The following is a 57,671-nucleotide window of genomic DNA, read 5'->3' on the forward strand; positions in this document are numbered from 1 at the left end:
TGGCCTAAAATATTACCTTCAAAATCTGTATAAATTTCCATCATATTGTTTGTTCTAAATTTATAGCCATTTATTTTTTTATCTACTTCTACAATAGCTGCATTTGGTTGTACTGCTTGTACTTTTGCAATAATTTCTTTTGGGATAAATCCTGTTGGAATGCCTTTGTATTTACCATCAACTTCTTTCCAGTCTCCATTGATGATAAAGTCAATTTCAGTCCCATCAACTAAATTTACTTCATAAGAATCTACATCTTGTTTTACATAACCTACATTTACACCTTTAAAATGAGTGTTTAAAAACTCTTGAGCTTTTTGAGGTAGAGCATTTGGACTTACAACCATATCTGCAAACATAGAACTTGCACAAACTAAACTAGCTAACATTAATTTTATTTTCATTTTTTCTCCTTTAAATAAAAGTAAAAAATGATATTAACTGCTTGTGAAATTTATGTGAATTTAATTTTTAAAACCAACTATTTTATTTTTATCAAATGAAGATTCTATTTCTTTTTCTATTGTATGTAAAAAATCACTCATTTTAAAAACACCGTCCTTAGAAATAGCTGCTTTCAAAGCTGTATTTTTAACTACCATAGCAATTTGAGCTCCACTTAGCTCATACAAAGCAAGGTTTTTTAAATCAAAATTATCATCAAATTTAGCATTTTTAGGTAAAGCTTTTTGCCATATCATCAAGCGTTGTTCGTAATTTGGCTTTTTAAATTCTATTTTATATTCAAATCTTCTTGAAAAAGCCACATCTAAACTTTCTAAAAAATTAGTCGTAGCTATAATAACTCCACTAAAACGCTCAATTTGTTCTAGAAAAATATTTTGCATTTGATTGTGCATTTTATCAGCACCGCCACTACTTTCTACCCTAGTACTTAAAAATTGATCAGCTTCATTTAAAAGCAAAATAGGACTTTGTTTGCTTGTTTGACAAAGCTCTTTATAAGTATCAAAAATTTTTCTTACATTTTGCTCGCTCTCGCCCACATATTTGCTTAAAATTTTAGAACAATCAAAACTCAAAATAGATTTTTTCATAGCTTTTGCCATACTTAGCGCACTCATAGTCTTACCCGTGCCAGCAGGACCATAGAAAATTATCTTAGCTTCTATGTTTTTATTTGTTTTTATACCCCATTTATTTAATCTTTCCAAAACCTTTTTATCTTGTTGTTTTAATATACTTTCCAATAGATCTTTAGTGCTTTGGGGCATAATAACATCATCTATATTAATATTTGGCTCAATTAGCTCAAAAATATCTTGTTCTTTAACTAAATTTTGAAGTTTAATTTTTTTATTCTTCTTTGGTTCTTTAAAATTAATAATTCTTTGTAAAATATCATCACTTAAATAAAAAATCTTAGTTATATCACCCAAAGAATTAACAAATTCATCATATTCTAAAAGATTTGAACTAAGTAGCTTAGAATCTTCTTCTAGTAAGACTTTGTTTTCTTGTTTTTGAATATCATCTTCGCTAATTAAATGAAGTAAAAAATTAAAATCTCTGCTATAAGAATTTTCAGTATTTAGCAAATACTCTTCTTTTAATAAACTAATAAATATCAAACATTCTTTATCGTTTAAAGCATACTCTTTAAAAATATCTGCCAAAACATTAGAAATTTTACTCTTTTTTAAACGCTCTTTAATATATGCTTCAAATATAGCTATATCTTTTTTAATATTCTTACTTTGAGAGCTTTTAGCAAAAAAACGCAATCTTTGATATAGCTCGATTTTAAAAAATTCATCTTTTAAATATGCAATATGATCTTCATAAATTTGATCTTGCATAAAATCTTGTATAGTTTTATTTTCTAAAATTTGTAAAAAAACCTCACTTAAACTTAACTCGCATTGTAACAAATTTAAAAATAAACTTGAGTTTTTACTCGATTTAAAATCAGAAAAAATTTGAATAATAAAACCTTTTTCTATAAGATTTTTAAGATCTTTTAAATGATCTAAATACTCATATTCATCATTTTTAAAAACTTCACTAAGAAGATTATAGGCATTAATGCTTACATTTGCTTGTAAATAATTTTTACACAAATGCTTTAAAATTAAAATTTCATCTTCACTGCATTGTAAGTTTTTATAAATATTGCTTTTAAAAGTATCATTAAGAAAAAGTTTTAAATCTTTCATATTTTCCTTTATATTGATTTTATGCTAAATTTAATTTTAGATTTTTTGTCACTAAAACTCATATTTTTATCACAAACCTCATAAAAAATATCATAATTTTTGCTTATAATATTTTGAGTAAAACCACAAGAGGTAATTTGCTTATTTTTCCCATAAAAAATAGGTTTTTTGTAAATTAAATCTTGCAAAAAATCATCATAATATTCATAATTAAAAAATCTTTTATTAAAAAAAGTTTTTGCATAACATACACCATTAATGCAAATTTTATCCGTGATTTTTAACTCAAGTAAAGCCTTAGAGGCACTATAAAGTTCTAAACTTGTAAAATTTTTTCCCTCATATAAAAAGCCGTAATCAGCAAATCTAAATTGAGGGGTTTTTAAAACAATATAAGCACTTTGTGATTGTGTTTTACTTTTTAAAGCACAAGAGCTTAAAAAAACACATACAAAACACAAAAAAATTATTTGAAGTGACTTTATCATTTAAGGTTTTTAAAACTAAGATTAAGTTCTAAATTTAACTCTTTTACTATTTTCATCACGCTTTGCAAATCATCAATTTGCTTACCAACTACGCGAATTTCATTGCCTCTAATACTTGAAGTTACCTTTAGCTTACTATCTTTTATAGCTTTATTAATCTTCTTAGCACTATCAGCATCAATAGCATCATTAACTTTTAAATTCAATCTAAAATTTGCTCCACTCTCCCTGTTTAACTCTTTAATACCATTAGGATTAATCCCTCTTTTGATAAGTTTTGAGATAACAATATCTTTTAGCACTTCAATTTTTGCTTCACTTGAACAAGTAAGCTTATAAATACTTTCTTTTTCATTTAGCTCTATTTCACTTTTAATGCCTTTTAAATCATATCTGCTATCAAGCTCTTTTTTAGCTTGCTCTAAAGCATTTTTTAGCTCTTGTTTGTCAATTTCCCCACTAATGTCAAAACTATGTTCATTTGCCATTTTCTATAAACTCCTTAAGATTATTAAATACGATTTGGACTAAATTTTGTATGGATTCTTCACTAGCCCATGCAACATGTGGAGTGATAATTAAATTTTCTTTATTTTTTATATTAAGCAAAGGATGATTTTCAACCATAGGTTCTACTTCAAGTACATCAAGCCCTACTCTAATATTTTTTTCATCCATAATTTGAGCTAAATCTACTTCATTAATAATCCCACCACGACCTACATTAATTAAAATGGCCTCATCTTTTAAAAGCATTAATTCTTTCTTGCTTAATAAATTTTTTGTTTTTTCATTTAAAGGTGCATGGATACTTATCACATCAGAAGTTTTTAAAAGCTCTTCAAGGCTTACTTTCTCATATGTATCATCATTATTAACCCCTGAGGTAGAATAATAACAAACATTTGCTCCAAATATTTGCGAAGCCTTAGCTACCTCTTTACCTATAACTCCAAGCCCTATAATACCATGTTTTTTTCCTGTTAGAGTATGTAAAGTTCTACTAAAATCAGTGAATATTGGGCTTTTTACCCAAAGCCCTTGTTTGGTCCATCCATCATAATATGGGATTTGATTTAAAAAAGCAAAAAGCAAAGCAAATGTATGACTTAAAACACTTTTGGTAGAATACCCAGCTGCATTTTTTACTATTATACCTTTAGAATTTGCATAAGCTACATCTATATTATTTACCCCTGTGCCAAGCTGCAAAATGAGCTTTAAATTGGTGTTATCTATAACTTCTTGATCAATGATGACTTTATTTATCATCACAACTTGTGCATCAGATATTCTTGAGATAACCTCATCTTTAGATGTAAGTTCATAACTTATAAATTCCCCAATACTTTCAAAAGCTGTTAAATCAGCTCCACCTAAAGTAGCAGCGTCTAAACATACTATTTTCATTTTTTATCCTTTAACAATGTGCCCTACAAATTTAGAATAATTATCAAGCACCAAACCACCTTTTCTAAAACCTAAACCACAACCCTCATAAGCAAAGAAAACTCCTGCTTGATAATAATCATTTTCATTTTGATTAAACTCAGCAAATTCTTGATACACAAAACGATTGTTTTGATAATCTCCACTTGTTTCAAAACTTATATCTCCATTAGCCTCTATAATAGAAACATTTGCTCCTTCTCTACCAAAAACAGGCTTTTTAACACATTTTTTACCCACTAAAGGTTCATCACTTGTTTCAAGCAATAAAGGATGATTTGGATAAAGCTCCCATAAAATTTTCATTATACCCTTGCTTTGAAAAAGTAAAGTATAAGCAGGATTTAAAATAATTGCTTTTTGATTTTGCATAATTTGAGTTAAGAGCATAGCAAGTTCACCCTCTTCTATAGCTATACTTTCCCAAGGAATGAGTTTGAAAAAATACTCAAAATTTACATCATTTTTAAAAATTCCTTCGGGTGAAAATTCTACCTCATCAATATAAGAAAATTCACTCTCAAAACCAGCTTCACTAGCAATGTGTGCTAAAAGTTTTGTTGTAATCATATCCTCATCACTACCTGCAATTGAAGAAAACAATATTTTCCAACCTTCATAATATTTTTCAAATTCACTTACATCTTCTTCTAAGGTTATAAGTCTCTTAAAATTATCTCTTAAAGCTTCATATATATTATTAAATTGCGAGCTTTCATCTAGGTTGTTTTGCTTTAAAATAGCCCATTGCAAAATAGCACTTTCAAATAAAGATGTTGGAGTATCAGCATTAAATTCTATTAGTTTTATAGGCTTACCATCAAGCCCACCTGCTAAGTCAAACCTACCATATAAATGCCAATGTACATCATTTTCCCAACTCATCTTAATCGCATCAACCAAATTAAAAGGAATTCCAAGCTCGTCAAAACGATCATTATCAATCACTTCTTGTGCAGCAGCTACAAACATATCATAAAGCTCATTAACTGCTTCATAGTATGCATTTGCTTCATCTTCCCTTACACAAACTAAATTAGAATCTAAATAATCACTTCCATCATTATCCGTATGCCATGAAAAACCTATTTGCTCTAAATAAGATTTTTCTAAAGGATTTACTTTTAAAAAATTCATTTTTTCACCTTTTAAGAGCCAAAAGAATTTGTAGAGCTTGAAGTAGCTTTAGAGCCACCACCAAAAAAGCCTGATTTTTTTGCATTTGATCCTGAAGTAGCACTTGTACTTGCTTTATTAAAGCTATTTACACTTCTTTGATAAGCACTTTGATTTGAAAATGCTCCTCTTTGTTGATTTGCAAAATTTTGATTGTTAAAAAGCTTTGAACCTATCCAACTTCCTAAAATAGCTCCAGCTGCACTCGCAAGCAATGTCTCGCCTAAAGAAAGCCCCCCGCTACTCATTTGGGCATTGTTTGGATTTGTTAAATTTGAAGTACCATTGTCTATTTTAGCGGCTTCTTCTTGGATTAATTTATCCATTTCTTCTTTGCTTAAAACCCTTTCAGTTCCATCAAGTTGTTTTAAGACTACCCTAGTTTCATCACTTGGAAATTGATCTTTGATTTTGTATTGATTTGGAGCGGTTTCTTCAATAATAACAAAGGCCCCTTGAGTATTTGCCGCTTGACTTAAAGCGTTATTGCTAGAATCATTTGTATTATTACTACATGCACTTAAAGCACCTGCACTAATTGCAGCAATACCACTCATCATACTAAGTTTGAGTATAGTTTTAATGTGTTTCATAATCTTTCCTATAAAAATTTATAAATTTAACTTAATAAGATTTTAACAAAAAAAGTATTAATAAAAATTAATTGTTTTAGTTTATCATAGTCATTAAATTACTACTTAAAATAAACACAGCAAAAGCAAAAAATATAAAAGCACTTAGATAATCAATAAGTTTTAAATTCTTTTGATAAATTCTTACCATAAATGGTTTAGAAAATAATAAAGAAATCAAAGAAAAATAAATTATAGTTTCTAAAATCAAAACAAATATCAAGACTATCAACATCCATCGCATTTGTGTAAAATCAAAACTTGCAAAAACACTGGCGAAATAAAAAATTGCTTTAGGATTAGATAAATTTGTAATCATTCCACTTAAAAATGCAGATATATAAGTTTTTTGAACTTTAATTTTGTCATTTTTTGTATTCTTGTAAATCTTAAAAGATAAATACAAAAGATAAAATGCTCCAAAACTTGATAGTATAATTTGTAAAAATGGGAATTTATGAAAAACGACATTTAATCCGAGTATAGAAAGTATAATCCATATACTAACAGCTAAACTTACTCCCAAGCTTGCCTTTAAAGCACTTTTAACCCCTTCTCTTAATGCATATGAACTTACTAAGAAAAAATCAGGTCCTGGTAAAATAAGTCCGAAAAAATGAATAATTATAATCCAAAAAAACATAAATATTTTAACGAAGAAAGCCGATTTCTCGGCTTTTTGGTATTAGAGTCTTGACTCGTAGCGTCTAAGCATATAAAGTCTTTTAAGCATTTTTTTGCGTGCTGAAATTTTTTGTTTTTTGCGAATTTCAGTCATAGGCTCAAAAAATCTTCTAGCGCGAACTTCAGTAACAACTAGATTTCTATCTACTTGCTTTTTGAATTTTCTATACGCTTCGTCAAAAGACTCATTAGGATGTACCTTGATTCCTGGCACGACCCTCACCACCTTTCTTTAAATAAATTTTAAAATAAAGATTATATCATAATTTTCTTGAAAAGAAAACTTATTTTTGTAATAATTATATAAATAAAAATTAAATATAAATTATTAATTAAGACAAAGTTTGATTTAATTTTTCTAATACTACAATATAAAGAAATATTTCTAAGGAAAATAAAATGAATGCTCACATCACAAACTATACTAAAAAAAGATATATAGCTTATATCATTTCTATGATCATTTTTATAGCACTACCTTTTATAAAAATAAATGGAAATCATTTCTTTTTATTAAGCTTTGATCATAAAAAACTTAATTTATTTTTTATCGCTTTTGATACTCAAGAGCTGTATTTAATGCCTTTTGTTATCATGGGTATGTTTTTAACTATACTTTTTGTTACTACTTTAGCAGGAAGAATTTGGTGTGCTTGGAGCTGTCCTCAAACTATTGCTAGAGTTATTTATAGAGATCTTTTACAAACAAAAATCTTTAAAATTCATAAAAGCACAGCAAATAAACAAAAGCAAGTCAGTGGATTTTTCGTCAAAAAAACTTTAAGTATTGTGATTTTTTATCTTTTTTCATTGTTAATGATGAGTGCATTTTTATGGTATTTTGTACCACCTGAAGATTTTTTTACATACATTCAAAATCCTGCCGATCATTTATTGCTTTTAGGGATTTTATTTTGTGCTTCTTTGGCTTTTACTTTTGATATAGTATATTTGGGTGAAAAATTTTGTGTTTATGTATGTCCTTATGCAAGAATTCAATCTGTAATGTTTGATAATAACACCGTTCAAGTAATATATGATGATAAAAGAGGAGGTATGATTTATGATGGACATACCAAACTTTATCAAAAGCCACCACAAGGTGAATGTATAGGATGTGAAGCCTGTGTAAAAATTTGTCCTACACATATAGATATACGCCAAGGAATGCAACTTGAGTGTATTAATTGTCTTGAATGTGCCGATGCTTGTTCAAAAGTTCAAGCCAAATTTAATCGTCCTAGCTTAATTAATTGGACTAGTGCAAAAGCTATTGAAACAAGGGAAAAAGTAAAATATTTTAGATTTAGAACTATTGGATATTTAGTTGTTTTGTGTGGTGTTTTTGTGGCTTTAGTTTTAATGGGAAGTAAAAAAGAAAATATGCTTTTAAATATCAACCGCTCTAGCGAGCTTTATCAAATCAGAAAAACCCATGATGGAGAATTAATTATTAGTAATGCTTATGTATTTTTATTTCAAAACACCGATAATAAAACTCATGAGTATTATTTTGATGTGAAATTACAAGGCATTGAAGATGGCTTAGAAATCATTAGACCTAAAAAATCTTTTAAACTAAAAGCTGGCGAAAAAGATAAACATATAGTTGTTTTAAAAGCTACTAAAAAACTAGCCGATAATGATAGAAAAGACACTGTAATACCATTAACCATCAAAGCCTATGCACTTGATGATAAAAATATTGTCATATTACGCGAGAGTAATTTTGTATATCCTAAAAATTCTATCATAGAGCATAAAAAATACTAAAATGAAAAAAAGAATTTCTTCAAAATCTCAAGCAAGGCTTGAAAAAATCAAACAAATCGCTGCGGAGTCATTTTTAAAAAATGGCTACGAAGCAACTAATCTTAAAGATATTATCAAACAAGCTGGTGGATCTTTTTCTTGCGTATATGAGCATTTTAAAAGTAAAGAAGGTTTATTTGAAGCGGTTTTAAATGATTTTGCAGAAAATCATTTTTTAGCTATTTTGAAAAAAAATATGCGACTTTCACCTGATGCTAATTTAGAAGAATTCTTATATCAATTTGCAAAAGCTTATTTAGGGATTTTTAACGATACCAAAACTATAGCTATAGTAAGACTTTTGTATTCTGAAATTTATAATGAAAAATTTGATTTTGGAAAATGGTTTAAAGGAAGCAATAGAAAAGAAGTAGAATATGTTCTTCGAAAAAGATTTGAAGAAGAAAATGAAATTTTAGCTCAAAATGCTGAATTTTTAAGTTATACTTTTTGTGCTATGCTTAGAGGGACATTTTTTATACAAAGCACTTTTGAAAATAAAGTTTCAATGAATAAAAAAGAACAACAAAGCCATGCAAAAAAAATCGTAAAGCTTTTTACTCAAGGTCTTGTTAATTTTAATTAACTAAAGATTGATAAAATAGTATTTATTAATTTTGTAATATAAATTACTTTTTATTTAGCTAAATAAATAACTTAAGGAAACAAATGAAAACAAAACTTTTAACTCTAGCTTGCGCTTCTCTTATCTTTATAGCATGTTCAGATGATAAGAATGCACAAGTTAAACAACTCCCTCCTCAACCTGTTAGTATTATGACTATGCAAAGTGCTAATTTACCTTTAGAATTTACTTATCCTGCGAGATTAAGTACTGAATTAGATGTAGTAGTCAAACCTAAAGTAAGCGGTGAAATCAAAGCAAAATACTTCAAAAGTGGTCAAGCTGTAAAAAAAGGCGATAAGCTTTTTCTTATAGAACCTGACAAATACCAAGCAAGTGTAAATATGGCTTATGGAGAAGCTTTGGTAGCAAGAGCTAATTTTGATGATGCTGAAAAAAATTTTAAAAGAGATAGTATTTTAATAGAAAAAAATGCTATTTCACAAAAAGAATTTGATGCAAGTTTAGCTAAATTTAACTCCACAAAAGCTAATCTAGAAAGCGCTAGAGCAAAACTTGCTAATGCAAGATTAGACTTAAAATACACCATAGTAAGTGCTCCTTTTGATGGAATTTTAGGTGATGCGTTAATGGATGTGGGTGATTATGTAAATGCTTCATCTACTGAACTTGTACGCATTACAAACATTAACCCAATTTTTGCAGATTTTTATATTTCTGATGTAGATAAAATCAATATGAATAAAAATATTCAAAGCGGCAATTGGAAATTAGAAAATATCCAAGTACAAGCTAATGTTGGTGGAGAACTTTTCAATGGAAAATTATATTTCGTAGATAGCGTTATAGATACTCATAGTGGCGGAGTAAAAGCAAAAGCTATTTTTGATAACAACAATTCAAACTTAATGCCTGGCTCATTTGCAAATGTTCATGTTGGTGGTTTTGTTCAAAAAGATGGTTTTGAAATTCCTCAAGTTGCGCTTTTGCAAGATGATAGTGCTACTTATGTTTATACCCTTGTAGATGGAAAAGTAGTTAAAACTATTGTTAATGTTATTTATCAAACTTCTGATAAAGCAATTATTGATAAGGGCTTAAAAAATGGGGATAAAGTGATTTTAAATAACTTCAAAAAAATCCGTCCTGGTGCAAGTGTTAGCGTAATGGAGAATAAATAATGTTTTCTAAATTCTTTATAGAAAGACCTGTATTTGCTTCTGTTGTAGCTATTATCATTTCTTTAGCAGGTATTATAGGACTTTATTCTTTACCCGTAGAGCAATATCCTTCCTTAACTCCACCCGTTGTTAAGGTAAGTGCAACTTACTCAGGAGCTGATGCTCAAACGGTGGCTCAAACGGTGGCTATTCCTCTTGAAGATGCAATCAATGGGGTTGAAAATATGATTTATATGGATTCAACTTCAAGCTCTTCAGGAGATATGAGCTTAAGTGTATATTTTAATATAGGTACAGATCCTGACCAAGCAACAGTTGATGTTAATAATAGAATTTCAGCTGCTATGGCAAAACTACCCGAAGATGTTAAAAAAACTGGTGTTAGTGTAAGAAAAACCGGTTCAAGTATATTAGAAGTTGCTACTTTATATTCTCCTGATGGCTCTATGGATTCACTCGAAGTGTATAATTATGCTGCATTAAATATTTTAGATGATCTTGCTAGGGTTCCTGGTGTGGGTAATGCCGTAGCTATTGGTGCAAGAAATTATTCTATGAGAATTTGGCTTAATCCTGATTTGTTAAACAAATATCAAGTTACTGCAACTGATGTTATTGCTGCAGTTAGCGAGCAAAATGCTCAATATGCTACTGGTAAGATAGGTCAAGAACCTGTGGTGGAAAGATCTCCTTATGTGTATTCAGTAACTATGCAAGGAAGATTAAAAAATACTAAAGAATTTGAAGATATTATCATAAGAGCAAATAGTGATGGCTCTTTTTTAAGACTTAAAGATGTAGCCGAAGTTTCTTTAGGATCAAGAGAATATACTTTTAAAGGTAGATTAAACGGAAATGACGCTACTCCTATTTTGATTTTCTTACAAACCGGAGCAAATGCTGTAAATACAGCAGAATTAGTGCAGAAAAAATTTGAAGAACTTTCTAAAAATTTCCCTGAAGGATTAACTTATAAAGTGCCTTATGATACAACTATATTTATTAAAGCTTCCATTAAAGAAGTGGTAAAAACTTTCTTTGAAGCATTAATTTTAGTTGTAATTGTAATGTATTTGTTCTTAAAAAATTTCCGCTCAACTATTATACCAATGATTGCTGTTCCTGTTTCTATTTTGGGAACTTTTGCAGGATTATATGTCTTAGGTTTTAGTATCAATCTACTTACGCTTTTTGCCTTAGTATTGGCTATTGGTATTGTTGTTGATGATGCAATTATAGTAGTTGAAAATATCGATAGAATTATGCATGAAGATCCAAATATAAGCATAAAAGAAGCAGCTATTAAAGCTATGGATGAAGTTGCTGCACCTGTTGTTTCTATAGTTCTTGTACTTTGTGCGGTTTTCATACCCGTTTCATTTATATCAGGTTTTGTGGGAGAAATCCAAAAACAATTTGCCATAACCTTAGCAATATCTGTTACTATATCAGGCTTTGTAGCTTTAACACTAACTCCTTCTTTATGTGCAATTTTTTTAAGAAGAAATGAAGGTGAACCTTTTTATTTTGTGAAAAAATTTAATGATATTTTTGATTGGTCTACCGAAGTTTTTGGTGCTGGTGTGGCTTATATACTTAAAAGAACAGTGCGTTTTATGTTAATTTTTGTAATCTTTTTGGGTGGTTTATATGGACTTTTCAAACTTGTTCCAAATTCACTTGTTCCAAATGAAGATCAAGGAAACTTTTTAACTATTGTCAATCTACCCGCAGCATCTTCGCTTAATAGAACTACTCAATCAATGGATGCTATGGCAGAAGAAATCCGCAAAAATGAGAATGTAACTAATGTGGTAGGACTTATAGGCTATGATCTTTTTACAGGTTCTTTAAAAGAAAATTCTGGCGCAATGTTTGTTAATTTGAAAAATTGGGATGATAGAGATATTAGTAGTTTTGATTTAGTTGGATCTTATAACAAACAATACTTCTTAAATCCAAATTTTCAAACTTTCTTTGTTAATCCACCACCAATCCAAGGTTTAAGCTTAACTGGTGGTTTTGAGATGTATGCACAAAATCGTAGCGGAAAAAGTTATGATCAAATTCAAGTTGATGTAAATAAATTAGTTGAAGCAGCAAACAAGCGTCCCGAACTTCACAATGTAAGAACAACGCTTGATACTAATTTTCCGCAATTAAAACTAGAAATTGATCGCGATAAAGTAAAACTTTATGGTTTAAATTTAGCTGATGTATTTAGCACTCTAAATGCCACCATAGGAACTTATTATGTAAATGATTTTTCTATGCTTGGAAAAAATTATCGTGTAAATATAAGCGCAATTGGAGATTTTAGAAATACTCAAAATGCTTTAAAAAACATCTTTGTTAGATCAAAAGATGGTTCTATGATAGCTCTAGATAGCGTTTTAACATTACAAAGAAGTGTTGGTCCTGATGATGTAAAACGCTTTAATATGTTTCCATCGGCTTTAGTGCAAGGTGATCCTGCTCCTGGCTATACTTCAGGACAAGCCATTGATGCAATTGCACAAGTGGCAAAAGAAACTTTAGGAGAGGATTATTCTATTGCTTGGTCAGGTTCAGCTTATCAAGAAGTTACAAGTAGCGGTGCTGGACAAATAGCATTTATGCTAGGACTATTATTTGTATTTTTAATTCTAGCAGCACAATATGAAAGATGGCTCATGCCTTTAGCAGTAATTACGGCTGTGCCTTTTGCGGTATTTGGCTCTTTGCTTTTTGTATGGCTTAGAGGATTAGAAAATGATATATATTTTCAAACAGGACTTTTACTTTTAATAGGCCTTTCTGCTAAAAATGCCATTTTGATTGTTGAATTTGCTATGGAAGAGCATCTTAAAAAAGGAAAGAGTATTTTTGAAGCTTCTATTAGTGCAGCAAAATTGAGATTTAGACCTATTGTAATGACTTCATTGGCATTTATTTGTGGTATTTTACCGCTTTTCTTTGCATATGGAGCAGGAAGTGCAAGCCGCCATGCGATAGGTACAGGTATTATAGGTGGTATGATAGCAGCTTCTACTATAGCCATTTTCTTTGTACCTTTATTTTTCTATCTACTAGAAAGTTTTAATAAATGGCTTGATAAAAAAAGAGGTAAAATCAATGCGTAAGTTAATAATTTTTGCAAGTTGTTTTTTAATAACAGCTTGCAGTTTAAAACCAAATTTAGAAATTAAAGATGTAAATTACACTAAAAGCTTAGATCAAAACATTAGCATTAACAAACAATGGTGGAAAGCTTTTGATGATAATTATTTAAACACCTTAGTCGATCAAGCTTTAAAAAACAATAATGACTTGCAAATTGCATATATGAATTTACAAAAAGCTTATGAAGCTTTAGGTATAGCAAGAAGCGATCTACTTCCTAAACTAGACGGAAGTGCTAGCGGAGCAAGAGCAAAAACTAGTATCAATGCTCCAAGCAACAAAAGTAATGAATTTGTCTATGGCAATGATTTTAATATGGGTTTAAATTTAAGTTATGAAGTAGATTTATGGGGTAAATACAGAGATACTTATAATGCTTCAAAAGCAAAATTACAAGCTAGTGAGTTTGACTATGAAAGTGCAAGATTAAGCTTAATTTCTAATGTAGTAAAAACTTATTTTAATCTAGCAAGCTTAAGTGAGCAAGTAAAAATTTTAGAAGAAACAACCCAAAGTTATCAAAAAACTTATGAGTTAAAATTAGAGCATTTTAAACTTGGAGTAATTAGTGAGTATGAGCTTAACAAATTTAAAGCTGAACTTGAAAATTCAAGAGTTTTACTCACAAATGCTAAAATTCAAAAAGAAGCTAATACCAAAGCTTTAAAAATCTTAACTTCAAATGATATTGATGATATACTTTATAATAGCATAGAGTATAAAAAAATAGGACAATACGAGCTTAGCATACCTGAAGGTATTGGTAGTGAAATTTTACTTCAAAGACCTGATATACAAGCTAGTTTAAAAATTTTAGAAGAAAAAAACTATCTTGTTGGAGTAGCCAGAACTGCATTTTTACCAAACCTTTCTTTAACAGGACTTTTGGGTTTTCAAAGTAATGATTTAGATCTTTTAGTTAAACATGGAAGTAATACTTGGAATGTAGCTGGAAATTTTGCAATGCCGATTTTTCATTGGGGTGAGATTATGAATAATGTTAATATCGCAAAACTTACCAAAGATGAAGCGTTTTTACAATATGAAAACACCTTAAAAACAGCCTTTGGAGAAATAAGACTTGCTTTATTTAACCGCCAAAGCTATTATGAAAATGAGCAAAATTATAAAAATTTATTTCTAGCTCAAAGTAAAATTTATGAAATTTCTACCTTAAGATATGAAAATGGCGTGATTAATTTAGCTGATTTTTTACAAGATCAAAGAAATTACCTAAATGCTAAACTTTCTTACACTAACTCATCTTATGAGCTTGCAAATTCTATCGTAGATGTTATGAAAGCCTTTGGTGGTGGATTTAACGCTAAAGAAGAATCAAAAGAAAATATCAAAGCTATGGAAGAAAACTTAAAAGAAAACTTTTATAGCAACTAAGCCTTAAGGCTTAGTTGTTAATGCATTTGAATTTGAATTCTTTGATTAAAATTATTATTTCCTCTATCTTTTGGGCTATTATGCTCAAAACGATAACGCATATTACCTGAAACATTAACATCTTGAAAAATTTCATCTAAAGGTGCAGAATTTGACACGCTTATAAGCCCTAATAAAAATACAAAAAATGCTATAAAAATATTTTTCATTATAAAGCCTTTGTAAAAATATGATACAATTATAGTCTTTTTAAATAACTACAAAATGAAATTTTTAGGAAAAATATGAATTTTTTACAAAACTTAGCTCTTTCTTACTCACATAAAGCCATGCAAAAATCTTTAGAGAATGGTTTTGATGTGAAACTTTTAAAAGAAGGACAAGAAAAAAAAGTTAATCCAAAAAAATCTTATATGCTCTATGCTCATATACCATTTTGCCATACTTTTTGTCCATATTGTAGTTTTCATAAGTATTATTATAGTGAAGATTTAGCAAAAAGATATTTTGAAAGCTTAAGAGAAGAAATCAAACAAATCAAAGACAAAGGATTTGATTTTACTTCTATGTATGTGGGTGGCGGCACTACTTTGATCAACGAAGAAGAACTTGCTAAAACTTTAGAACTTTGCAAAAAATTATTTAATATTAAAGAAATTTCTTGTGAGAGCGATCCTAATCATATCGAACCTAAAAAGCTAGAAATGTTTAAAGGGCTTATAGATCGTTTAAGTTGTGGTATACAAAGTTTTGATGATGATACTTTAAAAAAAGTAGCAAGATATCATAAATTTGGTTCAAGTAAAGAGCTTCAAGAAAAGCTTTCTAAAGCTATAGGCGTGCTTCCTATTATGAGTCTTGATTTGATTTTTAACTTTCCTTCTCAAACTAAAGAGCAATTACTCAATGATTTAGAAATAGCCAAAAATTTAAAACCTCAACAAATCACAACTTATCCTTTAATGAAATCAAACCTCACAAAAGATAATATCGCAAAAACTCTAGGAGTAAGTTTTAAAGATAATGAATTTGAGTTTTATAAAATCATTATAGATTTTTTCAAAGATTATGAAAGAAATAATGCATGGTCATTTTCTTTAGAAAAAAGTAGCTTTAATGATGAGTATGTAAGTAGCCACCATGAGTATTTAGGCGTGGGAAGTGGGGCTTTTAGCTTTTTAGATGGAGAGCTTTTAATCAATGCTTTTAATTTAAATGATTATTCTAAACTCATCAAAGAAAAGCAAAATGCAAATATTGCTAAAGCTAATTTTGGTAAAAAAGAAATCATCAAATATGTCTTTTTAACTGAAATGTTTGCAGGTAAAATCGAGATTGATAAATTTAACAAAACTTTAGATTGCAATTTAGAAAAAGATCTTTTCATAGAACTTTTAGGTCTTAAGCTAAGCAAGGCTATAAAAAAAGAAAATAATACTTTATACACAAGTGAATTTGGGCGTTATTTGTTTATGGTATTAATGAAAGATTTTTACACCGGTATGGATTTAGTGCGTGCTGTATTTAGAGATAATAAACGCTTACAAGATAAAGAACACATTAATATCATGCAAGAAAATGTTGATCCACTTGATTTTAAAAGTATGGAGTTTAAAGGATAAAAAGCCTTTAAAGGCTTTTTACTAAAATGGTCTTACCACCATCATAATAGCAATAATTATAAATAATATCGTTGGAATTTCATTATAAGCTCTAAAAAATTTCCCACTCTTTTTGCAAGTATCATTTTGAAGTTGTTTTAAATAATAATAATTTTGTAAATGATAAATAATCAAAAGCAAAGCACAGGTTAATTTAGCATGCATAAATCCTGATCCAACCATCAAAACTTTATTTACATGCAACATCAAACTTCCACTTATTAAAGTTACTATCATCGCAGGAGTTTGGATATAAAAATACAATTTTCTTTCTTGAATTTTTACCACTTCTACAAAGCCTTTATTATCTTTATGCTCTGTATGATAGACAAAAAGTCTTGGTAAATAAAACAATCCAGCCATCCAAGAAACAAAAGCTAAATAATGCACCATTTTAATCCACAAATACCAGTCAGTTAAAAAATCTAACATTTTTCTCCTTTTTTATTAAAAATTTCTTTTATTAAAATCAAAGCTACACTAATGTTTATCATCACATCAGCTAAATTAAACACAGCAAATTCAAACCACTTATGCCAAAATACAAAATCCACCACACCTATATGCACAAAGCGATCAAGTAAATTTGAACACCCAGCAGATAGCATAATAGCAAAAGCGATCAAATGTGTTTTAAAAAATTCTTTTTGATAAAGCAAATACACAAACAAAGCCAAAATAAAAACAAGTTGTATGTATTTTAAATACTCTCCTAAAAATGCAAACATTGAAAAGGCTACACCGGTATTATAGGTTAAAACTAAATCAAAAAATTCACCCCTATACTCAAGCCCTTGCAAAAACAAATACTTACTTACTTGATCTAGTATAAAAACTAAAGCAAAAACAAGCCAAAATTTTAAAGATAAAATTTTAAGCATTCAATGCTTTCATAAAAAAGCTTTCAACAGCTTTCATTTCTTTTTCTAAAAGCTTAATATCTTTTGCTTCAAGTAATAAGCGTATTAAATTTTCTGTACCTGAATACCTAAACAAACTAGCAATTCCTTTTTTTTCTAAATCTTTTTTCAACTCTTCTAAGCCTGCAAGCTTGCTTAAGTCTTTTTTCTCTGAAATTTTAAGATTATGCAAAAGCTGTGGGTAAGGTTTAACTTGATTTAAAATTTCACTTGCACTTTTTGCTTCACTTAGCATTAAAGCACTAAATTGTAAAGCAGCTACCAAACCATCTCCAGTTTTTGCATAATCACTAAAAATAATATGCCCACTCTGCTCACCACCAAAATTTCCACCGCATTCTTTGAGTTTTTCAAGTACATATTTATCGCCTACATTGCAAGTTTCATGTGTGATTTTATGTTTAGTTAAAAACTCTTTTAAAGCACCATTGCTCATTATAGTGCTAACTACACTTGATTTTAACTTGCCTTGTTTTTTCAAAAATAAAGCTAAAACACCCAAAAGACTATCTCCATGAGCTACTTCGCCTTTTTCATCCACAACAACCAAACGATCTGCATCCCCATCAAAAGCAAAACCCACATCTGCTCTAAATTTCTTTACCTCTAAAGCTAAATTTAAAGGATGTAAAGCCCCGCAATTTTCATTGATATTTAAACCATTTGGCTTATCATTGATCACAATCACATCTGCACCAAGTTCTTTAAAAACCGTAGGTGCTACCTTATAAGAAGCTCCATGAGCCACATCTAACACAACGCGTAAAGACTTTAAAGTCAGCTCTTTAGGAAAAGAATTTTTTATAGAAACAATATATCTTCCTATCACATCATCAATTCTTTTTGCTTGACCAATTTGTGATTTTGTTGTTCTTGCCTCTTCTATGAGTTTATCATTAAAATAAATTTCTTCTATTTTTGCTTCTGCTTGCTCATCAAGTTTATTTCCGTGTGCATCAAAAAATTTAATGCCATTATCATAGTAAGGATTGTGTGAAGCTGATATCATAATCCCTGCATCACAACGCATATCTTCAGTTAAAAACGCAATAGCAGGTGTTGGCATAGGGCCTATTTCTATAACATTATAACCTATAGAAGTAAGTCCTGAAACGATAGCATTTTCTATCATATAACCACTTCTTCTTGTATCTTTTCCTACTAAGATATTGTTTGTAAGGGCTTTGTCTTTAAAATAAATTCCAGCAGCCATAGCCAAACGCATTGCTAAAAATGAATCCAAAAACTCCCCCGCTTTACCGCGTACTCCATCTGTTCCAAAAAGTTTCATTTTTTTACCTTTGATTTTAAATAGTGCAATTATAAGTAAAAAAGTTAAGTAATGTATAAATGTGAGAATTTTATAAGCATTAGTTAGTAATAAAAATATATAATTTTTAAAATTTCACTTAAGGAAAATGAATGAAAAAAATCATCGCAGGGGTTGTAGTAGTAATTTTACTAGTTATAGGGTTTTTTACCTCAGCTTCTTATATTAACTCAATCAATGAAAAAATCTTTGCACAAATGAGCCAAGATACAGCATATTATAATGTTGAAGATACTAATTACACTAAAGGACTTTTAAATTCCAAAGGAAGTTTTATAGCTACACTTAATGATTTACCTTATAGTTTTAAAGTGAATGTGGATTTTTCCAATAATTTTTTTGCAAGTAATAATACTATCGTTTCTATTTTAAATGAAAATGAAGACTTAAAAGGCATTTTTCCAAACGAAGAAATCTTTAAAATCTTAGTTAGCGTCAAAGGTGGTGACATTAACATCAATGCAAAAATAAATGATATTAATTTCACACGCAATGATACAAATTTAGTTTTAAATAATACATCATTTAAGATTATAGGTTCTGATGAATTTGTAAAAAATATGGAACTTAATCTAGGTTATGTTTTATTAGAACAACTATCTCATAAAGAAAAATTAGAAGCAAAAAATATCAAAATTTCTGAATTTCCTATACAAAAATTAAGCTTTAATGATATCTTTAGTCCTAGTAGAAATAGTGAGCAAAATATAAGCATTGATAGTGCTAGTTTTATAAGTTCTATTGCTTTTGACTTTGATAAATTAAAAATTTTTGCAAAAACAGCTCAAAATGTTCAAAACGATTATGATAGCGTTTTAAAACTAGATTTAGCTAAATTTAATCTTGCAAATGAAAACTTTATGCTAAATAATATTAATTTAGATATGAATTTTAATAATCTTTCTAAAAAAGCTTATGATAGCTTAATGCAAAATTCAAACACTGATATTTTTTCTATGATGCTTTTGGCAAGTCAATTTTTAAAAGCAAACCCTCAAATCATCTTAAATAATCTAAGTTTTGAAAAAGAAGGTAAAAAATTTGACGCAAATGGACAAACTATTTTCACTGAAAACAATATAAAATCACAATTTCATGCAAACACAGAAATTCTTCCTAGTCAAATTTGGCCTGATTTTGCAAATTTTGATACTTATTTCGTAGATAATAATGGCTCTTATATGCTTGATTTTATCTATGATGATTCTAATAAAAGTGATGTTACAACTATCATTAATGGTGAAAGACTTACCATAAATCCACAATGACAAATTTAAGCTTAACTTTTCGTCCTAAAACTTTAGATGAGGTTTTAGGACAAGAAAATTTAGTAGAAATTTTTAAAAAATTCATACAAGTTTCAAAACTCCCTCATAGTGTATTTTTTGGCCCAGCAGGTTGCGGGAAGACTTCTTTTGCAAGAGCAATAGCGTATGAGTATAAACTAGACTTTTATGAGTTTGATGGAGGGAATTTTAAACTTGAAGAACTTAGAAAAATACTAGCTAAATATGAAAATTCTTTATATAAACCTTTGATATTTATTGATGAGGTGCATAGGCTTTCAAAAACCCAACAAGAAATGCTTTTAATCCCTTTGGAAAATCAAAAATGCCTTTTCATAGGCGCAAGCACTGAAAACCCCTACTTTACTTTAACTTCAGGCATAAGAAGCAGAAGTATGCTTTTTGAATTTAAAGGTTTAGAGTATAAAGACTTAGAAAAACTTGCCACAAAAGTGCAAGAAAAACTCCAATGTAAAATCGATGATGATGCTAAAGACTTTTTAATCACTTCTAGTGCAAATGATGCAAGAAGCTTTTTAAATTTATGTGAGTTTGCTTTGACTTTAGATAGCACTCATATCACACTTGAAACTTTAAAAAAATTAAGAGCAAATGTTTTAAGCGATGGCACTTCAAGTAAAGATACACACTATAGACTAGCTAGTTCTATGATAAAAAGTTTAAGAGGAAGTGATGTGGATGCGAGTTTGTATTATCTTGCGAGGTTGATCGATGGGGGTGAAAGTGCGGATTTCATCGCTAGAAGATTAGTGATATTTGCAAGTGAAGATATCTCAAATGCAAACCCACAAGCACTTAATCTAGCCACAAGCACACTCATAGCAGTAAAAAACATAGGCTATCCTGAAGCTAGGATCATCTTGGCTCAATGTGTAGTATTTTTAGCAGGTTCGCCCAAGTCAAACTCAAGCTATCTTGCTATAAATGAAGCGCTAAATTATGTGCAAAACAACCCTGCATTAAAAATACTTCCTTATCTTGATAATAACAACCCACAAAGAAAAAACTACCTTTACCCGCATGATTTTGGAGGATGGGTTAAGCAAAGATACCTAGAAAAAGATTTGAAATTTTATCATAGCAAAGGTATAGGTTTTGAAGCACAGCTAGATTTATGGTTAAATGATATGAAAAAAATTAAAAAGTGATTTTAAGCACAATGTAAAAATATTTTTATATAATTTTTGTTTTTTAAGGTTCCGTAGCTCAGTTGGTAGAGCACCACCTTGACATGGTGGTGGTCGTTGGTTCAAGTCCAATCGGAGCCACCATTTTTTATTTCTTTCGATTTTTCATATTTATAGCTTAAATTTTAAAACTGTTTATAAGATTTTTATTGATGATTTTATATAATATATTATAAATAAAAACAAAAGGAAATCATCATGAATCAAAGTCAATTCCAACCCATTATCAACTTCATATGGAGTGTGGCAGATGATTTACTTCGTGATGTTTATGTAAAGGGCAAATACCGCGATATTATTTTACCTATGACGATTATAAGAAGAGTAGATGCGGTTTTAGAACCTACAAAAGATAAAGTTCTCGAAACTTACAACACTTATAAAGATAAATTTGAAAATTTAGATTTTATACTAGGTGGAAAACAAGGAAACAACCTAGGCTTTTCTAATTATTCTAAATTTAGCCTACAAACCCTTCTAAATGATCCAAAAAATATCAGAATAAATTTTGAAAATTATTTGGATTGTTTTAGTGAAAATATCAAAGATATCATCTCAAAATTCAAATTCAAAAACCAACTTGACACCCTAGAAGAATCAAACATACTTTTTGGAGTGATAGAGAGATTTTGCTCACCTAGGGTAAATTTTGGCATAGAAGATATCTTAGATGAAAAAGGAAATGTTATCCACAAAGGCTTAAGCAACCTTGGCATGGGATATGTTTTTGAAGAGCTCATTCGTAAATTCAACGAAGAAAACAACGAAGAAGCCGGAGAGCATTTTACTCCAAGAGAGATCATAGAGCTTATGACCCACCTTGTATTTTTACCCGTAAAAGAACAGATCAAAAAAGGGACATGGCTTATTTATGATAATGCTTGCGGAAGCGGTGGAATGCTCACAGAGTCAAAAGAATTCATCACAGATCCTGATGGCCTTATACAATCAAAAGCAAACATCTATCTTTACGGACAAGAAATCAACCCCGAAACCTACGCCATATGCAAAGCAGATATGCTGATAAAAGGCGAAGATCCAGATCATATAAAATTTGGCTCCACTTTAAGCAATGATCAACAAGATAAAAAATTTGATTTCATGCTTAGCAATCCACCTTATGGCAAGTCTTGGGAAAATGATCAAAAAATTCTAGGTGTAGAAAAGAAAGGTTCAAATTCAACTTGCAATGACCCAAGATTTAGCGTAGGTATCACAAGCAAAAGCGATGGGCAAATGATGTTTTTACTTAATATGCTTAGCAAGATGAAAACGGATACCCCTTTAGGCTCTCGCATCGCAAGCGTGCATAATGGCTCATCACTTTTTAACTCAGATAGTGGCATGGTAGCCATAAGAAAACACATCATAGAAAAAGACTATCTTGAAGCTATAGTCGCTCTACCTACAAATATGTTTTACAATACAGGAATTCCTACTTTCATATGGATCATCACCAACAAAAAGCCAGAACATAAAAAAGGCAAAGTCCAGCTTATAAACGCTACAAGCGAAGAGTATTTTTCTAAGATGAAAAAGTCTTTAGGCTCTAAACAAAATGAAATGACAAAAGAACATATAGAAAAAATCACAAATTTATTTTTAGAAAATGTTCCTAACAAAGACTGCAAAATTTTTGACAATGAAGACTTTGGCTATATTAAAATCACCATAGAAAAGCCAAAAAGTATAGAAGTTTTAAAAGAAGATGAAAAATTTGCAAAACTCAAAGACAAAGACAAAATCTTAGAAAAATTACAAGAGTTAGAGCAAAACCCACAAGATTTTGAAGATAGAAACGAATTCATAAGCTTTTTAGGTGTAAAACTCAAAAAAAGTGAAGAAAACATCATCATAGATAGTGACAAAACCAACAACACTGAAAAAATCCCACTCAAAGCAAACATACAAAGCTACTACGACACAGAAGTAAAACCCTATGTGAAAAATTCTTGGATAGCTTGGGATAGTGCCAGTGTGGGTTATGAAATACTTTTTAACAAATACTTTTATACCTATACTCCACCAAGAAAGCTAGAAGAAATAAACAGCGAATTAGAAAAGCTAGAAAAAGAAGTGCAAAATCTTTTAAAAGAGATCATGCAATGAAAAATTTCAAAGATAGTGGTATAGAATGGCTTGGGGAAATTCCAGAGCATTGGGAAATTAAACCATTAAAAGCAGTTTTTAATCAAAGAAATGAACAAAATACAAATTTGAAGTTACACACTATTCTTTCTTTAATTAAAGATATCGGTGTAGTTCCTTATGAAGAAAAAGGCAATATAGGTAATAAATCAAAAGAAGATTTACAAAGCTATAAAATTGCAAGAATTAATGATTTAGTATTAAACAAAATGAATGCCGTAATTGGTTCTTTAGGAGTTTCTGCATATAATGGTTTAGTTAGTCCTATTTATTTGGTTTTTTATATAAATAGCCCAAAATATTTAATGAGTTATTATTCTTATTTATTTCAAATTAAAAATGTACAAAAATTTTTAAAAATATATGCTTATGGCATTATGGAAATTAGAGAAAGTATAGATTATTTAGATTTTAAAAAAATGTCTTTGCCTGTCCCACCACCAAAAGAACAAGAACAAATCGCAAATTTTTTAGATGAAAAATGCGAAAAAATTAAAAATTTCATAGAGAAAAAAGAAAAACTCATCAACCTTTTAAAAGAACAAAAGCAAGTCTTGATAAACGAAACCATCACAAAAGGACTTGATAAAAATGTAAATTTCAAAGATAGTGGCATAGAATATCTTGGCGAAATTCCAGAGCATTGGGAAATAAGAAAGTTAAAATATATTATTTCAGATAAACTTACTTATGGGGCAAATGAAACCGCAGAATTATCAATAAAAGAATATCCTAGATATATTAGAATTACTGATTTTGATGAAAATGGATTTTTAAAAAATGATACTTTTAAATCACTACCACTTGAAATAGCTAAAAATTTTTTATTAAATGAAGGAGATATACTATTTGCAAGAAGTGGTGCTACAGTAGGTAAAACTTTTCATTTTAAAAATTATCAAGGAATGGCTTGTTATGCTGGCTATTTAATAAAAGCATCAATTAATCAAAAAATCGCTTTATCAGATTATATATTTTACTATACTAAATCTTATTATTATATACAGTGGAAAGAACTTATTTTAAATAAAGCTACAATAGAAAATATAGGTGCAGATAAATATAGCGAACTTAAAATCTCACTTCCACCCCTAAAAGAGCAAGAACAAATTACAAATTTTTTAGATGAAAAATGTGAAAAAATAGATTTATTGATAGAAAAAACCGAAAAACAAATAAAACTCATAAAAGAATACAAAACCACACTCATAAACCAAGCGGTTTGTGGTAGGATTAATTTATAAGGGAAGAAAAAATGAGAATTAAAGAAATTCAAATTAAAAATTTTAAAAGATTTGATAATTTGACTATTAAAGGCACTGAACAATCTAAATTAGTTGCGTTAGTTGGACCTAATGGCAGTGGAAAATCATCAATCTTGGAAGCTTGCAACACATGGCAAAAAAGTAAAAAATGGAGTATTATAGATAAAACATATCATAATAAATACATAAATGAACAATATAATATAAATATTATATTTAATAATGATATATCAAGCGGTTTTGACTACCAAAAATTAATGCATTTTCGCAGTGCTCATAGAAATGAAGCAGATTTTACGATAGAACAATTTTCAAGAATGAATAAGCCTTATGAGGATTTAAGACTTAAAAAGATTATAGATAATGATACTTCTGTTTCTGATAATTTTAAAAGATTAGTTGGAACGACAATATCTGATGTGTATGATGAAAAAAATTCTAAGATGCAATTAGAAGACTTAAGAGAAAGATTAATAGGCAAAATAAGAAAATCTATGATAAATATTTTTGGCGATTTGATTCTAGAAGGAATATCAAATCCTTTTGAAAATGGTAGTTTTTATTTTAAAAAAGGTAAAGTTGAAAAATTTCATTATAAAAATTTATCATCAGGAGAAAAAGCAGCTTTTGATTTATTATTGGATTTGGTTTTAAAAATAGAATATTTTGAAGATGGGATTATTTTCATTGATGAACCAGAAACTCATATGCACACTTCATTACAGTCAAAACTAATTGAAGAAATTTATAATATTATTCCAAATAATAATCAATTATGGATTACAACCCATTCTTTAGGAATATTGCAAAAAATAAAAGAATTAATTGCATACAAAAATCAAGATATATCTATTATTGATTTTTCAGAACAAAATTTTGATGAAGAAATAGTATTAGAACCTTGTAATATTGACAATATAATTTGGGAAAAATTTTTATCTTTTACTATTGGAAATTTATCAAATTTTATAGCACCTGAAATTATAATTTTTTGCGAAGGAAATTTATGTGGTGAAAAAAGAAAAAATTTTGACGCTGAAATTTATAATAATATTTTTAATAAAAAATATCCAAAAGTTACTTTTATAGCTGGTGGTAATTGTGAAGATTTGAAAAAAGATGATAATCAAAGTGTAAAACTACTAGAATACATACTACCAAAAACTAAAATTATTAAATTAATTGATAGAGACACACATGCAGATGAAGAAGTTAAAGAACTCAATAACCGAAATATAATTGTTTTAAATAAAACGAATTTGGAAACATATTTGTTAGATGATGAAATTTTAGAACTTTTTTGTCAAAAGAATTTCAATGATTATTCAAAAGTATTTGAACAAATAAAACAAATAAAACAGAAAGATATATATGATCTTAAAAAAGTAAGAGGGGAAATTTTTAATGCTTTAAAGGAGCAATTAAAATTAGAAAGTAAAAATTACAATATCGGAAGTAATGCTGATAGTTTTTTAAAATCAACATTATGTAAGTATATTACAGAAGATACTCAAATTTATAAAGAATTAGAAAATATTATTTTTGGAGTTAACAATGACTAACTACCAAGAGAAAGATTTAGAAGATTTTATAGAATCATATTTGTTAGAAAACCATGCCTATATCAAAAGAACAAATGAAAATTACGATAAAAATTTATGTTTAGATGTAGAGCTTTTTGAGAATTTCTTACAAGCTACGCAAAGTGTAGCATTAGAAGAGCTTAAAAAGCGTTGTGGGCAAAACTATAAAAAAGAACTTTTTAATCGTATTTTCTCACAGATTAAAACCAAAGGCATAGTCAAAGTCTTACAAAGCTATGTGGAGATCAAAGGCATTAAAATTTACCTAGCCTTTTCAAAACCAAACACTAGTGCAAACGAAGAAAGCGTGAAAAAATACGAGCAAAACAACCTTTCTATCATACGCCAGCTTCACTATAGCACGCAAAATAAAAATTCCCTTGATATGGTGATCTTTTTAAATGGCTTGCCCCTTATCACTATAGAACTTAAAAGCCATTTCACCGGACAAAATGTCTTCCATGCTATAGATCAGTATAAAAAAACCAGAAACCCAAAAGAAGCTATATTTAGCCTTACTATAGTGCATTTTGCACTAGATAATGATCTTTGCTATATGAGTACAAAATTAGATCAAGATGCGACTACGTTTTTGCCTTTTAATCTTGGTTTAAACAATGGTAGTGGCAAAATAGGCTTAGCAAATGGAGCAGGTAACCCACCAAGTGATGGTATAAAAACAGCTTATTTATGGGAAAAAATCTTTAAAAAAGATACTTTGCTAAATTTATTTTTTAATTTTGTACAAGTTGTAAAAAAAGAAAACGAAGAAATCATCATATTTCCTCGATACCATCAATTTGATGTAGTAGAAAAACTACTCGCCCATGCAAAAGAAAACGGCACAGGGCAACGCTACTTGATCCAGCATAGTGCAGGAAGTGGCAAGAGTAATTCTATATCTTGGCTTGCACATAATCTCGTAAGCTTGCATAGACTTGAAAAAAACATCTTTGATTCTATCATCGTAGTAACCGATAGAAAAGTGCTTGATAGACAAATAAGAGAAAATGTAAAATCTTTTTCACAGAAGACAAAAGACCTAGTCGAAGCCATCACTCATGGAAGCAAACAGCTTAAAAATGCTTTAGAAGAAGGTAAGAAAATCATCATCACAACTATACAAAAATTTCCTTTCATTTTAGATGAGATCAAAACCTTAAAAAGCAAAACTTTTGCTATCATCATCGATGAAGCACACTCTAGCCAAAGCGGAAACAATGCTCAAAAAATGGCTGAAGTCATAAGAAGCAAAAGCTATGATGAAAGTCAAAATTTAGATGATGAAATTTTAGAAATCATAAAAAACAAAAAACTCCAAAGCAATGCTTCTTATTTTGCATTTACCGCTACGCCTAAGCCAAAAACCTTAGAAATGTTTGGTATGCCTTGTGATGTTAATGGAGAGCAAATGTTTATCCCTTTTCATCTTTACTCGATGAAACAAGCCATAGAAGAAGGTTTTATACTTGATGTATTAAAAGGCTATACAACGTATAAAAGTTACTATAAACTCATATCTTGCACAAATGACAATCCAAAATACGACAAAAAAAGAGCAAACGCAAAACTAAAAGCCTATGTCCAAAACAATATAAAAACAATCGAACAAAAATCACAAATCATGTGTGAGCATTTTTTCCAAAATAGCTTTAAAAAGATAAATGGCAAAGCAAAAGCTATGGTTGTAACAAGCTCAAGAGAAAATGCTGTGAAGTATTATCTTGTTTTTAGAGAGTATTTAAGAAAAAATTATCCACATTTTAAAGCTATAGTGGCTTTTTCAGGTGAAGTAAATTTAGAAGGTGAAATTTATAGCGAAAGTGGTTTGAATGGTTTTTCAGAAAATGCTTTAAAAGATGAGTTTAAAAAAGATGAGTATCGTTTTTTAATCGTTGCGGAAAAATACCAAACCGGCTTTGATGAGCCATTATTGCATACGATGTATGTAGATAAAGCATTAAGTGGAGTAAGTACAGTACAAACTCTATCAAGACTAAACCGAACTTGCAAAAACAAAGAAAATACTTTCGTACTAGACTTTGCAAACACCCATGAAGATATAGCAAAATCTTTTAGTGTATTTTATGAGCAAACTTACTTAAGTGAAGCTACAGATGATAATAGAATTTTTGATTTAAAAGCAAATCTAAATGAATATGAAATTTACACCCAAGAAGAAATAGATGATTTTACAAATGCCATTTTAAAAAATGAAAAAGAAAATGTCATTCATTCAAAATTAGACACAATGTTAACTAGATTTGATCAAAAAAGCGATGATGAAAAATTAGATTTTTATAATAAAGCAAGGACTTATCTTAAAGAGTATTCTTTTTTAGCTCAAATATTACCCTATGAAGATATAGAACTTGAAAAGCTTTATATACTACTTAAAAAACTTACTAGTAAAATTATCTTACCTAAACCAGAAGACTTAGCTAAAGGAATTTTAGATAATGTGGATTTTGATAGTTATCGCTTACAACTTGATAAAACGCAAGATATTATTTTACAAGGAAATGGAGAGCTAAAGCCTTCTTTTGCAGATGGTTCAAGTAAAAGTGCCGAAGCTGAATTAGAAGAGCTTTCAAACATCATTAAAGATTTTAACAACAAATACGCAAATATAGACTTTAACGAAAGCGACAAAATAGCTAAAATCTTATATGATATAAAAGATGATATAGCAAAAAATGAAGAAATACGCGAAACTTTTAACAAATCAGGTATGCAAAATTCGCGCATTAGATTTGATGAAATTTTAGAAGACAAAATTCAAGATCTTTTAAATTTAAATTTAGAGCTTTTTAGACAATTTACCCAAAATAATGATTTCAAAGACAAAATAGCAAATACAATGTTTAATATGATCTATGAAAATGCAAAATGATATCTAGGTAGTTTTACCAAACTACCTATTTTTACATATATTTTAATAAATTTGTAAATTCTTGGATTTCTTTTTCTTGATCTAAGATGATTTTTTTAGCAATATCAGTGATAGTTTTGTCTTTAGAGTAAAATAAAATTTGTTTTGAAGCATCTACCGCGCCTTGATGATGTGCTATCATCGCTTCTAAAAAATCTTTATTGATGTTTTTGCTTTCTTTAACCGAACTCATTAAAATCATCATTTTTTGCATTAACTCTTTTTCTTCTTGGACAAATTTTTTATAAGTTTCTTCATCAATTTGAGTTTTTGTATAAAGATTTTTATCTAGAATTTCTTGAAATTCTTGGATTTCTTTTTCTTGAGCTTTGATGATATTTTGAGCGATTTTTTTCATCTCTTCACTTTTTGTATGTTCTAACAAAATCTTAGATGAGTCAATAGCACCTTGATGATGTGGAATCATATTAGCTAAAAAATCTCTTTCTATATCATTACTTTGTACTAAAGGATTTTTCATCATAGGTTCATGCATACTCATCATGATTTGTGATGAAATACTTCCAGAAGCTCCATGATGAGCATGATGAGAATTTGCAGCAAATAAAGTACTTGCTAAAACTAAACTTGAAACTATAGTTTTTATTTTCATTTTTTTCCTTTTTTTAAAATAACTTTGGAATGTTATAAAAATTATATAAACTAAAATTAACAAAGAAAAAAACATTTTTTTGTTATAATCTATAATACTAAAAAAATAATAAGGATGTTATATGCTAAAAGAACTACTTGAAATAAAAAAAGAAATGGAACCTATAATTCATGATTGTTCAGTAAAAATTCAAGTAGCCGCAAGAGAAGTAATCGTAAGAAAAAGAGAATATGAAATCTATGGTCCTATGATAGATAGAGTATATCTTGATAATGCTATATATATAAAAGTTTTTGGTAGTGGGCGTGATACTAAAAGCACTAAAGTAGATATTAAAAATGGACTTTATATGGTTTATGTAGCACCTGATAAACCTACTAATCAAGAAATTATGAATAAACTAAAAATAGCATTTGAAAGTATAGATAATAAATTCATCTCAAGAATTTTAGAACTCAATAGAAGAATGAAAGAAGTGATTAACAAAACTCAAGCAACCCTAGCAAAAGCATCAAATATGAATGTTTTGATAGAAACAAATCTAGGCGAAGCTACTGCGGCACATAAATTTGTAATAACTATTAAATATTTAAAAGATAATCAAAAATTAGAATTAAAAAATTCAAAATCTGCAGGAAGTTTTAGAGATACCAAAAATCATATCAACCTAGTAGTAGAAAAAAATACTGATTCTGCTGTATGTGAAAAACTTCTACATGATGTTGAAATTTATTTTATAGGAAATGGAAAGTAAAATCACTTTTTTACTCTCAAATTTGCTAAATGCGTCAAAGCTACTGCGATAGCATCGGTAATATCAAGTGGCTTGATGTCTTTTGAAATTCCAAGTAATCTTTTTACCATAAAAGCTACTTGCTCTTTAGTAGCTTTTGCTTTACCTGTTACGGTTTTTTTCACTTGTAAAGGTGTGTATTCTGCAAATTCTCCATGAATTTGTAAGATTTTTAAACTCAAAGCTCCACGAAATTGTGCTAGTTTTAGAACCGTTTTTGGATTATAAGCAAAAAATATATCTTCTATAGCTACCTCATCAAACTGATGATTTTTAAAGATTAGATCAAGTCCTTCACATAATTCTGTGATTTGATACTGTAAATCATTGGGTTTGATTTTGATAAGTCCTGCTTCTATGAGTTGATTTTTATTATTTATTTTTTCTACAATAGCATATCCACAATATCTAGAACCAGGATCTATCCCTAAAACTTTCAAACTTTTCACCTTTTTATTCACATAGATGTGAAATTTAAATTTTTATGTGAATAATTTTAACCATTTTTTATAAAAAATAAGCTAGAATTTTAAGTTTTACATCATAATTTATAAGAAAAATAATGAATATAAAAGATTTTTTACTTGAATTTAAAACTGAAATTAGCAATAACGAATACAATACTTACATTTCTCACTTACAATTTAGTGAAAAATTAAGTAAAAATAATATCTTAGTATTTATCGCACCAAATCATTTTTTGGCTAAATTTATACAAACAAAATACGCACAAAAACTAGCTTATTTTTATGAAGTAAAAACAGGAATTAATCCTCAAGTTAAAATCATCACAAATGATCAAAAGGTAGAGAAAAAACATTTTTCTACAGATATTTCACAGATTAAATTTCAAAGTACTATTTTAAATCCTTCTTTTACTTTTGAAAGTTTTGTTGTAGGAGATTCTAATCAATTTGCCTATGCAACCTGCAAAGCCATTACCGATAAAAGCAAACTTGGAAAATTATACAATCCTATCTTTATCTATGGCCCTACAGGACTTGGAAAAACTCACTTGCTTCAAGCTGTCGGAAATGTATGCTTGGATAATGGATATAAGGTTATTTATGCTACAAGTGATAATTTTATCAATGATTTTACCATGCATTTAAATAACAAAACCATGAGTAAATTCCATGAAAAATACAAAAATTGCGATGTTTTACTCATCGATGATGTGCAGTTTTTAGGTAAAACAGACAAAATTCAAGAAGAATTTTTCTTTACTTTTAATGAAATCAAGGAAAAATTTGGACAAATCATCATGACAAGTGACAATCCTCCAAATATGCTAAAGGGCATAACAGAACGCTTAAAAAGCCGTTTTGCAAATGGGATCATTGCAGATATCACTCCACCTCAACTTGATACAAAAATCGCAATTATTAAGAAAAAATGCGAATTTAATGCTATTTATCTCAAACCTGAAGTTATAAGTTACATCGCTACTTCAATGGGAGATAATATCCGAGAAATTGAAGGCATGATTACAAATCTAAATGCGCAAGCAAGGCTTTTTAACCAAGAAATCACTTTAGAAATTGTTAAAAGCTTTATGAAAGATCACATTAAAGAAACAAAAGAAAATATCAGTGTTGAAGATATACTTGCTGATGTTTCAAAAAGCTATAATCTTAAACCTAATGATATAAAATCAAACAAAAAAACACAAAATATCGTTATGGCAAGAAGGGTTGTGATATATTTAGCAAGAGAACTTACGACTATGTCTATGCCTCAACTTGCTAGATTTTTTAATATGAAAGATCATACGGCCATTTCACATAATATTAAAAAAATTCAAGAACTAATGAGTGAAAATGAAAACTTAAAAGCCATAGTAGAAGAATTAAGAAATAAAATTTTGACAAAAATAAAAAGCACCCTGTGAATAAAAGTGAAAAACAAAAAATTTTATTCTATGAGTAAAATTTCTATAAAAAAAGACTTTTAAAAAGCATTTCACATTTTCACATTGCTTATTATTATGATAAAATAAATTTAAAAAACAAAGGAAGTAAAAATGAAAATTAGCATTAATAAAAACACTTTAGAATCTGCCATAGTTTTAACTAATTCTTATGTAGATAAAAAAGACTCAAGCAATATCGCTTCTCACTTACTTTTTGAAGTAGTTGAAGATAAACTAATCATAAGAGCAAGTGATTATGAAATAGGTATTAATTATAAAATCAAAAAAATCAAAGTTGAAAGTGCAGGTTTTGCAACTGCTAATGCTAAAAGTATTTTAGATATTATAAAAAGTTTAAATAATGAAGATGTAGTTTTAGAAACCATAGAAAATTTCCTTTTTATTAGACAAAAAGGAACTAAATATAAACTTCCTATGTTTAATTATGAAGATTTCCCAAATTTCCCAAGTACTGAAGGAAAAGATAAATTTGATATTGATTCAAGTGATTTAAGTAGATCTTTGAAAAAAATCCTACCTGCAGTTGATACAAATAATCCAAAATATTCTTTAAATGGTGCTTTACTTGATATAAAAACTACTCACATTAGTTTCGTAGGGACAGATACTAAACGCTTAGCAGTTTTCACACTAAATAAAACAAATGAAAAAGAATTTAACCTTTGTATTCCTAAAAAAGCTATTTTAGAAATGCAAAAAATCTTTTTTGAAAAAATTGAAATTTATTATGATGAAAATATATTGATTGCAAAAAATGATAATTTTGAGTTTTTTACAAAACTTATCAATGATAAATTCCCTGATTATGAAAGAGTAATTCCAAAAAATATCACAAAAGAATTTATTTTTAAAACAGAAGAATTTATGGATGCATTGAAAAAAATCAATGTAATCACTGAAAAAATGAAATTAAATTTCCATAAAGATAAACTTGTATTTGAAGGTATTAGTTTAGATAATATGGAAGCAAAAACTGAACTTGAAATGGAACTTAATATAGATGAGGAATTTAATCTTTGCATTAAAAATAAATTCATCACTGACTTTTTAAATTCTATTGAAAGTGAAACATTCAAACTTAGCATAAATGAACCTCATATGGCATTCTTAGTTTCAAGTGAAGAATTACAAACTGTAATTATGCCAGTTATTTTATAAGGAAAATAAATGCAAGAAAATCAAAATTATGGCGCAGGAAATATTAAAGTTTTAAAAGGCTTAGAAGCTGTTAGAAAACGCCCTGGTATGTATATAGGTGATACCAACATAGGCGGTCTTCATCATATGATTTATGAAGTAGTGGATAATTCTATCGATGAAGCTATGGCAGGTTTTTGTGATACGATTAATGTAGAAATTACCACAGAAGGTTCTTGTATAGTAAATGATAACGGTAGAGGAATTCCTGTAGGAATTCACCCTACTGAAAATATACCTACTTTAACTGTAGTTTTAACCGTGCTTCATGCAGGTGGAAAATTTGATAAAGATACTTATAAAGTTTCAGGTGGTTTACACGGGGTTGGTGTGAGCGTTGTAAATGCTTTATCAAAAAAATTAGTTGCTACAGTACATAGAGATGGAGAAATTTATCGCCAAGAATTTTCAGAAGGTAAAGTTACAAGTAATTTTGAAACCATAGGTAAAAGTAAAAAAACAGGAACAATCATAGAATTTTGGCCAGATGATCAAATTTTTGAAGTGACTGATTTTGATTATGAAATTTTAGCTAAAAGATTTCGTGAACTTGCATATTTAAATCCAAAAATTACTATAAATTTTAAAGATAACCGCGTAGGAAAAGCAGAAAGTTTTCATTTTGAAGGTGGTATAAGTCAGTTTGTTACAGATTTAAATAAAAAACAAGCTTTAACTAAGGCAATATTTTTCAATGTAGATGAAGAAGATGTAAATGTTGAAGTAGCATTGCTTTATAATGATAGTTATAGTGAAAATTTACTTTCTTTTGTTAATAATATAAAAACTCCAGATGGTGGAACGCACGAAGCAGGTTTTAGAATGGGCTTAACTCGTGTTATTAGCAATTACATTGAAGCAAATGCTAGTGCTAGAGAGAAAGACTCTAAAATCACAGGTGATGATGTAAGAGAAGGTTTAATAGCAGTTGTAAGTGTTAAAGTACCTGAGCCACAATTTGAAGGACAAACTAAAGGAAAATTAGGTTCAAGTTATGTTAGACCTATAGTTTCTAAGGCTTCTTTTGAGTATTTGACAAAATACTTTGAAGAAAATCCTATCGAAGCAAAAGCTATTATGAATAAAGCTTTAATGGCTGCTCGTGGTAGAGAAGCAGCTAAAAAAGCTAGAGAATTAACCCGTAAAAAAGAAAGTTCAAGTGTAGGGACTTTGCCAGGAAAATTAGCTGATTGTCAAAGTAAAGATCCAAGTGAAAGTGAAATTTATTTGGTTGAGGGTGATAGTGCGGGAGGTTCCGCAAAACAAGGTAGAGAAAGAACTTTCCAAGCGATTTTACCTTTAAGAGGTAAAATACTCAATGTTGAAAAAGCAAGACTAGATAAAATTTTAAAAAGTGAACAAATTCAAAATATGATCACAGCTTTTGGTTGTGGGATCGGTGATGAGTTTGATATAGAAAAACTAAGATATCATAAAATCATCATTATGACAGATGCTGATGTAGATGGTTCTCACATACAAACTTTACTTTTAACATTTTTCTTCCGCTTTATGAATGATCTTGTAACAAATGGACATATTTATTTAGCTCAACCACCTTTATATCGCTATAAAAAAGGTCAAAAAAAAGAAATTTATCTAAAAGATGAAAAAGCTTTAAATGATTATTTGATCGAAACAGGTATAGAAAGTTCTACTTATGAGGGTATAGGATTAAACGATTTAAAAGATTTTCTAAAAATCGTTGCAGCTTATAGAAGTGTTTTAAAAGAATTAGAAAAAAGATTTAATGTAATTTCAGTGATTAGGTATTTGATAGAAAATCCTGATTTGATAAAAGCTTCTAATGAAGAATTATTTAAAGTCATAAAAGAATTTTTAGAAAAACAAAATCACAATATCTTAAATTCATATATCAATGAAAATGAAATTCGTGTTTATGTACAAACTGAAAATGGTTTAGAAGAGCTTATCATCAATGATGATTTATTTGCTAATCCTTTATATGAAGAGGCAAATTATATTTATCAAAAAATTAAAGATAGAGATTTAAAATTTGATAAAGATATTTTAGAAATTTTAGATGAAGTTGAAAAAAATGCTAAAAAAGGTGCTTATATACAACGCTATAAAGGTCTTGGTGAGATGAATCCTGAACAACTTTGGGAAACAACTATGGATCCAAGTAATCGTCGTTTGTTAAAGATCACCATAGAAGATGCTCAAAGAGCAAATGATACTTTTAACCTTTTCATGGGTGATGATGTAGAACCACGCCGTGAGTATATACAAGCTCATGCTAAAGATGTTAAACATTTGGATGTTTAATTTTTAAATGATTTTTTTAATTGGAGGGCAAGGTCATAGTGGAAAGACCTTGCTTGCTCAAAGACTTCTTGAAAAATTGTCCTTTTAGAGTAGATGAGGATGAAAAAATGACTGATTTTTTGTTTCCTATTGTAGATGGTATGATTTAAATTTGTATAGAAAATAAACAAAATTTAATCATTGAAGGATTTTATCTTACTCCAAAAAAGTTACAAAAATTTCAAAATCATTCTGATATTAAAATACTTTTTATTCTTTTTTCAAAAAATATATTTTGCAAAATTATGAATTAATCTATCAAAATGAAAATGTTATAGAAAAGCGTTTATTTAGTGAAAAAGAAGAAATAAACACTCTTATTTTAAATCATCAAAAATTTAAAGCTCAATGTGAAAATTTAAATCTTCCTTTTATAGAAATTCAAAAAGACTATAAAATAGAATTAAAAAATGTAATAGAATTTTTTGCTTAAAAGCAAGCAAATAGTTATATAATATCTAAAAAATTTATAAGGATTAAAATGCATTTTACTCAGCAGCAATTGCAACGATTAATGCTTCATTATGCAGGGAAAATCGCTAAAGATAGAAAAGAGCAAAAAATAAAATTAAATTATAATGAAGCTTTAGCTTATATATGTTATGAATTAATGGAATTTGCAAGAAAAAATTTAAGTGTGAGTGAATTGATGAGCATAGGGAAAACTTTACTTACAAGTGAAGATGTGATTGATGGTGTTGCAAGTATGCTTGAAGAAATTCAAATAGAACTTCCTTTTGAAGATGGCACAAAATTAGTTACTATACATGAGCCTATAGCAAATGATGATAAAATAAAAGCTGGAGAGATATTTTTATCATCAGAATTTATTGTGCTTAATGAAAATAAAACTTCTATAGAAATTAAAGTAAGCAATAAAGGTGATCGTCCTATACAAGTTGGTTCGCATTTTCATTTCTTTGAAGTTAATTGCTTTTTGTCTTTTGATAGAGAAAAGGCTTATGGTAAAAGGTTAAATATCGCTTCAGGAACAAGTGTGAGATTTGAACCAGGTGAAGAAAAAACAGTAAGTTTAATAGAATTTGGTGGTTTAAAAAAGGTTTTAGGTTTTAATAATCTTTGTGATGATTTTATCAATGATGAAAATAAAACTAAAGCTTTATCAAAAGCAAAAGAGAAAGGATTTCTTTGATTAAGATTAGCAAAAAAGACTATGTAAATATGTATGGTCCAACAACTAATGATAAAGTAAGATTAGCAGATACAGATTTAATTTTAAGAGTAGAAAAAGATTATACTTTATATGGCGAAGAAGTTAAATTTGGTGGTGGTAAAAATATTAGAGATGGTATGGCTCAAAGTGTAAGTGAGGGAGACTTTCCGGATTTAGTTTTAACTAATGCTTTGATTGTTGATTATACTGGTATTTATAAAGCAGATATTGGGATAAAAAATGGCTATATAGTAGGTATAGGAAAAGCAGGTAATCCTGATATACAAGATGGAGTTGATTCTAGCTTAATTATAGGCACAAATACAGATATTATCGGTGCAGAAGGTTTAATAGTAACTGCAGGTGGTATTGATACTCATATACATTTTATCTCCCCAACTCAAATTGAATGTGCCTTATATAGTGGTGTTACTACTATGATAGGAGGTGGCATAGGACCAAGTGAGGGAACAAATGCTACAACTTGCACAAGTGGGGCTTATCATATACATTCTATGTTAAAAGCTACGCAAAATTACCCTATGAATTTTGGCTTTTTAGGTAAAGGAAATTCAAGTAATAAAAATGCTTTAAAAGAGCAAATCATAGCTGGTGCATGCGGCTTAAAAATTCATGAAGATTGGGGTGCTACTTCTAGTGTGATTGATACTAGTTTAAATATAGCTGATGAAATGGATATACAAATAGCTATCCATACAGATACTTTAAATGAAGCAGGTTTTGTAGAAGATACGATTAAAGCTATTAATGGTAGAGTTATCCATACTTTTCACACTGAAGGTGCAGGTGGTGGCCATGCTCCTGATATTATTAAAATGGCAGGTTTTGAAAATGTTTTACCTGCAAGTACTAATCCTACTATGCCTTTTACTAAAAATACCATTGATGAGCATTTAGATATGCTTATGGTTTGTCATCATTTAGATAATAAAATCAAAGAAGATGTTGAATTTGCAGATAGTAGAATTCGTCCTGAAACTATAGCAGCAGAAGATAAACTTCATGATATGGGTGTTTTTAGCATTATGAGTAGTGATTCTCAAGCTATGGGACGCGTAGGTGAGGTGATTTTAAGAACATGGCAAAGTGCTGATAAATGTAAAAAAGAATTTGGTGCCTTGAAGGAAGATAATGATTTAGATGATAATTTCCGTATTAAACGCTACATAGCAAAATATACTATAAATCCTGCTATTGCACATGGGATTGATAGTTATGTTGGTTCTATTGAAGTAGGAAAATTTGCTGATTTAGTGCTTTGGCAACCTAAATTTTTTGGAGTAAAACCAAAGCTTATTTTAAAAGGTGGCTTGATAGTAGGTGCAAAAATAGGCGATGCTAATGCTTCTATCCCAACACCTGAGCCTATTATCTATGAAAAAATGTTTGGTGCAAATTTAAATGAAAATGCTTTACATTTTGTTTCTAAAGCTTCTTTAGATGCTAATATGCCTGAAAAATTAAGTTTAAAAAGAAAATGTGTTGCAGTAAAAAATTGTAGAAATATCACTAAAAAAGATTTGAAATTTAATGATAAAGTTCAAGATATAGAAGTAAATCCACAAACTTATGAAGTAAAGATAAATGGTGAGCTTATTAGCTCTAAGAGTGTTGATTCTTTAGCTTTAGCTAGAAAATATTTTATGATTTAATGATTTTACTTCAAAATAAAATAACGCATTATGATTTAAACAAAGAATGCGATTTTTTAGAGCTTAGTTGGTTTGATACTTTTAAAAAGATATTAAGAACAACAACTTTAAAAGGACTAGATGTCGCTATAAAAATGCCTGGTAATAAAGGTTTAAATCATAATGATTGTTTATATGATGAGGATTTTTTGATTTTAGTGAAGATTAAACCTGAAAAGGTTTTAAAAATTCACATAGAAAATGAATACAACCTTGCTTTAATAAGTTATCAAGTGGGCAATATGCACTTAAATTTATTTTATAAAGATCATAAACTTCTTACTTTAGAGCAAAACTCTATTATAAGATTTTTAGAAAAATTTAATATAAAATACGAAAAATGTGAGGAAATTTTAGAGCCAAAATATATGCTTGATATGCCAAGTTTTATCCAAGTTGATCCAAATTTTAAACTTATTAAAGAATAAAGATGAATAAATTAAATTTTTTACTTTTACAAATTAGTGATTCTTCTTTTCCTATAGGAGCTTTTTCACATTCTTTTGGTTTAGAATCTTATGTGAATTTTGCTTATATAAAAAATATAGAAGATGCTAAAAAAGTTTTAAAAACTCAGCTTTATTCTAATATTTTGTATTTTGAACTTTTAGCTTTGAAAATAGCTTATGAAAATGCAAATGATGTAAAAAATTTACTAGTCTTTCAAAGAAAATTTTTATCAAGTATAGTTGCAAAAGAACAAAGTCAAGCTTATGTTTTTCTAGCTAAACGCTTTGTAAAAAATGTCAGTCTTTATGGATTATCAAATCCTTTATTAAATCAATACATTAAAGGAAATCAAACTCCTATTTATCCTTTTGTGTATGCTTTATTTTGTAAAGATAATGAACTTGATTTTATGTATGAAAGTTTTTTATTTGCTTTAATGAGTAATTTTGTTAATATTCTTGTGAAAATTGTGCCTTTATCACAAAATGAAGGGCAGATTTTACTTTTTCAATTACAGCAAGATTTTCAAAAGGTTCTTTCTAAATTACAAAATTTAACTTTAAAAGATTGGTGTGAAAATCACAATATCTTAAATGATTATTTGGGTATAAAACACCAAAATTTAGCATTTAAAATTTATATTTCTTAAAAGGGTTATAATGGTTAAAATAGGCATAGGTGGTCCTGTAGGTAGTGGTAAAACAGCTTTAGTATTAAATTTATGTCAAGCTTTAAAAGATGAGCTTTCTTTGGCTGTAATTACGAATGATATTTATACAAATGAAGATGCAAATTTTTTAATCAAACAAGGCGTTCTTGAAAAAGAAAGAATCATTGGAGTGCAAACTGGAGGTTGTCCTCATACAGCCATTAGAGAAGATGCTTCTTGTAATCTTGAAGCTGTTGAACTTTTACAAGAGCGTTTTAGTGATTTAGATCTTATTTTTATAGAAAGTGGTGGAGATAATTTATCAATGACTTTTTCACCTGAACTTGTGGATTTTTTTATCTTTGTTATAGATGTTGCTCAAGGAGAAAAAATTCCACGCAAAGGTGGTCCTGCTATTTGTAGATCTGATTTAATGATTATCAATAAAATAGACTTAGCTCCTTATGTGAATGCTTCTTTAAAAATCATGCAAGAAGATACTTTAAAAATGCGTGGAGATAGACCTTTTATCATGAGTAATCTTCAAACTAAAGAAGGTTTAGATGAAATCATTACTTGGATTAAAAAATACACACTTTTAAAGGATTGATTTGTTTGCTCAAAAGAGTGTTTTTAAACTTACATTAGATACTATCAATGAAAAAACTATCATAAAAAATTCTTTTTTTACTCCTCCTTTTAAACTTATGAGGAATTTTTATGATAAAAAATTAACTAGTATATATGTTTTAAACTCTAGTGCTGGAATTTTTAAAGAGGATCATTTAAGTTTTGAAATCATATGTAAGAAAAGTACAAACACCGCTATACTCACACAAAGTTATGAAAAGGTATATGATACTAAAGATTCTTTTGCGAGTAAAAATATTGATTTTACTCTTGAAGAAAATGCAAGCTTTTTTTATATGCCAAAGCCACTTTTGCTTCAAGAAAATGCAAATTTTATACAAAATACAAAGATTAATCTAGCTTCTTTTTCAAGATTAGTTTATGTTGATTTTGTCATTTTTGGTAGAGTGGCTATGGATGAAAAATTTGCTTTTAAAAATTATGAGAGTTTAACTCAAATTTATAGAAATGATACTTTAATTTTAAATGATAAAATTAAAATCAATCCTTCTTATATGAAAGAAAATGATTTAAATTTTTTTGCAAATCATACGCATTATTTGAGTATTTATCTTTTTGGATATGATGAGTTTTATGAAGAATTAAAAGCTTCATTTGACGATATAAATCAACTTTTTTATGAGGGTTTGTGTATAAAAATTCTTAGTAATGAAAGTGAAAAATTACTTTCACTTCAAGATAAGCTTTTTAAATTTTGTCAAAATAAAATATAAAATATTGTGGTATTATAAAGTTTTAAAAACAAACTAAGGATTATAAATGCGATATGGTGAAAAAGAAATCAAAGAATTTAGTGTAGAAAATATGGAAGTTTGGCCAAATGATGCCAAAAATGATTATGTGATTAAAATCACTTTACCTGAATTTATGTGTTGTTGTCCGCGTAGTGGGTATCCTGATTTTGCTACAATTTACTTAGAATACATTCCAAATAAATTAGTAGTAGAACTTAAAGCAATCAAACTTTATATTAATACCTTTATGTATAGAAATGTTTCACATGAAGCAAGTATTAATGAAATTTATAATACTTTAAAAGAAAAACTTGATCCAAAATGGATAAAAGTAGTAGGTGATTTTAACCCTCGTGGTAATGTTCATACCGTGATTGAGTGTAGATCTGATTTAGTGGTACCACAAAATTAAGTTTTTATTAAAAATAAAAGGATATATTAAGTCTTATTTTAAGGAGGAAAATATGAAATTAAAATTATTTAGTTTAGTTACAAGTGTTGCTTTGGTTTCAAATTTAGCTTTAGCTGATGAAAATTCAGGAATATTATTAGGTATTGATGCAGGATGGTTCCATACTAAGGTAAAATCTGATCTTGATCATAGAAAAACACAAAACATTAAATATAATGGTGATTTAGAAGGTAATGTTCCTGTTTTTGGTTTAAGAGTTGGTTATCGTTTTAGTGAAAATCATAGAATTTATGGTGCTTATAATTATTCAAGCGAATTTAGTGATGTAATCAATACTACAAAGTTTAAAATTGATGGAGAATTTACTACACATAAGTTTTTACTTGGTTATGATTTTACTCCAAAAATCTTTGAAAAAACAAGAGCAGTTTTAGGGGTATATGGTGGTTATGCAAGAACAGATCTTACTTTAAAAACAAGTATATTATCATTATCTCAAGATTTTGATGGTTATACTTATGGGGCAAAAATAGGTGCTTTATATGAGTTAAATCAAGCAAATGAAATTGAGTTTGGTTTTAAAGCTGAGCAAACTCATTATAATACAAGAAATTTTTATCAAAATATGGTAGGTTCAAACTTTTACGATCCTAAACAAACAAATTATGGTTTATATCTAGGATATACTTATAAATTCTAAGGAGAATATATGCCAAAAGATGCAAATGGAACTGAGCTTAATGCAGGTGATAGTGTAAGTGTTGTGAAAGATTTAAAGGTAAAAGGTACAAGCACTACTTTAAAGCGTGGCACGACTATAAAAAATATTAAACTTACAAGCAAAGACACTGAAATTGAAGCTAAAGTAGATAAATTTGGTGTGATTGTTTTGAAAACTGAATTTCTTAAAAAAATATAAGTAAAAATTCCCAATCAATCTTGGGAATTTTCTTCTTGATAAACACAATGTTTAAAAATAAATTGATGTTCCTCAGGCAAGTTTTCAAATAAAGCATTTGCGAGTTGTCTTATCTCCCAAAGGGCTGATTTTGAGCTTCTTAGAGTAATAAAATTTTGCAAACTTCTTGCATTAATTGTTAAAGTTAATTCTGTTTTATAACTTTCTGGTAAGCAGTATTTTGCTATATCTAAACTAATGCTATTTTGCAAAATCAAACGCAGATTTTCTAAAGCTTTGATACTTGCATTATCTACTACTTCATTTCCGGTTAATACTAAGTATCTTTTAGCATTTTCAAAGTCATTTTCTTTAAATTCGCTTTCATTTCTTAGTTCTTTTAAAGTATATCTTGTGCTTTTTACACTAGGACTAGTGTGGCGGTGTCTTGCAACTTCTTGTAAGCATGCTCTTGAAATACCTTGTATATAAAAAGTATAGTTTAAATGCTCTAAGGTTGAAGCATGTTTGAATTTATTTCCCACTCGATCGATTAATTCTTTGTCTTTCTCACCACCACAATCACCTTTGTCAAAACTTTGCCAACATGTTCTTGTTGCATGAGAGCATACAGAAAGTGGAGTATGATTTAATAATGTGATTTTCATCGAAAATTTCCTTCAAAAATAATTGAATTTTACACAAATGTTTATAAAAATAAAATTTTTTATTCGTTATAATTTTAAAAAAAGAAATTAAGGTTATTTTATGAAATTAAAACAAACTAAATATATTTTTGTAACCGGTGGTGTTTTAAGCTCATTAGGAAAAGGTATAGCAGCAGCATCTATTGCTACTATTTTAAAAAATTCAGGTTTAAAAGTAAGTATTTTAAAAGCAGATCCTTATATTAATGTAGATCCTGGCACGATGAGTCCTTTAGAGCATGGGGAAGTGTTTGTAACTGAAGATGGAGCTGAGACAGATTTAGACTTAGGACATTATGAGAGATTTTTAAATGAGAATTTAACTCAAGATAATAACTTTACCACAGGAAGAGTTTATCAAAGTGTTATAGAAAAAGAAAGAAGAGGAGATTACTTAGGAAAAACTATACAAGTAATCCCTCATATAGTTGATGAGATAAAAGATCGTATTAAAAAGGCTGGAATTGATAAAGATATTTTAATTGTTGAAATAGGTGGCACGGTAGGAGATATAGAAGGCTTACCATTTTTAGAAGCTATTAGAGCTTTAAAACTTGAAGTGGGTAAATACAATGCTATTAATATTCACTTGACTTTAGTGCCATTTATCAAAGCAGCAGGAGAACTTAAAACAAAACCAACTCAACATAGTGTGGGGGAATTACGCCGTATAGGTATAAGCCCTGATATGATCATTTGCAGAAGTGAAAAATCTTTAGATAGAGAGTTAAAAGACAAAATCGCAATTTCATGCGGAGTTGAAAAAAACTGCGTTATAGAAAGTGTGGATGCAGCTAGTATTTATCAAATTCCACTAAATTTTTTAAAACAAGATATTTTAAATTCTATTGCAAGTTTATTAGATCTTCAAAATTTAAAGCCAAGTATGAACGAATGGGATTCTTTAGTAAAAAGAGTCATCGCTCCAAGTAATGAACTTAGCATCGCTTTTGTAGGAAAATATGTAGATTTAAAAGAAAGCTATAAAAGCTTAACAGAGGCCATTATCCATGCAGGTGCAGCACTTGATGCAAGAGTAAATTTAAAATGGATCGATAGTGAAAAATTAGAAAATGCAAATGTCGAAGAAAGCTTTAAAGATGTAAATGGGATTTTAGTAGCAGGTGGTTTTGGTTACCGTGGAGTAGAAGGAAAAATCAAAGCCATACAATATGCAAGAGAAAATAAAATTCCATTTTTAGGAATTTGTTTGGGTATGCAGCTTTCTTTAGTGGAATTTGCACGCAATGTTTTAAAACTAGAAGATGCAAATTCTCATGAATTCAATCCAAATTGTAAAAATCCTATCATCTTTTTGATTGATGAATTTATTGACGCAAGTGGAGAAAAGCAAATTAGAACAAGTAAAACTCCACTTGGTGGAACTATGCGTCTTGGAGCTTATGAGTGTCATATCAAGCCAAATACACTTTTAAGTAAGGTTTATGATAATCAAAAAAGCGTAAAAGAACGCCACCGCCACCGCTATGAAGCTAATCCAAAATATAAAGAAATGTTTGAAAAAAATGGGCTTATTATAAGCGGGGAAAATGAAGGTTTAGTTGAGGCTGTAGAGCTTAAAGATCATCCATTTTTCTTAGCAGTGCAGTTTCACCCTGAATTTACTTCACGCTTAGTTAGGGTTAATCCGGCTATTTTTTCTTTTATCAAGGCATCTTTAACAAATCATGCTAAATAAAGCCAAAATAAAAGAAATTTTACACCAGCGTTTTATCAATGATACACATGTAAAGCTTTGTGATTTACCTATGCCATCTTGTTTAAAAGATGTCTATAAGGGTGCTTTACGTATTAAAGAAGCGATTGAAAAAAATCAAAAGCTTGCTATTGTTGGAGATTATGATGTAGATGGGGTGATTTCTTGTGTGATTTTATCTGAATTTTTTGATGATATCGGATATGACTATGTGGTAAAAATTCCAAATCGTTTTAAAGATGGATATGGTCTAAATGAAGAAATCATCAATGAACTTAATGGGGTAGATTTAATCATCACTGTAGATAATGGTATAGCAGCTTTTGATGCAGCAGAGCTTTGTTTACAAAAAGGAATTGATTTAATCATTACCGATCATCATATGCCTCCAGCTACTTTACCAAAAGCTTATGCGATCATTAATCCTAAACAACAAGATTGTGAATTTCCTGATATTGAAATTTGTGGTGCTCAAGTGGCTTGGTATTTAGTTGCTGCTATAAAAGAAGTATGTAAGATTAATTATAATATGTGTAAATTTATAGAGCTTTTATCTATCGCAATTATCGCAGATATGATGGAGCTTAGAGATTTAAATAGAGCCTTAGTTAGAAAAGGCATAGAGTGTATTAATGATTCAAAACGAGTTGCATTTAAAGCTATCAAGCAGTATTTTGGTAAGGATAAATTTGAGCTTGATAATATTAGTTTTTTAATTGCACCTTTGATTAATAGTGCAGGTAGAATGGATGATGCGATTATTTCTTATAAATTTTTGCATTCTAAAAATATTAATGAGGTTATGGGTTATTTAGAACAAATTATTACTTATAATAATAGCCGTAAAGATGAAGAGCGCGAGCTTTTTAAACAATGTTTAGAACAAGTTGATGAAAATGATCCTGTGATTATTGTCAATGGCCAAAATTGGCATGAGGGTGTTTTGGGTATAGTTGCAAGTCGTTTAGCAAAGCATTTTAACAAGCCTGCCTTTGTTTTTTCAGAATGTGAGCAAAAGGCTAAAGCTAGCGTTAGAAGCGTGGGTAGGATAGATATTTTAAATGTTATAGAACAAGCTAAAGAATTTGTTTTAAGCTATGGTGGACATAAAGGTGCAGCTGGAGTTTTAGTCGAGCTTGAAAAATTTGGTATTTTTAAAAATAAGCTTTATGAAATTTGTCAAAATATCCCTAAAGATGATTTTTACAATACTGATGAGGTTTTAGGTAGTATTGATCCAAATGAAGTTGATTTTGAACTTTTAGAGATATTGGAATTTTTTGAACCTTTTGGGCATAAAAACCCAAGACCATATTTTAAATTTGATAAGCTTTTTGTAAAAAACAAAAAAAGACTTGGTAAAGATGAAAATCATATAAAACTTATTTTAACACAAGGAAATAAGACTTTAGAAGCTTTATTTTTTAACTTTGATTATGAGCCAGAAATTGGTGAAAATATTGATTTTATAGCTAGTATTTCTAAAAATAATTTTAGAGGATTAATCACCCCTCAACTTACTATAAAAGAAATTCTTAGATAATTTATTAACTTATTTGCATAATTTTTATTTATAAATTTGCTATAGCATAAGTACTATAAAGGAGTAAAATGTTAAAAAGGATTTTATTATTAGCAATATTTTTTAATTTTACTTTTGCTTTTGATACAAAAATTTTTATAGGTGATATTTATATACCTGAAAATTTTTATAAATATGATAAAGATTTTAAAATCGCGGCTAGAAAGTATAACATACCCATGGCATTACTTAAAGCCATAGCTTTGACAGAGAATGCAGCTTATGAACATAATATCATTGGTAGAAATAAAAATCAAACAAGAGATTATGGTTTAATGCAAATTAATAGCATTCATTTAAAGCGTTATGGTGTTAGCGAAAAAGAGATTGTAAAAGTTAGTGCAAATATAGACATAGCAGCAAGATTACTTTATGAAATTATACAACGATACGGGTTTAATTGGAATGCTATTGGAAGATATCATTCAGCAAATGATAAATATAAAAATATTTGGCTTGATAAAGTAATGAAAAATTTAGTTGCTATAGTTTTAAAAGATAGTAAAGATCTTTTTGTAATGGAAAAATTTAGAGCTTTTAAATTAGTTTCGCTTTTGATAAATGTTGATAAAGAACAATATAGAATTTTATTAGCAAGCAATAATTAAAACAAGAATTATAAATTTTCTTGTTTTAAAGCCTCTGCTTGATAATAAGCGATTAATGGCTCGATGATTTCATCAAAAAGTCCACCCTCTAAAATCGTATCAAGTCTATATAAAGTAAGATTTATTCTATGATCACTAATTCTATTTTGAGGGAAATTATAAGTGCGTATGCGTTCGCTTCTATCGCCACTTCCAACTTGTGATTTTCTTGCCTCGCTTTCTTTAGCTAAGCGTTCTTGTTCTTGCATTTCAAAAAGTCTTGCCTTTAAGACTTTCATGGCACTTTCTTTGTTTTTATGTTGGCTTTTGCCATCTTGATTTACTACAACTATACCTGTTGGAATGTGAGTGATTCTTACAGCACTATCTGTGGTATTTACGCTTTGACCACCATGACCGCTACTACGCATTACATCGATTTTTAAATCATTTGGATTGATTTGAATTTCAACATCATCAACTTCAGGCATAATAGCCACTGTAATAGCTGAAGTATGAACTCTACCTTGAGATTCTGTTTCAGGTACTCTTTGAACTCTATGTGTGCCACCTTCGTATTTTAGCCTTGAATAAGCTCCATTTCCTTTGATAAGAATGATGATTTCTTTAAATCCACCTACGCTACCTTCACTTGAACTTACAATTTCATATTTGTAATCACGATTTTCAGCATAGCGTATATAAGCTTTTACTAAATCCCCAACAAATAAAGAAGCTTCATCACCACCTGTGCCTGCACGAATTTCTAAAAAGATATTCTTATCATCGTTTGGATCTTTAGGTAATAAAAGAATTTTTAATTTTTCTTCAAGTTGTGGCTTTAAAACTTCGAGATTTTTAAGTTCTTCTTTTGCAAGTTCACCTAGTTCAGGATCAGATAAAAGAAGTTTATTTTCTTCTATATCGTCTAAGGTTTTTAGATATTCTTTTGCTTTTTCTACTATGGGTTCTAAATTTTTTTGCTCTTTAGATAGAGCTGTCATTTTAGAAATATCATTAGAGATATTAACATCACTAAGAAGAGTATTTAACTCATCAAAGCGTGCTAAAAAAGGTTTGAGTTTATCAGCTAACATTAATTATGCTAATTTGTTTACCAATAATGCTAATCTGCTAACACGGCGTGATGCAGTTTGTTTTTTCAAAAATCCGCGACTTACCATAGCGTGAATGCTTTTATTAGCTACTTTTAATGCATTTTGTGCAGCTTCTTTATCGTTATTTGCCGCTGCTTCGCGAACCGCTTTTGTAATGTTTTTTAATCTTGTTCTATAAAATCTATTTCTTTCAGTTCTTTTGATAGTTTGTCTTGCTCTTTTTTCAGCAGATTTATGGTTTGCCATAATTTTCCTTTTTTATATAAATTAAATTGCTAATTATACAAAATTAAAATTAAATTTTAATTAATTTAAGTATTTTTAAAGTATTAATTTTAATACCTAATATCATTTATTTTTAAAAAATCGCGCAGTTTTTCATACTCGCCATTTTCCAAATAACGATATTTGCCAGCTTTTAACATACCAAGATCTAATGCTCCAAATGCCACTCTTTTAAGATCCATCACTTCTAAATCAAAATGTCCAAAAAAGCGTCTTAACTCTCTATTTTTACCTTCATTAATGATTACTTTTAGCTTCGTATAGCCTCCGCTTGAGCCAAAAATTTCAAAGCCTAAAAATGGAGCAAAATTCATTGAAGTTATTTTAGTTTTAGCGTGAGCCCCTTTTTTTTCATTTTGAATTTCTAAGCCATTTTGCATAGCTTCGATGACATTTTTATCTATATTACCTTTTACTTTTAAGTAATATTCTCTTTCTAAATCACTATGCATAAGCGCATCTGCTATTACAGGTGAATCAGTTAGTAAAAGTAATCCCTCGCTTGCAAAGTCAAGTCTTCCTACGCTAAGCCAAGTGCTAAATTGTTTTGGTAAAGTATGATAGATGGTTTTTCTGCCTCTATCATCTTTTTTACTAACTATTTCGCCTTTTTGTTTGTGATAAATGATGACTGAAAATTGTGTTTTTTTATGGAGTTTTTTACCATTGATAAAAACTTTATCCTCAGCATTTACACTATCATTTAGCAAGGCTGTTTTTTTATTGATTTTTACTAAGCCTTGTTTGATTAGCTCATCAGCCTCACGGCGAGAATATTTGCTATTGTGTGAGATGAATTTATTAATTCTCATAATTTTACTTTACATCACAAAAATAGTTGGTACTATGGTTGGATATTTTTTGATTTTTCTAAAAATATGCTTTCTTAGTACTTGTCTAATTTGAGCTTCTAAAACTTTTGGATTATCTAAAATTTCATCTTTTACATTTGGGAAAAATTGACTTAAAACATCACTCATTTCTTTTGAGAATGCTCCATCTTGTTTATCAGCTACCAAGCCATAACTAAATACTCTTGGTTTATTAATTAGTGTTTTACTTGCTTTATCAAGCTGGGCGATGATGACAACTATACCACTATCTGCTAGTTTTTGTCTATCAATTACCACATCATCTGCGATTTGTTTGTTGATTTGATTATCCACAAAGACTTTTCCTGTTTTAACTGTTTTTACGCGTTTGATGTATTTTTGACAAAGCTCTACTTGATCCCCATCACTCATTAAGTAGATGTTTCTTTCAGGTATACCACATTTTAGAGCAGTTTCTTTATGTTTATTGATATGATTATACTCTCCATGCACTGGTAAGAAAAATTTAGGTTTTACTAAAGTTAGCATGAGTTTTTGTTCTTCTATACTAGCATGTCCGCTTACATGAATTTCACTAAATTCTTGATAAGCTACTTTAGCTCCTGCTTTTAAAAGAAAATCAAGTACAGCAGAAACATTTGCTTCATTACCTGGTATTGCTTTAGCTGAAATGATAACTTGATCGCTAGGTTTGATTTTGATAAATTTATGCTCATCGGTTGCCATTCTATATAAAGCACTCATGGTCTCGCCTTGACTTCCTGTAGTGACAATTAGTACTTCGTTGTCTTTGTATTTGCTTACTTCATCAGCGTCAATGAAAATTTTCCTATCAAGTTTGATATAGCCAAGTTCCATAGTAGTATAGAGATTTCTTTCCATAGAACGCCCTATAACACACACTTTTCTGCCGTATTTTAAACCATAACTAATAGCTTGATATACGCGGTGGATATTAGAGCTAAAGGTGCTCATGATTACCCTGCCTTTAGTTTTGGCAAAAATTTGATCAAAAGTAGGTCCTACGGAGCTTTCACTTTTTGTATAACCTTCTTTATATGAGTTTGTACTATCACTTAAAAGACAAAGTACGCCTTCTTCGCCATATTGAGCTAAACGACTTAAATCCGTTGGATAGCCATCAATTGGTGTTTGATCTATTTTAAAATCGCCAGTGTGTATGATGGTTCCTGCTTTAGTTTTAATAGCCAAAGCACAAGCATCGATGATAGAGTGGGTTATGTGAATCCATTCTAAATTAAATTCACCTATTTCATAAATTTGTCTTTTTGTTATAGGTCTAAACCATTTACGCTCAGCCTTTAAACTATGCTCTTCAAATTTATTTGAAATCATACCTAGTGCTAAAGGTGTTGCGTAGATAGGAAATTGAAATTCTTTGAAAAAATACGGCACAGCACCGATATGATCTTCATGAGCATGAGTGATGATGATAGCGCGAATTTTATTTTTAATCTTTCTTACATAGTCAAAATCAGGTATGATAATATCTACTCCATGCATAGTTCCATCTGGAAAACTCATACCTATATCAACGATAATTGCATCGTTGTTGGTTTCAAAAACAGTGATATTTCCACCGATTTCCCCAAGCCCGCCCAAAGGTGTAATACGAATTTTATGTTCGCTTGAGTTGTTGTGTTTTAAAGGGTGAAGTCTTAGCTCGTGCATGATTTTATTAGCTTCTATACTTTTGGCAAGTTCTATTTGCCATTCTTCATTACCACTTAATTTAGAAGGTAAATTTCTATTTTTTTTCTTTTTCTTTTTTTCTTCGCTAGCTTCAGTTTGAGTATTTTCTACTTTTGTTTCATTTTTAATTTCACTATTTTGCTCTTGATTTTGTGAATCTTTTTTTCTTTTGTTTTTGAATTTATTAAATCTTTTAGTTTTATTTTGCTCTTGAGTTTTGTTTTCTTCGCTCATAGTCATCCTTTAAATAGTCATAAATTTTAAGGTATGAATCAACGCTAATTTCATGAGCTCTTGAGGTAGAAGAGATGTCTAGTGCTTCAAATGCTTTTAGAATTTTTTCTTTTTTATTTTTAAAATTAGATAAGAGTTGTTTTCTAGGATTTTGAAAACAAGCTCTAAGAAATTCTTTAAAAGCTTCTATATTTTCACATTTTTGCTGATAATGAGTAGTTTTTATTAACTTCATTACAGCTGAAGTAACTTTTGGTGGAGGATTAAAGCTTTGTGGTTGTATATCAAAAAGCATTTGTCTTTGGCATATTAATGCACAAAGCACCCCTAAGGCCGAAAAATTACTTTCTTTTTCATTCGCACAAAATTTCTGTGCCACTTCTTTTTGCACCATTACTATAAGCCCAAGGCAATTTTGATCTTCTAGGGCTTTTAAAATCAAATTTGTAGCAATATAATATGGTAAATTTGCTACTAAAAAGTACTCTTTATCACTTAAACTTCCTTGATCAAAAGCATCACTTGCATTTTGATGAATAAGCTCAAAATTTCCACCTTCAATCTCATTTTGAAATTTTTTATTTAAAATAGGAATCAAATCTTTATCAATCTCATAAGCTCTAATATGAGCTTGTGGAATTTTCAAAAGTTCTTGCGTTAAATCACCTAAGCCAGGCCCAATCTCAACTATATTTTTAGTATCTTTGGGTATGGCTTGGATGATTTTATCTACCACGCTTTTATCACATAAAAAATTTTGCCCAAAATGTTTTTTTGCTTTTATCATAAATTTATTTTATCTAAAAAATATTAATTATAGCATTATTTTAAGCGCTAATTAGATAAAATTTGAATTATTTTTTATAAAGGTTAATTTTTGAAAAATCTTATAGTGTGTGCAGGAGGAAATGAGGATTTTAAATTTGCACAAAGTATAGGTGTAGGCTTAGTTAATTCTGCTTTTTCTCTAGGTAAAATTTTAAGTCAAGTAAAAGTAGATAGAGTGATTTTTATAGGTACATGTGGAATTTACCAAGAAGGAAAAATTTTAGACATTTATGAAAGTTCTAATGCTGCAAATTTAGAATACGCAGATTTATTTGATAGTTTTTATACACCTATAGCAAATGAGATTAGATTAAATGTTTCACATGAAACTATGATTAATTCTTCAAATTATATTTGCAAAGATGAAAATATTGCCCAAGAATTTTTTAAAAAAGGCGTACATATAGAAAATATGGAAGCATACGCTGTGCTTTCTTGTGCAAAAATGCAAGAAATAGAAGGAATTTGTTATTTATGTGCTACAAATTTTTGTAATGAATTTGCGCATGAAGATTTTTTAAAAAATCATCAAGAAGCAAAAGAATTATTAAAAGATTTTTTATTAGATAAGAAACTTATATAGGAAAAAAATTGAGTGAATTAAAAAATATATTAGATTTTACTAAAGAAGAATTAGAAAATTTAGTCCAACCAAAATTTAGAGCAAAGCAAATTTTTGAATGGTTATATAAAAAATATGCAGACGATTTTTTACAAATGTCATCTTTACCAAAAGACTTTAGAGTGTATTTACAAGAAAATTTTCATTTTTCACCTTTAAAATGTGTGAAAGATGAAAAAAGCAAAGATGGTAGTATTAAATATCTTTTTGAGCTTTTAGATGGTAAAAAAATAGAAGCTGTTTTGCTACCAATGAAAGAAGAACTTGTAGATGAAAATGGAAAAATCATCAAACATGCAAGATATACTATTTGTGTTTCCTCTCAAGTGGGTTGCAAAAGTGGGTGCAGTTTTTGTCTGACTGCTAAAGGCGGTTTGAAAAGAAATTTGACTGCAGGAGAAATAGTAGGACAAATTTTATGGATTAAAAAACATAACAACATACCTTATGAAAGAAGGGTTAATATAGTCTATATGGGTATGGGAGAGCCTTTGGATAATCTTAAAAATGTTTCTAAGGCAGTTAAAATTTTAGCTGATAATGATGCTTTAGCGATAAGCCCTAGAAGACAAACTATAAGCACAAGTGGTTTAGCAAAGCAAATTAAAGAGCTTGGAGAAATGAATTTAGGTGTGCTTTTGGCTATTTCGCTCCATGCTGTAAATGATGAACTTAGAAGTGAATTAATGCCTATTAATAAAGCTTATAATATAGCAAGCATTATGGAAGCGGTGAGAAATTTTCCTATAGATCAGCGTAAAAGAGTAATGTTTGAATACCTTTTAATCGATGGTATAAATGATAAAATAGAACATGCAAAAGAACTAGTCAAGCTCTTAAATGGTATAAAAGCCAAAGTGAATTTAATACTTTTTAATCCACACGAAGGAAGTTTATATAAAAGACCAAGTGTTGAAAATGCGGTTAAATTTCAAGATTATTTAAGTGCAAAAGGTGTTACTTGTACGATAAGAGAAAGTAAGGGACTTGATATTTCAGCTGCATGTGGACAGCTTAAAGAAAGGCAGAGTAAACAATGACTTTTTTAGATATAACCCAACTTATTTTTATAAGCATAGTGGTAATCATAGGACTTGGTGGAATTATTTATGTATTAAAAAATGAAGATCAGGTTGAAGATTAATTGATATATTTTTTTAATCTATCAATGACATCTGTTATAATTTTATCTATTTCATGACATAATAATTCATTGCATTTTTTATCGATAAAAACATAGTCTTTGTTGTATGTTGGCCAAAATATACTATCCTTTTTAGGATATAATCCAATACTAGGGATTTTTATATTGCTTGCAATATGAATTGGGCCTGTACTAGGACTAATAATACATTTTGATTGAGATATAAGTTCTACTAAATTTAAAATATCATCATTGTTTTTAAAAATATAAATTTCTGATAAAAGATTTATATTATGTTGTTTAACACTTCTTATAAAAGTGTCATGAATATCATTATAAGTTGGAATAATAATATTTATATTTGGATATGAAAATCGAATTTTTGCTATGAGATCAAAAAATGAAACTAGGTTTAGTGTAAAATCTACTGTAATGCTAAAAGGGTTTATAATAATAAAATTTTTAATATTATTTTTTTGAAGATAATTTTTAACAATATCTTTGTTTTCATCTAATGTTTTTATAGTGGTATCAAAATTGATTCTTTTTATGCATTTATCAAATTTTTTAGGATCTATTTTTCTAGCATAATATAACATTCTATCTCTATCACTTCTATTTTTAAAAAATCTTTTTGTTATACTTGTAAAGATAGTTTTACATTTAAAAGAAAATACACTAACAAATTTTGCTTTTACAATAATATTTTTTGTGTTTGTTTTTATAAGAAGTTTAATTAAAAAAGATTTTGCATGAAATGATATTAAATAATCTAGTGAATATTTATTGATTTGATCGATAATATTTTCATCAATTTTTTCAATTAGTTCTATATGATCAATAAAATTAAAATTTTTTAAAATGGACTCAGTGTTTTTTCTGCAAAAAACTGTTATATTTGCTTGGTAAATATATTTAATTGCATATAGCATATCTAAACTAGCAACCATATCTCCGATATTATGAGGACAAAAGTATCCAATGGGAATATTTTCTTTCATTGTATTATTTCCTTTAAAAACTCGTCTTTTATATCTTTTTGAGATTGTATCAAAAATTTTTGATTTTTATATGTAAATTCTAAGCTAAAAGAGTATAAAAGCAGTCTTTTGGCGCCTGTAATTTGAGCTCTTTTTATACCACTCATTTTTCCATCTAATATTTGCTCTATTTGTGTTTTTTCTAAACCATATAAAGGTTCACCTAAAATTTTATGTTTCACATGAAACAAATGTAGTCTTATTTGATGTTGTCTGCCTGTTAGAGGTTTAGCTAAAACTAAACTAGCATCTAAATTTTCAAAATATTCTAAAGTATAAAATTGTGTTAAAGCTTCTTTGCCATTTTCACAAATATGCATCCTAGTTTTTACTGTATCATAGTCTTTAGTTAAATCCATGCTTTTATCTACTATAAATTCTTTTTCAGTTTTTCCTTTTACTAGAGCAAGATAGCTTTTTTGCACTAATCTTTTTTCAAACATAGTTTTTAACTCAATTTGTGCATTTTTATGCTTTGCTATGAGTAAAAGTCCGCTTGTTTCTTTATCTAGTCTATGAGCCACGCAAGCTTTTTCACCCCATAAATGCCAAATTTCATCACAAAGACTATAAGCACAATTGCGCCCATTAGGATGAGTTAGCACTCCACTTGGTTTTTCTACGATGGCAAAATCTTCATTTTCAAAAACTATTTCTAACCCTTTGGGGTTATTTTCATATACGATTAATTCTACTAAACCATTTAAAAATTTATTTTTTTCTTCTACCAAATTTCCATCACAAAATAATCTTTTTTTATCAATGAGTTTTTGTGCTTCACGCATAGAAATTTTCAACTCATCCATAAGTAGTCTAAATGCCTTTTTTCCATTATTTGCTAGTTTCTTTTTTATATATGCCATTTAATAACTTTCTTAGGTAATTTATAATAAAATTCAAGCTATTTTTTCATAAAAAATTATATAAAAAAAGGTCTTGAAAATGGTTGAAAGATATAGTAGAGAAATCATGGCTAAAAAATGGGACATGCAAGCAAAATATGATGCATGGCTAAAAGTAGAATTAGCTGCTGTGAAAGCATGGAATAAACTTGGTCTTATTAAAGATGATGATTGTGAAAAAATTATAAAAAATGCAAAATTTGATATAGCAAGAATAGATGAAATAGAAAAAACTACCAAACATGATGTTATCGCTTTTTTAACTAGTGTAAGTGAAAGCTTAGGTGAGGAAAGTCGTTTTGTACATTATGCAATGACAAGTTCAGATTGTATTGATACTGCAGTTGCTTTGCAGATTAAAGATAGTTTGGAACTAATCTTGCAAGATTTAGATCAAGTTTTAGCAGCGATTAAAACAAGAGCATATGAGCATAAAAATACCTTAATGGTAGGAAGAAGTCATGGAATTCATGGAGAGCCTATAACTTTTGGTTTAGTTTTGGCTATTTGGTATGATTCGCTAGTTCATGCAAAAGATTTAATTATTCATGCAAAAGAAGTGATTAGCTATGGAAAAATCAGCGGTGCTATGGGAAATTTTGCTCATGCTCCACTTGAATTTGAAGAAGAAGTTTGTAAAAACTTAGATCTAAAGCCAGCACCAGTTTCAAACCAAGTTATACAAAGAGATCGTTACGCACAAGTTATCTCGGCTTTAGCTATTTTAGCTTCAAGTTGTGAGCAAATTGCTGTTGCTATCCGCCATTTTCAAAGAACAGAAGTATATGAAGCTGAAGAATATTTTTCTCAAGGACAAAAAGGAAGCTCAGCTATGCCTCATAAAAGAAATCCTGTTTTGAGTGAAAATATTACCGGTCTTTGCAGGATGATAAGAGCTTATGTAACACCTGCTTTAGAAAATGTAGCATTGTGGCATGAAAGAGATATATCACATTCTAGTGTAGAAAGATTTGTATTACCTGATGCTTTTATCACGACTGATTTTATGCTTTCAAGATTATGCGGTGTGATAGAAAAGCTTTTGGTATATCCAGAAAATATGATGAAAAATTTAAATTTAACTGGAGGGCTTGTATTTTCTCAAAGAGTATTGCTTGAGCTTCCATTTAAAGGTATAAGCAGAGAAGAAGCTTACAAGATTGTTCAAAGAAATGCTATGAAAGTTTGGGCTGATTTACAAAATGGTAAGCCTGCTTTAAATGAAAAAGGCGAGAGTTTGTTTTTATTAGCTTTATTAGCTGATGAGGATTTGAAAAATTCTTTAAGTGAAGCAGATATTAGAAATTGCTTTGATTATAACTACTATACTAAAAATGTAGATAAAATTTTTGAAAGAACTTTTAAATAATAAACTAGGGGTTGTGAGTGAAAGTATTAAAAAGAAATGGAAGAACTGAAGAGTTAGATGTTTCTAAGATTAAAAAATATACTACCGACGCGGTGGCAAATTTAGAAAATGTAAGTCAAAGTGAGCTTGAAGTAGATGCAAAAATTCAATTTCGTGATGGTATAACAACAGAAGAAATCCAACAAACTCTTATAAAAACAGCAGTAGATAAAATAGATATTGATAGACCTAATTGGACCTTTGTTGCTGCAAGATTGTTTTTGTATGATTTATATAAAAAAGTAAGTGGTTATAATGGGTATAAGCATTTAAGAGAATACCTTGAAAAAGGCGAAAAAGAAGGTAGGATTTTAATCGGCCTAAAAGAAAAA

57 protein-coding genes and 1 tRNA gene (1 of these 58 running past the window's edge) are annotated in these 57,671 nt (G+C 28.9%); 35 read left to right on the forward strand and 23 right to left on the reverse strand.

From position 1 onward, the window contains the following. The 9 genes from L8T82_RS01785 to rpsU all read right to left on the reverse strand — a co-directional run. On the reverse strand, positions 1 to 404 hold a 404-nt coding region (locus tag L8T82_RS01785; protein WP_263662733.1), incomplete at its 3' end, for a PepSY-like domain-containing protein. A 60-nt stretch (positions 405 to 464) separates the two neighbouring features. After that, a complete protein-coding gene (locus tag L8T82_RS01790; RefSeq protein ID WP_263666512.1) occupies positions 465 to 2,177 on the reverse strand; it encodes an ATP-binding protein in 1,713 nt (570 codons plus the stop codon). Between the two features lie 8 nt (positions 2,178 to 2,185). Continuing rightward, the gene (locus L8T82_RS01795) at positions 2,186 to 2,665 is read right to left on the reverse strand and encodes a hypothetical protein (RefSeq protein ID WP_263725758.1); all 480 of its coding nucleotides are present in this window, start codon (positions 2,663 to 2,665) and stop codon (positions 2,186 to 2,188) included. Next, positions 2,662 to 3,153, reverse strand: a complete 492-nt coding sequence (locus L8T82_RS01800) for a YajQ family cyclic di-GMP-binding protein (RefSeq protein WP_133319059.1) — start codon at positions 3,151 to 3,153, stop codon at positions 2,662 to 2,664. Before L8T82_RS01800 ends, L8T82_RS01795 begins: the two co-directional genes overlap by 4 nt. Next, complete coding sequence (locus L8T82_RS01805; RefSeq protein ID WP_263659243.1) at positions 3,143 to 4,075, reverse strand: D-2-hydroxyacid dehydrogenase; 933 nt, start codon at positions 4,073 to 4,075, stop codon at positions 3,143 to 3,145. The genes L8T82_RS01800 and L8T82_RS01805 overlap by 11 nt, the downstream gene beginning before the upstream one ends. Positions 4,076 to 4,078: 3 nt before the next feature. Further along, positions 4,079 to 5,251: a glutathionylspermidine synthase family protein gene (locus L8T82_RS01810; protein ID WP_258107722.1), complete on the reverse strand. Its 1,173-nt coding sequence runs from the start codon at positions 5,249 to 5,251 to the stop codon at positions 4,079 to 4,081. 11 nt (positions 5,252 to 5,262) lie between these two features. After that, the gene (locus L8T82_RS01815) at positions 5,263 to 5,883 is read right to left on the reverse strand and encodes a UPF0323 family lipoprotein (protein WP_263661381.1); all 621 of its coding nucleotides are present in this window, start codon (positions 5,881 to 5,883) and stop codon (positions 5,263 to 5,265) included. Between the two features lie 76 nt (positions 5,884 to 5,959). Then, on the reverse strand, positions 5,960 to 6,565 hold the full coding sequence (locus L8T82_RS01820; protein ID WP_263659242.1) for a LysE family transporter: 606 nt from the start codon (positions 6,563 to 6,565) through the stop codon (positions 5,960 to 5,962). Positions 6,566 to 6,607: 42 nt separating this feature from the next. Continuing rightward, positions 6,608 to 6,820, reverse strand: a complete 213-nt coding sequence (gene rpsU / locus L8T82_RS01825; protein WP_002780697.1) for a 30S ribosomal protein S21 — start codon at positions 6,818 to 6,820, stop codon at positions 6,608 to 6,610. Positions 6,821 to 7,005: 185 nt separating this feature from the next. Here rpsU and ccoG point away from each other — a divergent pair, with 185 nt between their 5' ends. From ccoG to L8T82_RS01850, 5 genes are all read left to right on the forward strand, one after another. Next, the gene (gene ccoG / locus L8T82_RS01830) at positions 7,006 to 8,379 is read left to right on the forward strand and encodes a cytochrome c oxidase accessory protein CcoG (RefSeq protein ID WP_263662731.1); all 1,374 of its coding nucleotides are present in this window, start codon (positions 7,006 to 7,008) and stop codon (positions 8,377 to 8,379) included. Between the two features lies 1 nt (position 8,380). After that, positions 8,381 to 9,004: a TetR/AcrR family transcriptional regulator gene (locus L8T82_RS01835; RefSeq protein WP_133319065.1), complete on the forward strand. Its 624-nt coding sequence runs from the start codon at positions 8,381 to 8,383 to the stop codon at positions 9,002 to 9,004. A gap of 83 nt (positions 9,005 to 9,087) precedes the next feature. Next, positions 9,088 to 10,185, forward strand: a complete 1,098-nt coding sequence (locus L8T82_RS01840; protein ID WP_133319066.1) for an efflux RND transporter periplasmic adaptor subunit — start codon at positions 9,088 to 9,090, stop codon at positions 10,183 to 10,185. Continuing rightward, positions 10,185 to 13,307, forward strand: a complete 3,123-nt coding sequence (locus tag L8T82_RS01845; RefSeq protein ID WP_220566942.1) for an efflux RND transporter permease subunit — start codon at positions 10,185 to 10,187, stop codon at positions 13,305 to 13,307. The genes L8T82_RS01840 and L8T82_RS01845 overlap by 1 nt, the downstream gene beginning before the upstream one ends. Then, on the forward strand, positions 13,300 to 14,742 hold the full coding sequence (locus L8T82_RS01850) for an efflux transporter outer membrane subunit (RefSeq protein ID WP_263725759.1): 1,443 nt from the start codon (positions 13,300 to 13,302) through the stop codon (positions 14,740 to 14,742). Before L8T82_RS01845 ends, L8T82_RS01850 begins: the two co-directional genes overlap by 8 nt. Before the next feature lie 17 nt (positions 14,743 to 14,759). Here the strand turns inward: L8T82_RS01850 and L8T82_RS01855 are convergent, their stop codons facing one another. Then, entirely contained in the window at positions 14,760 to 14,951 is a 192-nt protein-coding gene (locus L8T82_RS01855; RefSeq protein ID WP_263659238.1) for a mini-MOMP protein, read from the reverse strand. A 75-nt stretch (positions 14,952 to 15,026) separates the two neighbouring features. On the opposite strand from L8T82_RS01855, the gene L8T82_RS01860 reads away from it, so the two are divergent. Then, positions 15,027 to 16,364, forward strand: a complete 1,338-nt coding sequence (locus L8T82_RS01860) for a coproporphyrinogen III oxidase family protein (protein WP_133319070.1) — start codon at positions 15,027 to 15,029, stop codon at positions 16,362 to 16,364. A gap of 21 nt (positions 16,365 to 16,385) precedes the next feature. On the opposite strand, the gene hemJ is transcribed toward L8T82_RS01860, so the two are convergent. The 3 genes from hemJ to glmM are packed head-to-tail and all read right to left on the reverse strand — an operon-like array spanning position 16,386 to position 18,614. Beyond that, positions 16,386 to 16,835: a protoporphyrinogen oxidase HemJ gene (hemJ, locus tag L8T82_RS01865; protein ID WP_039629243.1), complete on the reverse strand. Its 450-nt coding sequence runs from the start codon at positions 16,833 to 16,835 to the stop codon at positions 16,386 to 16,388. Beyond that, complete coding sequence (gene lspA / locus L8T82_RS01870; protein ID WP_220555579.1) at positions 16,829 to 17,284, reverse strand: signal peptidase II; 456 nt, start codon at positions 17,282 to 17,284, stop codon at positions 16,829 to 16,831. Before lspA ends, hemJ begins: the two co-directional genes overlap by 7 nt. Continuing rightward, positions 17,277 to 18,614 (reverse strand): phosphoglucosamine mutase, encoded by a 1,338-nt coding sequence (gene glmM, locus L8T82_RS01875; protein WP_039629248.1) that lies wholly within the window; start codon positions 18,612 to 18,614, stop codon positions 17,277 to 17,279. The genes lspA and glmM overlap by 8 nt, the downstream gene beginning before the upstream one ends. Positions 18,615 to 18,745: 131 nt before the next feature. Between glmM and L8T82_RS01880 the strand changes: the two genes are divergently transcribed. The 7 genes from L8T82_RS01880 to L8T82_RS01910 all read left to right on the forward strand — a co-directional run bounded on the left by L8T82_RS01880 (position 18,746) and on the right by L8T82_RS01910 (position 29,036). After that, the gene (locus L8T82_RS01880; RefSeq protein WP_263725760.1) at positions 18,746 to 19,921 is read left to right on the forward strand and encodes a YdgA family protein; all 1,176 of its coding nucleotides are present in this window, start codon (positions 18,746 to 18,748) and stop codon (positions 19,919 to 19,921) included. Beyond that, the gene (locus L8T82_RS01885) at positions 19,918 to 21,108 is read left to right on the forward strand and encodes a replication-associated recombination protein A (RefSeq protein WP_263672927.1); all 1,191 of its coding nucleotides are present in this window, start codon (positions 19,918 to 19,920) and stop codon (positions 21,106 to 21,108) included. The genes L8T82_RS01880 and L8T82_RS01885 overlap by 4 nt, the downstream gene beginning before the upstream one ends. A gap of 47 nt (positions 21,109 to 21,155) precedes the next feature. After that, positions 21,156 to 21,231, forward strand: a tRNA-Val gene (locus L8T82_RS01890). Between the two features lie 114 nt (positions 21,232 to 21,345). Further along, a complete protein-coding gene (locus tag L8T82_RS01895) occupies positions 21,346 to 23,256 on the forward strand; it encodes a type I restriction-modification system subunit M (RefSeq protein ID WP_263725761.1) in 1,911 nt (636 codons plus the stop codon). Continuing rightward, positions 23,253 to 24,539, forward strand: a complete 1,287-nt coding sequence (locus L8T82_RS01900; protein WP_263725762.1) for a restriction endonuclease subunit S — start codon at positions 23,253 to 23,255, stop codon at positions 24,537 to 24,539. Before L8T82_RS01895 ends, L8T82_RS01900 begins: the two co-directional genes overlap by 4 nt. Positions 24,540 to 24,550: 11 nt before the next feature. Then, positions 24,551 to 26,122 (forward strand): AAA family ATPase, encoded by a 1,572-nt coding sequence (locus tag L8T82_RS01905; RefSeq protein WP_257938971.1) that lies wholly within the window; start codon positions 24,551 to 24,553, stop codon positions 26,120 to 26,122. After that, complete coding sequence (locus L8T82_RS01910) at positions 26,115 to 29,036, forward strand: type I restriction endonuclease subunit R (RefSeq protein WP_263725763.1); 2,922 nt, start codon at positions 26,115 to 26,117, stop codon at positions 29,034 to 29,036. The genes L8T82_RS01905 and L8T82_RS01910 overlap by 8 nt, the downstream gene beginning before the upstream one ends. Positions 29,037 to 29,067: 31 nt before the next feature. Here L8T82_RS01910 and L8T82_RS01915 read toward each other — a convergent pair whose 3' ends face one another. Next, complete coding sequence (locus L8T82_RS01915) at positions 29,068 to 29,688, reverse strand: DUF305 domain-containing protein (protein ID WP_263725764.1); 621 nt, start codon at positions 29,686 to 29,688, stop codon at positions 29,068 to 29,070. A 121-nt stretch (positions 29,689 to 29,809) separates the two neighbouring features. On the opposite strand from L8T82_RS01915, the gene L8T82_RS01920 reads away from it, so the two are divergent. Beyond that, the gene (locus tag L8T82_RS01920; RefSeq protein WP_133319079.1) at positions 29,810 to 30,442 is read left to right on the forward strand and encodes a hypothetical protein; all 633 of its coding nucleotides are present in this window, start codon (positions 29,810 to 29,812) and stop codon (positions 30,440 to 30,442) included. A gap of 2 nt (positions 30,443 to 30,444) precedes the next feature. Here the strand turns inward: L8T82_RS01920 and ruvC are convergent, their stop codons facing one another. Further along, positions 30,445 to 30,921, reverse strand: a complete 477-nt coding sequence (gene ruvC / locus L8T82_RS01925; RefSeq protein ID WP_133319080.1) for a crossover junction endodeoxyribonuclease RuvC — start codon at positions 30,919 to 30,921, stop codon at positions 30,445 to 30,447. Between the two features lie 122 nt (positions 30,922 to 31,043). On the opposite strand from ruvC, the gene dnaA reads away from it, so the two are divergent. The 13 genes from dnaA to L8T82_RS01990 all read left to right on the forward strand — a co-directional run bounded on the left by dnaA (position 31,044) and on the right by L8T82_RS01990 (position 42,640). Next, positions 31,044 to 32,372 (forward strand): chromosomal replication initiator protein DnaA, encoded by a 1,329-nt coding sequence (gene dnaA, locus L8T82_RS01930; protein ID WP_039617029.1) that lies wholly within the window; start codon positions 31,044 to 31,046, stop codon positions 32,370 to 32,372. A 132-nt stretch (positions 32,373 to 32,504) separates the two neighbouring features. Next, positions 32,505 to 33,572, forward strand: a complete 1,068-nt coding sequence (gene dnaN / locus L8T82_RS01935) for a DNA polymerase III subunit beta (protein ID WP_039617031.1) — start codon at positions 32,505 to 32,507, stop codon at positions 33,570 to 33,572. Between the two features lie 9 nt (positions 33,573 to 33,581). Then, positions 33,582 to 35,900, forward strand: coding sequence for a DNA topoisomerase (ATP-hydrolyzing) subunit B (gene gyrB, locus L8T82_RS01940; RefSeq protein ID WP_263725765.1), 2,319 nt, complete (start codon positions 33,582 to 33,584; stop codon positions 35,898 to 35,900). Positions 35,901 to 36,174: 274 nt separating this feature from the next. Next, the gene (locus L8T82_RS01945; RefSeq protein ID WP_133319083.1) at positions 36,175 to 36,372 is read left to right on the forward strand and encodes a hypothetical protein; all 198 of its coding nucleotides are present in this window, start codon (positions 36,175 to 36,177) and stop codon (positions 36,370 to 36,372) included. 48 nt (positions 36,373 to 36,420) lie between these two features. Next, on the forward strand, positions 36,421 to 37,092 hold the full coding sequence (ureB, locus tag L8T82_RS01950) for an urease subunit beta (RefSeq protein ID WP_263725766.1): 672 nt from the start codon (positions 36,421 to 36,423) through the stop codon (positions 37,090 to 37,092). Further along, positions 37,089 to 38,786 (forward strand): urease subunit alpha, encoded by a 1,698-nt coding sequence (gene ureC, locus L8T82_RS01955; protein WP_263725767.1) that lies wholly within the window; start codon positions 37,089 to 37,091, stop codon positions 38,784 to 38,786. Before ureB ends, ureC begins: the two co-directional genes overlap by 4 nt. Then, a complete protein-coding gene (locus L8T82_RS01960; protein ID WP_263725768.1) occupies positions 38,786 to 39,253 on the forward strand; it encodes an urease accessory protein UreE in 468 nt (155 codons plus the stop codon). Before ureC ends, L8T82_RS01960 begins: the two co-directional genes overlap by 1 nt. Positions 39,254 to 39,255: 2 nt before the next feature. Further along, positions 39,256 to 39,924, forward strand: coding sequence for an urease accessory protein UreF (locus L8T82_RS01965; protein ID WP_263661393.1), 669 nt, complete (start codon positions 39,256 to 39,258; stop codon positions 39,922 to 39,924). A gap of 10 nt (positions 39,925 to 39,934) precedes the next feature. Continuing rightward, positions 39,935 to 40,534: an urease accessory protein UreG gene (gene ureG / locus L8T82_RS01970; protein ID WP_214125663.1), complete on the forward strand. Its 600-nt coding sequence runs from the start codon at positions 39,935 to 39,937 to the stop codon at positions 40,532 to 40,534. 1 nt (position 40,535) lies between these two features. Next, complete coding sequence (locus L8T82_RS01975; RefSeq protein WP_220566958.1) at positions 40,536 to 41,288, forward strand: urease accessory protein UreD; 753 nt, start codon at positions 40,536 to 40,538, stop codon at positions 41,286 to 41,288. A gap of 46 nt (positions 41,289 to 41,334) precedes the next feature. After that, positions 41,335 to 41,721 carry a preQ(1) synthase gene (queF, locus tag L8T82_RS01980; RefSeq protein WP_039617048.1) on the forward strand — a complete coding sequence of 129 codons (387 nt, stop codon included), beginning with the start codon at positions 41,335 to 41,337 and terminating at the stop codon, positions 41,719 to 41,721. A 52-nt stretch (positions 41,722 to 41,773) separates the two neighbouring features. After that, positions 41,774 to 42,421, forward strand: a complete 648-nt coding sequence (locus tag L8T82_RS01985; RefSeq protein ID WP_263725769.1) for a porin family protein — start codon at positions 41,774 to 41,776, stop codon at positions 42,419 to 42,421. Positions 42,422 to 42,430: 9 nt separating this feature from the next. Then, a complete protein-coding gene (locus L8T82_RS01990) occupies positions 42,431 to 42,640 on the forward strand; it encodes an alkylphosphonate utilization protein (RefSeq protein WP_263671552.1) in 210 nt (69 codons plus the stop codon). 14 nt (positions 42,641 to 42,654) lie between these two features. On the opposite strand, the gene thyX is transcribed toward L8T82_RS01990, so the two are convergent. Further along, positions 42,655 to 43,287, reverse strand: a complete 633-nt coding sequence (thyX, locus tag L8T82_RS01995) for an FAD-dependent thymidylate synthase (RefSeq protein ID WP_039617054.1) — start codon at positions 43,285 to 43,287, stop codon at positions 42,655 to 42,657. A 100-nt stretch (positions 43,288 to 43,387) separates the two neighbouring features. Here thyX and L8T82_RS02000 point away from each other — a divergent pair, with 100 nt between their 5' ends. The 3 genes from L8T82_RS02000 (at position 43,388) to L8T82_RS02010 (ending at position 47,233) form a co-directional block, all read left to right on the forward strand. Then, positions 43,388 to 45,025: a CTP synthase gene (locus L8T82_RS02000; RefSeq protein WP_263671551.1), complete on the forward strand. Its 1,638-nt coding sequence runs from the start codon at positions 43,388 to 43,390 to the stop codon at positions 45,023 to 45,025. Beyond that, entirely contained in the window at positions 45,015 to 46,586 is a 1,572-nt protein-coding gene (recJ, locus tag L8T82_RS02005) for a single-stranded-DNA-specific exonuclease RecJ (RefSeq protein ID WP_263659219.1), read from the forward strand. Before L8T82_RS02000 ends, recJ begins: the two co-directional genes overlap by 11 nt. 68 nt (positions 46,587 to 46,654) lie before the next feature. Continuing rightward, positions 46,655 to 47,233 (forward strand): lytic transglycosylase domain-containing protein, encoded by a 579-nt coding sequence (locus tag L8T82_RS02010; RefSeq protein ID WP_133319092.1) that lies wholly within the window; start codon positions 46,655 to 46,657, stop codon positions 47,231 to 47,233. Between the two features lie 8 nt (positions 47,234 to 47,241). On the opposite strand, the gene prfA is transcribed toward L8T82_RS02010, so the two are convergent. From prfA to rsmA, 5 genes are all read right to left on the reverse strand, one after another. Continuing rightward, a complete protein-coding gene (prfA, locus tag L8T82_RS02015; protein ID WP_263725770.1) occupies positions 47,242 to 48,309 on the reverse strand; it encodes a peptide chain release factor 1 in 1,068 nt (355 codons plus the stop codon). A 3-nt stretch (positions 48,310 to 48,312) separates the two neighbouring features. After that, positions 48,313 to 48,576 (reverse strand): 30S ribosomal protein S20, encoded by a 264-nt coding sequence (rpsT, locus tag L8T82_RS02020; RefSeq protein WP_039617063.1) that lies wholly within the window; start codon positions 48,574 to 48,576, stop codon positions 48,313 to 48,315. 89 nt (positions 48,577 to 48,665) lie between these two features. Further along, positions 48,666 to 49,427, reverse strand: coding sequence for a pseudouridine synthase (locus tag L8T82_RS02025; RefSeq protein ID WP_263725771.1), 762 nt, complete (start codon positions 49,425 to 49,427; stop codon positions 48,666 to 48,668). A 9-nt stretch (positions 49,428 to 49,436) separates the two neighbouring features. Further along, positions 49,437 to 51,395, reverse strand: a complete 1,959-nt coding sequence (locus L8T82_RS02030; RefSeq protein ID WP_263725772.1) for a ribonuclease J — start codon at positions 51,393 to 51,395, stop codon at positions 49,437 to 49,439. Continuing rightward, positions 51,361 to 52,182, reverse strand: coding sequence for a 16S rRNA (adenine(1518)-N(6)/adenine(1519)-N(6))-dimethyltransferase RsmA (rsmA, locus tag L8T82_RS02035; RefSeq protein WP_039627644.1), 822 nt, complete (start codon positions 52,180 to 52,182; stop codon positions 51,361 to 51,363). Before rsmA ends, L8T82_RS02030 begins: the two co-directional genes overlap by 35 nt. 90 nt (positions 52,183 to 52,272) lie before the next feature. On the opposite strand from rsmA, the gene L8T82_RS02040 reads away from it, so the two are divergent. From L8T82_RS02040 to L8T82_RS02050, 3 genes are read left to right on the forward strand one after another with little or no spacing between them, the layout of a single operon-like run. After that, entirely contained in the window at positions 52,273 to 52,806 is a 534-nt protein-coding gene (locus tag L8T82_RS02040; RefSeq protein ID WP_263725773.1) for a purine-nucleoside phosphorylase, read from the forward strand. A gap of 8 nt (positions 52,807 to 52,814) precedes the next feature. Continuing rightward, positions 52,815 to 53,885: a 23S rRNA (adenine(2503)-C(2))-methyltransferase RlmN gene (rlmN, locus tag L8T82_RS02045; RefSeq protein ID WP_263661401.1), complete on the forward strand. Its 1,071-nt coding sequence runs from the start codon at positions 52,815 to 52,817 to the stop codon at positions 53,883 to 53,885. Continuing rightward, positions 53,882 to 53,989: a hypothetical protein gene (locus L8T82_RS02050; RefSeq protein ID WP_263725774.1), complete on the forward strand. Its 108-nt coding sequence runs from the start codon at positions 53,882 to 53,884 to the stop codon at positions 53,987 to 53,989. Before rlmN ends, L8T82_RS02050 begins: the two co-directional genes overlap by 4 nt. Here the strand turns inward: L8T82_RS02050 and L8T82_RS02055 are convergent. Together L8T82_RS02055 and L8T82_RS02060 are read right to left on the reverse strand one after the other, a co-directional pair. Next, complete coding sequence (locus L8T82_RS02055) at positions 53,986 to 54,990, reverse strand: glycosyltransferase family 9 protein (protein ID WP_263702396.1); 1,005 nt, start codon at positions 54,988 to 54,990, stop codon at positions 53,986 to 53,988. The genes L8T82_RS02050 and L8T82_RS02055 overlap by 4 nt on opposite strands. Then, entirely contained in the window at positions 54,987 to 55,892 is a 906-nt protein-coding gene (locus L8T82_RS02060; RefSeq protein ID WP_263725775.1) for an RluA family pseudouridine synthase, read from the reverse strand. The genes L8T82_RS02055 and L8T82_RS02060 overlap by 4 nt, the downstream gene beginning before the upstream one ends. Positions 55,893 to 55,971: 79 nt before the next feature. Between L8T82_RS02060 and purB the strand changes: the two genes are divergently transcribed. Then, complete coding sequence (gene purB, locus L8T82_RS02065; RefSeq protein ID WP_258107746.1) at positions 55,972 to 57,300, forward strand: adenylosuccinate lyase; 1,329 nt, start codon at positions 55,972 to 55,974, stop codon at positions 57,298 to 57,300. 17 nt (positions 57,301 to 57,317) lie between these two features. Next, positions 57,318 to 57,671 carry the 5' end (the start) of a ribonucleoside-diphosphate reductase subunit alpha gene (locus L8T82_RS02070; RefSeq protein WP_263725776.1) on the forward strand. 2,022 nt of this gene lie beyond the right edge of the window, so only the first 354 of its 2,376 coding nucleotides appear in the window; its start codon is at positions 57,318 to 57,320; its stop codon lies beyond the right edge, outside the window.

The organism is Campylobacter sp. IFREMER_LSEM_CL292 (genome assembly GCF_025771615.1).
Classification (GTDB): Bacteria; Campylobacterota; Campylobacteria; order Campylobacterales; family Campylobacteraceae; genus Campylobacter_D; species Campylobacter_D lari_D.

Bases quoted from the DNA above. Each gene is read 5' to 3' on its own strand.
- L8T82_RS01790 (WP_263666512.1), bottom strand. From the start codon at position 2,177: ATGAAAGATTTAAAACTTTTTCTTAATGATACTTTTAAAAGCAATATT.
- L8T82_RS01795 (WP_263725758.1), bottom strand. From the start codon at position 2,665: ATGATAAAGTCACTTCAAATAATTTTTTTGTGTTTTGTATGTGTTTTT.
- L8T82_RS01800 (WP_133319059.1), bottom strand. From the start codon at position 3,153: ATGGCAAATGAACATAGTTTTGACATTAGTGGGGAAATTGACAAACAA.
- L8T82_RS01805 (WP_263659243.1), bottom strand. From the start codon at position 4,075: ATGAAAATAGTATGTTTAGACGCTGCTACTTTAGGTGGAGCTGATTTA.
- L8T82_RS01810 (WP_258107722.1), bottom strand. From the start codon at position 5,251: ATGAATTTTTTAAAAGTAAATCCTTTAGAAAAATCTTATTTAGAGCAA.
- L8T82_RS01815 (WP_263661381.1), bottom strand. From the start codon at position 5,883: ATGAAACACATTAAAACTATACTCAAACTTAGTATGATGAGTGGTATT.
- L8T82_RS01820 (WP_263659242.1), bottom strand. From the start codon at position 6,565: ATGTTTTTTTGGATTATAATTATTCATTTTTTCGGACTTATTTTACCA.
- ccoG (WP_263662731.1), top strand. From the start codon at position 7,006: ATGAATGCTCACATCACAAACTATACTAAAAAAAGATATATAGCTTAT.
- L8T82_RS01835 (WP_133319065.1), top strand. From the start codon at position 8,381: ATGAAAAAAAGAATTTCTTCAAAATCTCAAGCAAGGCTTGAAAAAATC.
- L8T82_RS01840 (WP_133319066.1), top strand. From the start codon at position 9,088: ATGAAAACAAAACTTTTAACTCTAGCTTGCGCTTCTCTTATCTTTATA.
- L8T82_RS01845 (WP_220566942.1), top strand. From the start codon at position 10,185: ATGTTTTCTAAATTCTTTATAGAAAGACCTGTATTTGCTTCTGTTGTA.
- L8T82_RS01850 (WP_263725759.1), top strand. From the start codon at position 13,300: ATGCGTAAGTTAATAATTTTTGCAAGTTGTTTTTTAATAACAGCTTGC.
- L8T82_RS01855 (WP_263659238.1), bottom strand. From the start codon at position 14,951: ATGAAAAATATTTTTATAGCATTTTTTGTATTTTTATTAGGGCTTATA.
- L8T82_RS01860 (WP_133319070.1), top strand. From the start codon at position 15,027: ATGAATTTTTTACAAAACTTAGCTCTTTCTTACTCACATAAAGCCATG.
- hemJ (WP_039629243.1), bottom strand. From the start codon at position 16,835: ATGTTAGATTTTTTAACTGACTGGTATTTGTGGATTAAAATGGTGCAT.
- lspA (WP_220555579.1), bottom strand. From the start codon at position 17,284: ATGCTTAAAATTTTATCTTTAAAATTTTGGCTTGTTTTTGCTTTAGTT.
- glmM (WP_039629248.1), bottom strand. From the start codon at position 18,614: ATGAAACTTTTTGGAACAGATGGAGTACGCGGTAAAGCGGGGGAGTTT.
- L8T82_RS01880 (WP_263725760.1), top strand. From the start codon at position 18,746: ATGAAAAAAATCATCGCAGGGGTTGTAGTAGTAATTTTACTAGTTATA.
- L8T82_RS01885 (WP_263672927.1), top strand. From the start codon at position 19,918: ATGACAAATTTAAGCTTAACTTTTCGTCCTAAAACTTTAGATGAGGTT.
- L8T82_RS01895 (WP_263725761.1), top strand. From the start codon at position 21,346: ATGAATCAAAGTCAATTCCAACCCATTATCAACTTCATATGGAGTGTG.
- L8T82_RS01900 (WP_263725762.1), top strand. From the start codon at position 23,253: ATGAAAAATTTCAAAGATAGTGGTATAGAATGGCTTGGGGAAATTCCA.
- L8T82_RS01905 (WP_257938971.1), top strand. From the start codon at position 24,551: ATGAGAATTAAAGAAATTCAAATTAAAAATTTTAAAAGATTTGATAAT.
- L8T82_RS01910 (WP_263725763.1), top strand. From the start codon at position 26,115: ATGACTAACTACCAAGAGAAAGATTTAGAAGATTTTATAGAATCATAT.
- L8T82_RS01915 (WP_263725764.1), bottom strand. From the start codon at position 29,688: ATGAAAATAAAAACTATAGTTTCAAGTTTAGTTTTAGCAAGTACTTTA.
- L8T82_RS01920 (WP_133319079.1), top strand. From the start codon at position 29,810: ATGCTAAAAGAACTACTTGAAATAAAAAAAGAAATGGAACCTATAATT.
- dnaA (WP_039617029.1), top strand. From the start codon at position 31,044: ATGAATATAAAAGATTTTTTACTTGAATTTAAAACTGAAATTAGCAAT.
- dnaN (WP_039617031.1), top strand. From the start codon at position 32,505: ATGAAAATTAGCATTAATAAAAACACTTTAGAATCTGCCATAGTTTTA.
- gyrB (WP_263725765.1), top strand. From the start codon at position 33,582: ATGCAAGAAAATCAAAATTATGGCGCAGGAAATATTAAAGTTTTAAAA.
- ureB (WP_263725766.1), top strand. From the start codon at position 36,421: ATGCATTTTACTCAGCAGCAATTGCAACGATTAATGCTTCATTATGCA.
- L8T82_RS01960 (WP_263725768.1), top strand. From the start codon at position 38,786: ATGATTTTACTTCAAAATAAAATAACGCATTATGATTTAAACAAAGAA.
- L8T82_RS01965 (WP_263661393.1), top strand. From the start codon at position 39,256: ATGAATAAATTAAATTTTTTACTTTTACAAATTAGTGATTCTTCTTTT.
- ureG (WP_214125663.1), top strand. From the start codon at position 39,935: ATGGTTAAAATAGGCATAGGTGGTCCTGTAGGTAGTGGTAAAACAGCT.
- queF (WP_039617048.1), top strand. From the start codon at position 41,335: ATGCGATATGGTGAAAAAGAAATCAAAGAATTTAGTGTAGAAAATATG.
- L8T82_RS01985 (WP_263725769.1), top strand. From the start codon at position 41,774: ATGAAATTAAAATTATTTAGTTTAGTTACAAGTGTTGCTTTGGTTTCA.
- L8T82_RS01990 (WP_263671552.1), top strand. From the start codon at position 42,431: ATGCCAAAAGATGCAAATGGAACTGAGCTTAATGCAGGTGATAGTGTA.
- thyX (WP_039617054.1), bottom strand. From the start codon at position 43,287: ATGAAAATCACATTATTAAATCATACTCCACTTTCTGTATGCTCTCAT.
- L8T82_RS02000 (WP_263671551.1), top strand. From the start codon at position 43,388: ATGAAATTAAAACAAACTAAATATATTTTTGTAACCGGTGGTGTTTTA.
- recJ (WP_263659219.1), top strand. From the start codon at position 45,015: ATGCTAAATAAAGCCAAAATAAAAGAAATTTTACACCAGCGTTTTATC.
- L8T82_RS02010 (WP_133319092.1), top strand. From the start codon at position 46,655: ATGTTAAAAAGGATTTTATTATTAGCAATATTTTTTAATTTTACTTTT.
- prfA (WP_263725770.1), bottom strand. From the start codon at position 48,309: ATGTTAGCTGATAAACTCAAACCTTTTTTAGCACGCTTTGATGAGTTA.
- rpsT (WP_039617063.1), bottom strand. From the start codon at position 48,576: ATGGCAAACCATAAATCTGCTGAAAAAAGAGCAAGACAAACTATCAAA.
- L8T82_RS02025 (WP_263725771.1), bottom strand. From the start codon at position 49,427: ATGAGAATTAATAAATTCATCTCACACAATAGCAAATATTCTCGCCGT.
- L8T82_RS02030 (WP_263725772.1), bottom strand. From the start codon at position 51,395: ATGAGCGAAGAAAACAAAACTCAAGAGCAAAATAAAACTAAAAGATTT.
- rsmA (WP_039627644.1), bottom strand. From the start codon at position 52,182: ATGATAAAAGCAAAAAAACATTTTGGGCAAAATTTTTTATGTGATAAA.
- L8T82_RS02050 (WP_263725774.1), top strand. From the start codon at position 53,882: ATGACTTTTTTAGATATAACCCAACTTATTTTTATAAGCATAGTGGTA.
- L8T82_RS02055 (WP_263702396.1), bottom strand. From the start codon at position 54,990: ATGAAAGAAAATATTCCCATTGGATACTTTTGTCCTCATAATATCGGA.
- L8T82_RS02060 (WP_263725775.1), bottom strand. From the start codon at position 55,892: ATGGCATATATAAAAAAGAAACTAGCAAATAATGGAAAAAAGGCATTT.
- purB (WP_258107746.1), top strand. From the start codon at position 55,972: ATGGTTGAAAGATATAGTAGAGAAATCATGGCTAAAAAATGGGACATG.